This window comes from Enterococcus sp. DIV2402, assembly GCF_017426705.2.
In the GTDB taxonomy this organism is placed as follows: domain Bacteria; phylum Bacillota; class Bacilli; order Lactobacillales; family Enterococcaceae; genus Enterococcus_F; species Enterococcus_F lowellii.
The window spans coordinates 2,475,174-2,532,844 of the sequence record NZ_CP147251.1 but is presented as its reverse complement, the minus strand read 5'-3'; the positions used below and the strand labels follow the sequence as shown (position 1 = coordinate 2,532,844).

58 protein-coding genes, 1 pseudogene, 1 CRISPR repeat array and 1 other annotated feature (2 of these 61 cut by a window edge) are annotated in these 57,671 nt (G+C 34.8%); of the genes and pseudogenes, 52 read left to right on the top strand and 7 right to left on the bottom strand.

The features are described 5' to 3' along the window. The 16 genes from DOK78_RS12295 to DOK78_RS12220 all read left to right on the top strand — a co-directional run. On the top strand, positions 1-847 hold the 3' portion of the coding sequence (locus DOK78_RS12295) for a RecQ family ATP-dependent DNA helicase (protein WP_207940074.1). 548 nt of this gene lie to the left of the window's left edge; only the last 847 of its 1,395 coding nucleotides appear in the window; the start codon falls outside the window, past its left edge; the stop codon is at positions 845-847. Positions 848-922: 75 nt separating this feature from the next. Continuing rightward, the gene (locus DOK78_RS12290) at positions 923-1,624 is read left to right on the top strand and encodes an SAG1386/EF1546 family surface-associated protein (protein ID WP_207940075.1); all 702 of its coding nucleotides are present in this window, start codon (positions 923-925) and stop codon (positions 1,622-1,624) included. A gap of 77 nt (positions 1,625-1,701) precedes the next feature. Next, a complete protein-coding gene (cmk, locus tag DOK78_RS12285; RefSeq protein ID WP_207940076.1) occupies positions 1,702-2,373 on the top strand; it encodes a (d)CMP kinase in 672 nt (223 codons plus the stop codon). Further along, positions 2,373-2,768 (top strand): DUF4430 domain-containing protein, encoded by a 396-nt coding sequence (locus DOK78_RS12280; RefSeq protein WP_207940077.1) that lies wholly within the window; start codon positions 2,373-2,375, stop codon positions 2,766-2,768. The genes cmk and DOK78_RS12280 overlap by 1 nt, the downstream gene beginning before the upstream one ends. A 229-nt stretch (positions 2,769-2,997) precedes the next feature. Beyond that, positions 2,998-4,209, top strand: a complete 1,212-nt coding sequence (gene rpsA / locus DOK78_RS12275; protein ID WP_207940078.1) for a 30S ribosomal protein S1 — start codon at positions 2,998-3,000, stop codon at positions 4,207-4,209. A 224-nt stretch (positions 4,210-4,433) separates the two neighbouring features. Then, on the top strand, positions 4,434-5,744 hold the full coding sequence (gene der, locus DOK78_RS12270; RefSeq protein WP_207940079.1) for a ribosome biogenesis GTPase Der: 1,311 nt from the start codon (positions 4,434-4,436) through the stop codon (positions 5,742-5,744). A gap of 228 nt (positions 5,745-5,972) precedes the next feature. Then, positions 5,973-6,248 (top strand): HU family DNA-binding protein, encoded by a 276-nt coding sequence (locus DOK78_RS12265; protein ID WP_016175478.1) that lies wholly within the window; start codon positions 5,973-5,975, stop codon positions 6,246-6,248. 302 nt (positions 6,249-6,550) lie between these two features. Beyond that, entirely contained in the window at positions 6,551-7,243 is a 693-nt protein-coding gene (locus tag DOK78_RS12260; protein ID WP_207940080.1) for a DUF2971 domain-containing protein, read from the top strand. A 138-nt stretch (positions 7,244-7,381) separates the two neighbouring features. Then, positions 7,382-9,844, top strand: coding sequence for a CRISPR-associated helicase Cas3' (cas3, locus tag DOK78_RS12255; protein ID WP_207940081.1), 2,463 nt, complete (start codon positions 7,382-7,384; stop codon positions 9,842-9,844). Between the two features lie 26 nt (positions 9,845-9,870). Then, positions 9,871-10,593: a type I-C CRISPR-associated protein Cas5c gene (gene cas5c / locus DOK78_RS12250; protein ID WP_207940082.1), complete on the top strand. Its 723-nt coding sequence runs from the start codon at positions 9,871-9,873 to the stop codon at positions 10,591-10,593. A gap of 5 nt (positions 10,594-10,598) precedes the next feature. Then, a complete protein-coding gene (cas8c, locus tag DOK78_RS12245) occupies positions 10,599-12,491 on the top strand; it encodes a type I-C CRISPR-associated protein Cas8c/Csd1 (protein WP_207940083.1) in 1,893 nt (630 codons plus the stop codon). Beyond that, positions 12,478-13,329 carry a type I-C CRISPR-associated protein Cas7/Csd2 gene (gene cas7c / locus DOK78_RS12240; RefSeq protein ID WP_207940084.1) on the top strand — a complete coding sequence of 284 codons (852 nt, stop codon included), beginning with the start codon at positions 12,478-12,480 and terminating at the stop codon, positions 13,327-13,329. The genes cas8c and cas7c overlap by 14 nt, the downstream gene beginning before the upstream one ends. Before the next feature lie 2 nt (positions 13,330-13,331). Then, a complete protein-coding gene (cas4, locus tag DOK78_RS12235; protein WP_207940085.1) occupies positions 13,332-13,988 on the top strand; it encodes a CRISPR-associated protein Cas4 in 657 nt (218 codons plus the stop codon). Next, positions 13,985-15,016 carry a type I-C CRISPR-associated endonuclease Cas1c gene (cas1c, locus tag DOK78_RS12230; RefSeq protein ID WP_207940086.1) on the top strand — a complete coding sequence of 344 codons (1,032 nt, stop codon included), beginning with the start codon at positions 13,985-13,987 and terminating at the stop codon, positions 15,014-15,016. Before cas4 ends, cas1c begins: the two co-directional genes overlap by 4 nt. A 10-nt stretch (positions 15,017-15,026) precedes the next feature. Then, positions 15,027-15,317: a CRISPR-associated endonuclease Cas2 gene (gene cas2, locus DOK78_RS12225; protein WP_207940087.1), complete on the top strand. Its 291-nt coding sequence runs from the start codon at positions 15,027-15,029 to the stop codon at positions 15,315-15,317. A 177-nt stretch (positions 15,318-15,494) separates the two neighbouring features. Next, a CRISPR array of direct repeats spans positions 15,495-17,123; the repeat unit is 32 nt; unit sequence GTTGCAGTCTTCATGACTGCATGGATTGAAAT. Between the two features lie 154 nt (positions 17,124-17,277). Continuing rightward, positions 17,278-18,312, top strand: a complete 1,035-nt coding sequence (locus DOK78_RS12220) for a S66 family peptidase (RefSeq protein ID WP_207940088.1) — start codon at positions 17,278-17,280, stop codon at positions 18,310-18,312. 35 nt (positions 18,313-18,347) lie between these two features. Here the strand turns inward: DOK78_RS12220 and DOK78_RS12215 are convergent, their stop codons facing one another. Further along, the gene (locus DOK78_RS12215) at positions 18,348-19,241 is read right to left on the bottom strand and encodes a YitT family protein (RefSeq protein WP_207940089.1); all 894 of its coding nucleotides are present in this window, start codon (positions 19,239-19,241) and stop codon (positions 18,348-18,350) included. 131 nt (positions 19,242-19,372) lie between these two features. On the opposite strand from DOK78_RS12215, the gene DOK78_RS12210 reads away from it, so the two are divergent. The 6 genes from DOK78_RS12210 to DOK78_RS12185 all read left to right on the top strand — a co-directional run bounded on the left by DOK78_RS12210 (position 19,373) and on the right by DOK78_RS12185 (position 23,213). Next, a complete protein-coding gene (locus tag DOK78_RS12210) occupies positions 19,373-19,726 on the top strand; it encodes a MazG nucleotide pyrophosphohydrolase domain-containing protein (RefSeq protein ID WP_207940090.1) in 354 nt (117 codons plus the stop codon). Positions 19,727-19,735: 9 nt separating this feature from the next. After that, a complete protein-coding gene (locus DOK78_RS12205; RefSeq protein WP_207940091.1) occupies positions 19,736-20,953 on the top strand; it encodes a CCA tRNA nucleotidyltransferase in 1,218 nt (405 codons plus the stop codon). A 122-nt stretch (positions 20,954-21,075) separates the two neighbouring features. Continuing rightward, positions 21,076-21,531, top strand: a complete 456-nt coding sequence (locus tag DOK78_RS12200) for a hypothetical protein (protein ID WP_207940092.1) — start codon at positions 21,076-21,078, stop codon at positions 21,529-21,531. A gap of 64 nt (positions 21,532-21,595) precedes the next feature. Further along, positions 21,596-22,360, top strand: coding sequence for a DNA/RNA non-specific endonuclease (locus tag DOK78_RS12195; protein ID WP_207940093.1), 765 nt, complete (start codon positions 21,596-21,598; stop codon positions 22,358-22,360). A 308-nt stretch (positions 22,361-22,668) separates the two neighbouring features. After that, complete coding sequence (locus tag DOK78_RS12190; RefSeq protein WP_243430401.1) at positions 22,669-22,890, top strand: hypothetical protein; 222 nt, start codon at positions 22,669-22,671, stop codon at positions 22,888-22,890. A gap of 98 nt (positions 22,891-22,988) precedes the next feature. Further along, positions 22,989-23,213 carry a hypothetical protein gene (locus DOK78_RS12185; RefSeq protein ID WP_207940094.1) on the top strand — a complete coding sequence of 75 codons (225 nt, stop codon included), beginning with the start codon at positions 22,989-22,991 and terminating at the stop codon, positions 23,211-23,213. A gap of 189 nt (positions 23,214-23,402) precedes the next feature. On the opposite strand, the gene rpmG is transcribed toward DOK78_RS12185, so the two are convergent. Further along, the gene (gene rpmG, locus DOK78_RS12180; RefSeq protein WP_002356321.1) at positions 23,403-23,552 is read right to left on the bottom strand and encodes a 50S ribosomal protein L33; all 150 of its coding nucleotides are present in this window, start codon (positions 23,550-23,552) and stop codon (positions 23,403-23,405) included. 230 nt (positions 23,553-23,782) lie between these two features. Between rpmG and DOK78_RS12175 the strand changes: the two genes are divergently transcribed. The 5 genes from DOK78_RS12175 (at position 23,783) to DOK78_RS12155 (ending at position 26,635) form a co-directional block, all read left to right on the top strand. Beyond that, positions 23,783-24,346: a 5-formyltetrahydrofolate cyclo-ligase gene (locus tag DOK78_RS12175; protein WP_207940095.1), complete on the top strand. Its 564-nt coding sequence runs from the start codon at positions 23,783-23,785 to the stop codon at positions 24,344-24,346. 120 nt (positions 24,347-24,466) lie between these two features. After that, a complete protein-coding gene (locus DOK78_RS12170) occupies positions 24,467-25,027 on the top strand; it encodes a rhomboid family intramembrane serine protease (protein ID WP_339076234.1) in 561 nt (186 codons plus the stop codon). Between the two features lie 18 nt (positions 25,028-25,045). Continuing rightward, a complete protein-coding gene (locus tag DOK78_RS12165) occupies positions 25,046-25,252 on the top strand; it encodes a YqgQ family protein (RefSeq protein ID WP_207940097.1) in 207 nt (68 codons plus the stop codon). Between the two features lies 1 nt (position 25,253). After that, a complete protein-coding gene (locus tag DOK78_RS12160) occupies positions 25,254-26,222 on the top strand; it encodes an ROK family glucokinase (protein ID WP_207940098.1) in 969 nt (322 codons plus the stop codon). Between the two features lie 17 nt (positions 26,223-26,239). After that, positions 26,240-26,635: a rhodanese-like domain-containing protein gene (locus tag DOK78_RS12155; RefSeq protein ID WP_207940099.1), complete on the top strand. Its 396-nt coding sequence runs from the start codon at positions 26,240-26,242 to the stop codon at positions 26,633-26,635. Between the two features lie 91 nt (positions 26,636-26,726). Here DOK78_RS12155 and DOK78_RS12150 read toward each other — a convergent pair whose 3' ends face one another. Next, positions 26,727-26,894: a DUF3042 family protein gene (locus DOK78_RS12150; RefSeq protein ID WP_207940100.1), complete on the bottom strand. Its 168-nt coding sequence runs from the start codon at positions 26,892-26,894 to the stop codon at positions 26,727-26,729. Between the two features lie 161 nt (positions 26,895-27,055). On the opposite strand from DOK78_RS12150, the gene DOK78_RS12145 reads away from it, so the two are divergent. From DOK78_RS12145 to tsaD, 8 genes are all read left to right on the top strand, one after another. Next, positions 27,056-28,213, top strand: coding sequence for a galactokinase (locus DOK78_RS12145; RefSeq protein WP_207940101.1), 1,158 nt, complete (start codon positions 27,056-27,058; stop codon positions 28,211-28,213). Positions 28,214-28,255: 42 nt separating this feature from the next. Further along, positions 28,256-29,245, top strand: coding sequence for a UDP-glucose 4-epimerase GalE (gene galE, locus DOK78_RS12140; protein ID WP_207940102.1), 990 nt, complete (start codon positions 28,256-28,258; stop codon positions 29,243-29,245). Positions 29,246-29,256: 11 nt separating this feature from the next. Beyond that, complete coding sequence (gene galT, locus DOK78_RS12135; protein WP_207940103.1) at positions 29,257-30,735, top strand: UDP-glucose--hexose-1-phosphate uridylyltransferase; 1,479 nt, start codon at positions 29,257-29,259, stop codon at positions 30,733-30,735. A gap of 17 nt (positions 30,736-30,752) precedes the next feature. Next, positions 30,753-31,754 carry a substrate-binding domain-containing protein gene (locus tag DOK78_RS12130; RefSeq protein WP_207940104.1) on the top strand — a complete coding sequence of 334 codons (1,002 nt, stop codon included), beginning with the start codon at positions 30,753-30,755 and terminating at the stop codon, positions 31,752-31,754. Positions 31,755-31,842: 88 nt separating this feature from the next. Further along, a complete protein-coding gene (tsaB, locus tag DOK78_RS12125) occupies positions 31,843-32,556 on the top strand; it encodes a tRNA (adenosine(37)-N6)-threonylcarbamoyltransferase complex dimerization subunit type 1 TsaB (RefSeq protein ID WP_207940105.1) in 714 nt (237 codons plus the stop codon). Next, positions 32,540-33,073 carry a ribosomal protein S18-alanine N-acetyltransferase gene (gene rimI, locus DOK78_RS12120; RefSeq protein WP_207940106.1) on the top strand — a complete coding sequence of 178 codons (534 nt, stop codon included), beginning with the start codon at positions 32,540-32,542 and terminating at the stop codon, positions 33,071-33,073. Before tsaB ends, rimI (DOK78_RS12120) begins: the two co-directional genes overlap by 17 nt. Further along, positions 33,070-33,537, top strand: a complete 468-nt coding sequence (gene rimI, locus DOK78_RS12115; RefSeq protein ID WP_207940107.1) for a ribosomal protein S18-alanine N-acetyltransferase — start codon at positions 33,070-33,072, stop codon at positions 33,535-33,537. The genes rimI (DOK78_RS12120) and rimI (DOK78_RS12115) overlap by 4 nt, the downstream gene beginning before the upstream one ends. Beyond that, entirely contained in the window at positions 33,534-34,550 is a 1,017-nt protein-coding gene (gene tsaD, locus DOK78_RS12110; protein ID WP_207940108.1) for a tRNA (adenosine(37)-N6)-threonylcarbamoyltransferase complex transferase subunit TsaD, read from the top strand. The genes rimI (DOK78_RS12115) and tsaD overlap by 4 nt, the downstream gene beginning before the upstream one ends. A gap of 48 nt (positions 34,551-34,598) precedes the next feature. Here the strand turns inward: tsaD and metF are convergent, their stop codons facing one another. Both metF and metE read right to left on the bottom strand, forming a co-directional pair. Beyond that, on the bottom strand, positions 34,599-35,465 hold the full coding sequence (metF, locus tag DOK78_RS12105) for a methylenetetrahydrofolate reductase [NAD(P)H] (protein ID WP_207940629.1): 867 nt from the start codon (positions 35,463-35,465) through the stop codon (positions 34,599-34,601). Between the two features lie 4 nt (positions 35,466-35,469). Further along, positions 35,470-37,716 (bottom strand): 5-methyltetrahydropteroyltriglutamate--homocysteine S-methyltransferase, encoded by a 2,247-nt coding sequence (gene metE / locus DOK78_RS12100; RefSeq protein WP_207940109.1) that lies wholly within the window; start codon positions 37,714-37,716, stop codon positions 35,470-35,472. Between the two features lie 130 nt (positions 37,717-37,846). Here metE and DOK78_RS12095 point away from each other — a divergent pair, with 130 nt between their 5' ends. The 8 genes and pseudogenes from DOK78_RS12095 to DOK78_RS12060 all read left to right on the top strand — a co-directional run bounded on the left by DOK78_RS12095 (position 37,847) and on the right by DOK78_RS12060 (position 48,024). Continuing rightward, positions 37,847-38,767: a LysR family transcriptional regulator gene (locus DOK78_RS12095; protein WP_207940110.1), complete on the top strand. Its 921-nt coding sequence runs from the start codon at positions 37,847-37,849 to the stop codon at positions 38,765-38,767. A gap of 174 nt (positions 38,768-38,941) precedes the next feature. After that, complete coding sequence (locus DOK78_RS12090; protein WP_243430467.1) at positions 38,942-40,030, top strand: acetylornithine transaminase; 1,089 nt, start codon at positions 38,942-38,944, stop codon at positions 40,028-40,030. A gap of 177 nt (positions 40,031-40,207) precedes the next feature. Then, on the top strand, positions 40,208-41,236 hold the full coding sequence (gene argC / locus DOK78_RS12085) for an N-acetyl-gamma-glutamyl-phosphate reductase (protein ID WP_207940112.1): 1,029 nt from the start codon (positions 40,208-40,210) through the stop codon (positions 41,234-41,236). Between the two features lie 16 nt (positions 41,237-41,252). Continuing rightward, positions 41,253-42,449, top strand: coding sequence for a bifunctional ornithine acetyltransferase/N-acetylglutamate synthase (gene argJ / locus DOK78_RS12080; protein ID WP_207940113.1), 1,197 nt, complete (start codon positions 41,253-41,255; stop codon positions 42,447-42,449). 12 nt (positions 42,450-42,461) lie between these two features. Then, positions 42,462-43,205 (top strand): acetylglutamate kinase, encoded by a 744-nt coding sequence (gene argB, locus DOK78_RS12075; protein WP_207940114.1) that lies wholly within the window; start codon positions 42,462-42,464, stop codon positions 43,203-43,205. Positions 43,206-43,223: 18 nt separating this feature from the next. Then, complete coding sequence (argF, locus tag DOK78_RS12070; protein ID WP_207940115.1) at positions 43,224-44,231, top strand: ornithine carbamoyltransferase; 1,008 nt, start codon at positions 43,224-43,226, stop codon at positions 44,229-44,231. 59 nt (positions 44,232-44,290) lie between these two features. After that, positions 44,291-44,484 (top strand) — a binding site (T-box leader). 73 nt (positions 44,485-44,557) lie between these two features. Next, complete coding sequence (gene argS / locus DOK78_RS12065; protein ID WP_207940116.1) at positions 44,558-46,249, top strand: arginine--tRNA ligase; 1,692 nt, start codon at positions 44,558-44,560, stop codon at positions 46,247-46,249. Positions 46,250-46,530: 281 nt separating this feature from the next. Next, a pseudogene (locus DOK78_RS12060) lies at positions 46,531-48,024 on the top strand (DUF2334 domain-containing protein). Between the two features lie 69 nt (positions 48,025-48,093). On the opposite strand, the gene DOK78_RS12055 reads toward DOK78_RS12060, so the two are convergent. After that, a complete protein-coding gene (locus tag DOK78_RS12055; protein ID WP_207940118.1) occupies positions 48,094-48,558 on the bottom strand; it encodes an ArgR family transcriptional regulator in 465 nt (154 codons plus the stop codon). A gap of 91 nt (positions 48,559-48,649) precedes the next feature. Next, positions 48,650-49,111 carry a GNAT family N-acetyltransferase gene (locus tag DOK78_RS12050; protein WP_207940119.1) on the bottom strand — a complete coding sequence of 154 codons (462 nt, stop codon included), beginning with the start codon at positions 49,109-49,111 and terminating at the stop codon, positions 48,650-48,652. A 415-nt stretch (positions 49,112-49,526) separates the two neighbouring features. On the opposite strand from DOK78_RS12050, the gene rpsB reads away from it, so the two are divergent. The 9 genes from rpsB to DOK78_RS12005 all read left to right on the top strand — a co-directional run. Continuing rightward, a complete protein-coding gene (rpsB, locus tag DOK78_RS12045) occupies positions 49,527-50,309 on the top strand; it encodes a 30S ribosomal protein S2 (RefSeq protein WP_207940120.1) in 783 nt (260 codons plus the stop codon). Between the two features lie 105 nt (positions 50,310-50,414). Next, the gene (gene tsf, locus DOK78_RS12040) at positions 50,415-51,296 is read left to right on the top strand and encodes a translation elongation factor Ts (RefSeq protein ID WP_207940121.1); all 882 of its coding nucleotides are present in this window, start codon (positions 50,415-50,417) and stop codon (positions 51,294-51,296) included. 134 nt (positions 51,297-51,430) lie between these two features. After that, positions 51,431-52,153, top strand: coding sequence for a UMP kinase (gene pyrH, locus DOK78_RS12035; RefSeq protein WP_207940122.1), 723 nt, complete (start codon positions 51,431-51,433; stop codon positions 52,151-52,153). 272 nt (positions 52,154-52,425) lie between these two features. Beyond that, positions 52,426-52,983: a ribosome recycling factor gene (gene frr, locus DOK78_RS12030; protein WP_207940123.1), complete on the top strand. Its 558-nt coding sequence runs from the start codon at positions 52,426-52,428 to the stop codon at positions 52,981-52,983. A 185-nt stretch (positions 52,984-53,168) separates the two neighbouring features. Continuing rightward, the gene (locus DOK78_RS12025) at positions 53,169-53,969 is read left to right on the top strand and encodes an isoprenyl transferase (RefSeq protein WP_207940124.1); all 801 of its coding nucleotides are present in this window, start codon (positions 53,169-53,171) and stop codon (positions 53,967-53,969) included. After that, a complete protein-coding gene (locus tag DOK78_RS12020) occupies positions 53,966-54,769 on the top strand; it encodes a phosphatidate cytidylyltransferase (RefSeq protein ID WP_207940125.1) in 804 nt (267 codons plus the stop codon). The genes DOK78_RS12025 and DOK78_RS12020 overlap by 4 nt, the downstream gene beginning before the upstream one ends. A 132-nt stretch (positions 54,770-54,901) precedes the next feature. Next, positions 54,902-55,447, top strand: a complete 546-nt coding sequence (locus DOK78_RS12015; protein ID WP_207940126.1) for an SRPBCC family protein — start codon at positions 54,902-54,904, stop codon at positions 55,445-55,447. Between the two features lie 327 nt (positions 55,448-55,774). Continuing rightward, a complete protein-coding gene (rseP, locus tag DOK78_RS12010) occupies positions 55,775-57,037 on the top strand; it encodes an RIP metalloprotease RseP (RefSeq protein WP_207940127.1) in 1,263 nt (420 codons plus the stop codon). Positions 57,038-57,070: 33 nt separating this feature from the next. Beyond that, positions 57,071-57,671, top strand: partial view of a proline--tRNA ligase gene (locus tag DOK78_RS12005; protein ID WP_207940128.1) — the 5' portion only. Its footprint extends 1,106 nt past the window's final position; the window shows 601 of its 1,707 coding nt (coding positions 1-601); it begins with the start codon at positions 57,071-57,073; its stop codon lies off the right edge, out of view.

Genomic DNA, 57,671 nt, shown 5'->3' with positions numbered 1-57,671 from the left:
AGTATTGCTGACAGCTACAGCAACAGAGTGGGTATATTCAATGGATCGTCCCAATATTGCTTTAATGGTAAGAGAACCAGAAGATAAGCTTAGTGAACTACGTCAAATACTTTCACAACAGTTTGGTCCAGGAATTATTTATTGTGCGACAAGAAGGCAAGTGGAGACATTATATGAAGAATTGCAAGCTGAATTTGCTGTAGGCTATTATCATGGTGGCTTGGAAAGCAATCAACGACGGATGTTGCAACAGCAGTTTTTAGATAATCAATTGCAATTTTTAATTGCCACAAATGCATTTGGAATGGGTATTAATAAGAGTGATATCCGTTTAGTAGTTCATTATGAATTACCAGATAGTTTAGAAAATTATATTCAAGAAATTGGTCGGGCAGGAAGAGATGGTATTCAAAGCTACGGAGTATTGTTGTATCAGACTGGTGATGAAAGAATTCATCATTTTTTACAACGAACAACCCAAGAAGCAAGAGAAACGTTTGAAGTCCGACTACAATATCAAGCCATGGCATCATTAAGTGAAATTCAAGAAAAATGGTTACAACAAACAAAGCGTGAAGGAACCGAACAGTTTTTAGCGCATTTAAAACGAAACGAAGAAGAAAAATGGTTGAAATTACAGCAAATGCTAGCGTATATTCATCACGATGGTTGTAGACGAGAATACTTATTGCAGTATTTTGAAGAATCACTAGCAGAAATTCCAGACGAATGTTGTGATTTTCATGGATGTCTTTTACCTGAAAAATCAGTAGAAGTCGAAAAAAAAGCAAAAGAAATGATAAATTGGCAAGATATTTTACTAAAAATGTTTAAAGAAAAAAAATGAAGATGTTTTTTTGAGACAGAGAGTATTTTTCTATGATATAATACAGCGGAAACCATAGCAGGAGGTAAGAAAAAATTGAGTAAAAAAAATAAGAAACAAAATGCACAAGAACCTTGGGAACAACCAATATATGAGGCTGAGTCAGAAGAACAAAATTCTCGTACCAATCAACATAATCAGAAAAAAGGAAATAGTGCCTTTTTAACTATTGTATTGATTTTATTGTTCCTTATTATTGCTGTTCCAACCGTTGCTGGATTTTTAGTTATGAACCGTAACAATGAACCAAAAACAGCTGCTACTGCAGAATCATCAAGTGTTGTAGAATCAACTGAATCTTCTACTAAAGAAACAAAAGAAGAGTCATCAACTAAAGAAGAATCATCAACAAAAGAATCGTCTACTGTTGAAAGTTCAGAATCAAGTTCTTCTACAGAGGAATCAAAAGCACCGGCTTCAAGCGAAACGGTTGCAGAACCAACACCTTCTTCTGAGGAAGTTGCTGTAGAACCTGAAGTTCAAATTGACGCAGATGATACTTACGTAGAAGAACAACCAGTTGAAACACCACAAACAGAACAACCTACACAAGAAGCTCAAACACAACAACCACAAGAGCAACAAGGTGCTGGACAATATAGTGAAGTGTTACCAGGTGAAGGCCCTCAACAAGTTGCTGCACGTAATGGAATTAGCTTGGATGAATTATTCCAATTAAATGGAATGGATCCAAACAACTTCTTGATTCACCCAGGAGATCAATTAAGAGTGAAATAAAAAAACCGCTCCGGCGGTTTTTTTTATGGAAATTATCAAAATTTTGAATACAATGTTTATGTATAGGGAGACGAAGTATGAAGAAAATCAATATTGCCATTGATGGTCCTGCATCATCAGGTAAGAGTACAGTAGCAAAAATTTTAGCGAAAGAGTATGGTTATATTTATACGGATACGGGTGCGATGTATCGTAGTGTGACGTATTTAGCAATTCAACATCAAGTCGATTTTGAAGATGAGCAACAATTAGTCGCATTAATTGAACGCTATCCAATTACATTTAAACAAACAGAAACGGGACAATTAATTTTCGTAGATGGTCAAGATGTTACAGAAGTAATTCGTCAACCGGAAGTGACCAACAATGTTTCGATTGTTTCAGCACATGAAAAAGTTCGTCATGAATTGGTTCGCCAACAACAAAAAATTGCAGAAGATGGCGGTGTCGTGATGGATGGTCGTGACATTGGTACGGTAGTATTACCGAACGCTGAAGTGAAAATTTTTCTTGTGGCAAGTGTTACAGAACGGGCTGAACGCCGTTTTAAAGAAAATCAATCAAAAGGAATTGATACTGATTTTGAGACCTTAAAACAAGAAATTGAGCAACGCGATTATTTAGATTCGCATCGTGAAGTATCTCCGCTAAAACAAGCTGAAGATGCTGTTCGGATTGATACGACTGGATTAAGTATTGAAGAAGTGGTTGTTGCCATTAAAGAAGTGATTGAACAAGGAGAGAAATAATGAAAAAAAGTTTAGTTATTGTTGCGGTATTTGTTAGTATGTTAGGTTTTGTAGGATGTACTTCTACACCAGAAACAAATGATACAACAACATCAACAAGTCAAAGTAAAGAAAATGAAATCAGCTTAACTATTTCATTGATTAAAGAAGACGAAGTGATTGATGAAAAAGAAATAACTGTCGCAGAAGGTAGCAATTTAATGGATGCAGTCAAAGAAAACTTCGAAATAAAAGAAGACAATGGGATGATTACATCTATTGAAGGAATTGAACAAGATACCAAAGAAAGCTATTTTTGGACGTACACGATTAATGATGAAATGATTATGACAGGTGCTAACGAAACTGAACTTCATGAAGGCGATAAAGTTGTCTTTACTTATAGTAAATTCTAGATTAAAAGCAAAACAAACATCCAGCAATGTTTGTTTTGCTTTTTTTGAGCGATAGTTTGTTCGTTTTTCACATAGTGTTTAGATAATTAAAGAAAAAGTAGCGAAAACCAATAAATTCAAGGCTTTTTTATAAAAAAAATAGAAATCGCTTTATTTTTTTTCGAGAATAGCATAAACTAGATAGTGTAGTGCAATTATAAAACAATTGTTGGTTAGGAGGACATATGTTATGACAGAATTAGAAAACAACCAAGTAGAAAATGCTAACGAAACAATGGAAGATGCTTTAAACAGCGTTCAAGAAGTAAAAGTTGGCGACATCGTTAAAGGTGAAGTATTGGTTATTGAAGATAAGCAAGCAGTCGTTGGTATCGAGGGCGCTGGCGTGGAAGGTGTCGTACCTGCGAAAGAACTATCAACATTACCTGTGGAAGATATCAATGATGTAATTAAAGTTGGGGACATCCTTGACTTAGTTGTAATTACTACGATTGGCAAAGATAAAGAAAATGGAAGCTATTTACTTTCTAAACGTCGCTTAGATGCGAAAAAAGTTTGGGAAGATATTGAAAAAGATTTCCAAGAAGGAAAAATTATCGAAGCACCAGTTACGAACGTTGTTAAAGGCGGTTTAGTAGTAGATGTTGGTGTACGAGGATTTGTACCAGCATCAATGGTAGAAGATCACTTTGTAGATGATTTTGAAAGCTATAAAGGTCAAACATTAACATTCAAAATTATTGAAATTGAACCTTCAGAAAACCGTTTAATTCTTTCACATAAAGCGGTTGTTGAAGCTGAAAAAACAGCGAAAAAAGCAGAATTACTTGAATCAATCAAAGAAGGCGATAAATTAGAAGGTACTGTTGCGCGTTTGACAGACTTTGGTGCATTTGTCGACTTAGGTGGTATTGATGGCTTAGTCCATGTATCAGAAATTTCACATGCACACGTTGCTAAACCAAGCGATGTTTTAAATGTAGGTGACAAAGTTGAGGTTGCAGTTTTATCTGTTGATCCAACAAAAGAACGCGTATCTTTATCTATTAAAGATACATTACCTGGACCTTGGGCAAATATTGAAGAAAAAGCTGCTAAAGATACTGTTTTAGACGGTACTGTAAAACGTCTAACAAGCTTTGGTGCATTCGTAGAAGTTTTCCCTGGTGTTGAAGGGTTAGTTCACATTTCTCAAATTTCACACAAACATATTGCTACACCTCATGAAGTATTAAGTGAAGGCGAGCAAGTACAAGTGAAAGTATTGGAAGTAAACCCAGAAGAACATCGTATTGCATTAAGTATTAAAGCATTAGAAGAAAAACCAGAAACTGAAGCAGTAGTTGAAGAAGAAGACAGCTATGAGTTGCCTGAAGAGTCAACTGGTTTCACAATGGGTGATCTTTTAGGCGATGCTTTGAAAGACCAAGAACAAGAATAAAAAACGAGGTTGCCTTGTGCAACCTTTTTTTTATTGCCGTTTTCATTAAGTATTTACTTTAAATCTTTTCACAATACTTGCAAGTTCTTATTTCATTGGTTAAACTAATAAGGTTAAAAGATGTCCGCATGACGAATAACAATGGATAAGAATCACTTAATATACAGAACTAGGTATTTTTGAAAAAACGAATTCGTTATGCGTTTTAAGATGGAGGTAAAAAAATGGCAAATCCAACGATAGCGATTGTAGGTCGTCCGAATGTCGGAAAATCTACAATTTTTAACCGTATTGCTGGTGAACGAATTTCGATTGTAGAAGATACTCCAGGAGTAACACGTGATCGTATTTATGCAACAGGGGAATGGTTAGGTAGAGAGTTTAGTATTATTGATACAGGTGGAATTGATTTGGGCGATGAACCATTTATGGATCAAATCAAACATCAAGCAGAAATTGCAATTGAAGAAGCAGATGTCATTATTTTTGTTTCAAGCGCAAAAGAAGGAATTACTGATGCCGATGAATTAGTTGCACGTATTCTGTATAAGAGCAATAAACCAGTAATTTTAGCAATTAACAAGGTAGATAATCCGGAAATGCGTTCTGAAATCTATGAATTTTATGGTTTGGGATTGGGTGAACCTTATCCAATTTCTGGAAGTCATGGTTTAGGAATTGGGGACGTATTAGATGAAGCAGTCAAACATTTTAGTACTGAACAAGAAGAGGAAGACGATTCTGTTATCAAATTTAGTTTAATTGGTCGTCCAAACGTTGGGAAATCGTCATTAATTAATGCAATTTTAGGTGAAGATCGTGTGATTGTTTCAGAGATTGAAGGAACAACTCGTGACGCAATTGATACACATTTTGTCAGCGATAGTGGACAAGAATTTACCATGATTGATACAGCAGGAATGCGTAAACGTGGAAAAGTGTATGAAAGTACAGAGAAGTATAGTGTGATGCGTGCGATGCGTGCCATCGAACGCTCAGATGTCGTCTTAATGGTCTTGAACGCAGAAGAAGGAATTCGTGAGCAAGACAAACGTATTGCTGGTTACGCGCATGAAGCAGGCCGTGGTATGCTAATTGTTGTTAATAAATGGGATCTAGTAGAAAAAGAAACAAACACAATGCGCGATTTTGAAGAAGAAATCCGTAAAGAATTCCAATATTTAGATTACGCACCAATTATTTTCGTTTCAGCAAAAACAAAACAACGTTTGAATAAGGTGCCAGACTTGATTGAAGAAGTAAGTATGAATCAAAACTTACGTATTCCATCTGCGTTGTTAAATGACGTAATTATGGATGCTGTCGCAATCAATCCAACACCAACTGATAAAGGGAAACGATTGAAAATCTTCTATGGTACCCAAGTTGCTGTTAAACCGCCAACATTTGTTATTTTTGTAAATGAAGAAGAATTGATGCACTTTTCATATGAACGTTTCTTGGAAAACCAAATTCGTAAGGCTTTCACATTTGAAGGTACCCCAATTCGAATTATTCCGCGAAGAAGAAAATAACAAATTTTACCATAGTTTGCGTTATTTGACAAAAATAGTTGTTTATTAGAGAAGAAAATTAAAAAAACGATTGGAAAACGTTAAATCCCTTGATATTATAAGGTTCTTATGATAACGTTATAGCAGAATATTGATGATGAAAATCAATATTTGTCGCAAGGCTTGGACCACTCAAGTTTTGTGATTGATGGAAAGCATCATAAAATTTTTCAGGAGGTGAAACCATCCATGGCAAACAAAGCAGAATTAATCGAAAAAGTTGCAGAAGCTACTGATTTAACTAAAAAAGACGCAACTGCGGCAGTTGACGCTGTATTTTCAACTATTCAAGAAGCTTTAGCTAACGGTGAAAAAGTTCAATTGATCGGTTTTGGTAACTTCGAAGTACGCTCTCGCGCAGAACGTAAAGGTCGTAACCCACAAACTGGTGAAGAAATCAAAATCCCTGCAAGCAAAGTACCTGCATTCAAACCAGGTAAAGCATTGAAAGACGCTGTTAAATAAGACAGCTTTTTAAGCCCTCGAGCAATCGGGGGTTTTTGTTTAAAATAACAGAGATGTTATGTCACGCTACGGTTGTAGTGTGCGGATTGAAAATATGTTAATTTTTTATTTTTTAAAAAAGGCACTTCTTTCTTTTATGTTAAAGTGCCCTTACATAGAATATTGGTAATAAAAAGTCATTTATCAGAAGTGAAATTTTCTGATAAATGATTTTTTTGTTTGTTTATGAAATAAAAAATTGACAAAAAGTTGCTATTTTTTTATATAACAAATTAACATAGAATATAAAGGAGAGGATGACAATGTCTGAAAAAATCTATCACTATTGTAGCATTGAAAACCTTGAACAAATTTTGAAGACTAAATCACTTCGTTTTACAGAGTTAAATTTTCTAGAAGATAGAAATGAAACTTCTTTAATTAACGGGAAAGATACATATGGAAAATGTTTCGTATCATGTTGGACGAATTCAGCTAAAGAACAGTTAGGAATGTGGGAGCATTATACAGGAAATAAACCTGGAGTAAGAATTGGAATTTCAAAATATTTATTCAATAAAATACCTCAAAATAAGTGTACACTTGATTATCTCAAAAAATTATCTTTCGAAAATAAATGGGAATGGGAGCCTACGATACCAGAGTTTTTTTGTATTACATATACGCAGGATAGTTTTTTTCTTAAAGAAAGAATAGAGGGAAATCTAGAAATTTCTAGAATAGAGCAATGGGGACGCATTAAGAGTGCTGCTTGGGAGGAACAATCCGAATGTAGATTTAAGTTAACTATATTATCAAATTATTTCCAGATTAAAAATTTTAATAAAAGATTTTTAGATATTCCATTCGATGCTTCTCAGTTAGAAAATATGGAAATCACTTTAAGTCCTCTCAATAAACCAAAAGATAATGACCAAGTATATAAAATTTTAACTAAATATGTTGAGAATATATCATTAAGGAAATCTGTTTTGAATATTCGAAATATTGAGTAAATATTTCGAATATAACTCATATAATATATGTTATACTTGAGGATATAATTTGTTAAACGGAATTGCACAATATAAAATGCTTAGTTATTAAAAAGATTAAATAATGTATTGATTAACCATAGGAAAGAAGGTTGCTAAATGTATGCACATTATGAACAAGAATCAAAAAAATCCCAATTGCTAGAAGAGCATCTTTTTAATGTAGCAAAAGATGCATCTTCAATGGCAGCTGAAATTGAACAAAAAAATGTCTTGTTTTTAATAGGATTATACCATGATCTAGGTAAAGCGGATGCTCTTTTTCAAGAGAAAATTTTGCGAAAACCAACTATGAAAGTGAATCATACTTCAGCTGGTGCACTTTATTTATATTTAAATATAGGTAATTTACTTAAAAAACAGATTAAAATTGACGATAGAAAATATTGTAGTGCTTTTTGTGAAACGATTGCATATGTAATTTCTGCCCACCATGGAGTATATGATATACCACTGTCTGAAAAAATAGATGATGATGAATTCGATCCTAAAAAATTTGGGTACAGCAAATTATATGAAAGACTAGCTTATAATTCAGATGGAAAATATAAATACGAAAAAGATATTATAAATTTTGCCAAAAATTTAGAAGAAAAGATGAAAGAACTATGTGAGATTTCTTTTGAACAATTGATTTTGAAAGCGTTTTATGAATATGTTGAGTTATGGAAAAAATTAGCTTATAAAGATAATTCTGAAAGAGCATATTATCAAACATTAATTATGCGACTATATTTATCATTATTAAAAAATGCTGACATTTTAGATACTATTAATGCATATGAGAAAATTGTTACTCCTTTTTCTTCGCAAAAATGTGAAGAATTAGCTGATGGCTATTTAGCTAGTATTGAGAAACGCTATGCGGGATTTATTAATCCCACGAAACCGATGAATGTTGTTCGTACTAAAATAGCGGAAATTGCTAAAGAACGTGGAATAAATGATTCACCAGGGATTTATCGTTTAGATTTGCCGACTGGTGCAGGAAAAACAAATTTAAGTATGCGTTATGGTTTTCATCAAATGGTACATCAAAAAAAGAAACGTTTTATTTACATTACGGCATATTTATCAGTATTAGAACAGAATGCTTCTACGATTAAATATACTGTGGGGCATGAAGTCGAAGGAGAAATAAATGCAGAAGGTGTTTTAGAGCATCATTCAAATATTGTTGAATCTGATGATGAAAATGAGATACACGACGAAAGAGATCAAGCTCTGAAAGAATATTTAGTCGATACATGGGATAGCCCAGTTATATTGAGCACAATGGTTCAAATATTTCAAACATTTTTCAAAACAAAATCAAGTAACATTCGACGGTTTACAAATTTGATTAACAGTACAATCATACTGGATGAAGTGCAAGCTTTACCTATAGAAGTGACAACTCTATTCAATTTAACGCTCGATTTTTTAAGTAAAGTGATGAAAGTCAATGTTGTTTTGTGTACTGCGACACAACCTGTCTATAATTCAGATAATCTTCCTCATAAAATTCAATATGGAGGCATGAATAATGAAGATGCCGATATTGTTCAGCTGAACGAAGAAGAACGTGAAATTTTTAAGCGTACTAAAGTTTATAAATTCAACGAAGAGAATTCAACAAATTCACTTGAAGATATTGCAGAAGCAATTTCTCAATATGAAAAAGAGTCAATTTTAATTATTTTAAATACAAAAGCCTCGGTTAAACAATTATATACGTTGATAAAAGAGACTGACTCACGACAATGTTACCATCTATCTACGAATATGTGTGCCCAACATCGGTTAGATATTATTGAGACTATCAGAAGGAAACTTCCTCATGAACCTGTGATATGTGTGAGTACCCAATTGATTGAAGCAGGAGTGGATTTAGACTTTAATCGTGTTATTCGTTCTTATGCAGGGATTGACTCGATTGTACAAGCTAGTGGACGTTGTAATCGTGAAGGAAATCTTGACACAGGTATTGTACAACTAGTAAATGTTCATCCACAACAAGAAAATTTAACAAAATTAAAACCAATAAAAAAGAAAAAGCAAATTACAGAACAAATTGTTCAACATTTAGATTCACCAATAGATATTATGGTATTAAATGATGAATTTTTCGAACGATACTTTACCAATAGTAAGACTTCTGAATTTGATTACCCTACTAAAAAAGATGAACCTACAGTTTATGAATTATTATCTTTAAATAGAGAGCAAGCGGTTGATCCTCGATTCTATCTAAGACAATCATTTAAAACTGCTGGGATAAAAATGGACTTAATTCAAAGCAATACAAATGGTGTAATTGTTTATTATGGTGGCAATCGTGAAAAAATTGAAGAATTAATCACTACAGTTGAAAGATTTGAATGTAATTATCAAATAGATGATTTCCAAAAAATTCAAAAAATTTCGAAAGAGCTCCAACCCTATACAATTAATATGCAAAAACATGATGAACTTAATAAGAGTGTAGATAAAAGGCTGGATGGTCGTATCCAAATATTGCAAGAATCTTTATATAGTTCAGATATGGGAGCAAATGAATCTGTAGAAGGTTTCATATTTTAAAATAAAAAATAGAAAGGAAGAGAAAATTGACGAAACAAAGAGAATTTTTTGTTAAGGTGAAAGGTGACTACGGGTTAATCAGTAATCCAGCGTCTAAAGGTGGCGGAGAGAAATATTCTTATTCAACGCCAACTAGACAATGTTTAACAGGAATTATCGATGCCATATACTTTAAGCCGACTTTCAAAAATGTTGTAAAAGAAGTGAAAGTCATGAATCAGATACAAACAGAAGTTATCGGTACAAGAGCTTTGCTAGGGAGCATGAAAGCAGATTTGAATTATGTATCTTATCTGATCAATGTAGAGTACCTTATTTGTTTTCATATGGAGTGGAATGAAAATCGACCTGATTTGATTTATGACCGAAATGCTAAAAAACATGAAGCGATTATGGAAAAATCAATCAAACGAGGTGGGCGTAGAGATATATTCATCGGTACTAGAGAATGTGTAGCTACTGCTGAATATATTACTAAAGAAGAGTATGTACAAGCGAAGAGTGATTATGAAGGACAAGTACTGTCTTTAGGTATTATGTTTCAAGAATTTGAATATCCGACCAAGCCTAATGAACCATTGAAAAGTTACTTTAAAGAAACGTTTATGAAAGATGGAATTATCAAATTTGACTCTCGTGAAAAATGCGAGATTGTAAATGAGCTCTCAAATTACAAGTTCAAACTATCCGAAAAATTAAAGTCTGTAGATGATGAATTCAACGAATACAAGCAAATGGAAAAGAGGTGAGACTCATGGATTTTTTAACTGCATTGTATAATGCCTATGATAATAGTATAGCCAATGGTTTAGTAGATAATCACAACGACGATAATACAATTCTTTTACCGTTGTATCATACAAGTATGAAATCCAGAGGAAATGATATTATCCAAGTAACTTTAACAAAAGACGGACAATTACTACGTTCGGAGTATCTTTCAGAAGATGAAATAATTATTTTTCCGGTGACAAATGATTCAGTTGCGCGATCAGGAAAATATCCTCCTAGTCATCCTTTAGTTGATAAAATAAGTTATATGTTATATGAAAATAAGGAAATGAACGAATTATATAGGAATGAATTTAGTAAATGGTATAGCTCAATAGAGAATAAAGAAATTAAAGACTATCTAAAAATAATAAAAAACTTTACTAACAAAGAGAATTTCATAGATGACGTTTTAAATACTATCGATGGAGTTAATAAACACACAAGAAAAGGTCTTGAAGTGCAATACACTGAGAAAGATAATGATAAAAATAAAAAAATTGATTTGTCTAAAATTTTTCTTACTTTTGCAGTAGCAGATTTCATTGGCTATAAGACTGTAAGTGTTACAGAGTATGTTGCATTGCATAACGATTATATTCAGTATGTTGAATCACAAGATATACAACAAGGGATGTGTAATATTAGTAAAGAAGTACAGCAAATGACTTCTAAGCATCGAGGTTTGATGGGGAATGCAAAACTCATATCTGTAAGTAATAATATTGAGACTTATAAAGGTAGATTTCAACATGGTTCAGATATTATTCAAATTGGCTACAGGACATCAGAAAAAATCCATTTGATGTTGAAATATTTATTAGAAAATAAAAATAGTCGACGATGGTTAGGTGGACAACAATATCTGATTAACTGGTTTAGTGATGATATAGCTAATGAGAGCCAAATTGATATTACATTGCCTATGTATATAGATTTTGGAGATGAGGTAGAAGAATTTAATACTCCACTTGTTTCTAAAACCAATAAAAAAGTGGGAGATTCATTTATAAAAGGCAAACAATTGTTTCGTGATGATTCTAGTTATTATGTAGCAATTATTGACAAGGCGAGTAATGGAAGAATATCTTTAAAATATTTTCGTGAATTAGAAGTATCACAATTAAAAAATAATTTAGATAAATGGCAAAAAAATTATTCTTGGGAACAATATCATAAAGATAAACAAGAAATGAAGTTAACAACACCTTCATTATTTCAAATGTTATTAACGGCATATGGAATAGAGCGAAATGGGAAATTAGAATTGGATAATGATAACTTTAAAAAAGATCAATTCCAAAATCTAGTTATTCGTTTATTAGATGGACAATCTGTTCCTGCTAATATTTTAACGGCGCTTAACATGAATATTCGCAAAAGACTAAATTATTCTATGACTTGGAATCAAATTCAATTTACAACATTAGCACTTTTTAGTCAATATAGAGGGGAGATATCATACATGTTAGACAGAGAAAACAAAAATCGTTCATATTTATTTGGGCGCTTATTAGCGATATTAGATCAGATAGAGGCAATGACATATAACACTGATGAAAATAAACGTGTAACAAATGCGCAAAAATTTTGGACATCCTATACAAATCATCCTGCAACAACAATGAAGACATTAATTGATAAGACAAAAAACTATGAAAAAACGTTATTAAATTCTAAACCAGGACTTTTAGTAAAATTAAATAAAGAGAAGACAGAAATCATTAATTTGTTGTCGGTTTATCTAGCTGATCAAAATGAAGTTAATAAGCCCTTGGATTATCAATTTATTTTTGGATATTATGCAGAAATGCAATTTATTTTTACAAAAAAAGAAAATAGTGAAAGCGAGGAAGTAAAAAATGATAACGAATAAAGTAGATTTTATTGCAACAATTGAAGTGAGAAATGCAAATCCTAATGGTGATCCATTAGCAGGAAATATGCCCAGAACTGATTCAAATGGATTTGGATTGATTAGTGATGTAGCTATTAAACGAAAAATTCGTAATCGTATGCAAGATCAAGGTTATGAGATTTTTGTGAAATCACGTGACCGTAGTGATGACAAATTTACTTCTTTACAGAAAAGATTTGAAGATGTATTTACATCTAAAGATTCTGACGAAAAAATTGAAAAAGAAGCAAATGAAAAATGGCTAGATGTTCGAACATTTGGCCAAGTAATCACATATTACAAGAAATCAATTGGTATTCGTGGCCCAGTTTCCATTAGCATGGCAAAATCATTGGCTCCAATTGAAACCACAACGCTGCAAATTACACGTAGTTCAAATAGCATGGAAGCAACAGGAAAATCTGGACGTTCATCAGATACTATGGGAAGTAAACACTTTGTCGAATATGGTGTATATGTTGTGTATGGTTCTGCAAATGCTTATTTTTCAGAAAAGACAGGATTTGATGAAAAAGATTTGGAAGTTGTTAAAGAATCTTTAGTGACATTATTCGAAAACGACGCATCATCTGCTCGTCCAGAAGGATCAATGGCAGTAAAAGAGGTCTTTTGGTTTACACATTCAAATAAATTAGGAAATGTATCTAGTGCAAAAATTCATGATTTATTACAATGGAAAGAACCTGATGCTTTTCACGGAGTTCAATATTCAGATTATCAAGTTACTCTAAATCAAGATAAACTGGATGAATATAAAGAAAAAGGGTTACATGTTGAAATTCTAGAAGGTCTATAATTATGGACTATAAAACAGATGAATATCTAATGCTTTCGGGGATCCAGCATTATGAATTTTGCCCACGTCAATGGGCATTGATTCATATTGAACAGCAATGGGAAGAAAATCTACGGACGGTACAAGGACAACATCTTCATCGAAATGCAGATCAACCTTTTATGAAAGAAAAACGTGGCAATAAAATTGTTTCACGATCAATGCATGTTCAATCCCATGAATTGGCAATCACAGGTATTTGTGATGTAGTAGAGTTCATAAAAGATAAAGATGGAGTAGAAATTCCGAAATTAGGCGGTAAATATAAGATTTATCCTGTCGAGTACAAGCGTGGAAAACCGAAAATGAATCATTCAGATATATTACAATTAGTTGCACAATCGATGTGTTTAGAAGAAATGCTTGTTTGTACGATTGATAAAGGATATTTGTTTTATAATGAAGTAAAACATCGAGAAACAGTTTTGATTACAGATGAGTTGAAAAATGAAGTTAGAACAGCATTGATAAAAATGCAAGATTTGTATCGAAAAAAACATACGCCACGAGTGAAAACAGGGAAATGGTGCAAAAGTTGTTCTTTACAGAATATTTGTTTACCACGGTTAATGACGAAAGAATCGGTGGATCGATACATTGAAAAGAGGTTAAGCGAATGAGAAGGCTTTTAAACACTTTATTTGTAACACAACCCGATCATTATTTGTCGCTGGACGGGGACAATATTGTATTGAAAAATGATGGTTCAATTGTGGGAAGAGTTCCTTCCCACAATGTTGAGTCTGTAGTAACTTTTGGCTATACAGGAGCAAGTCCAGCCTTGATGGGATATTGTGCGGAACGTAACATTTCGATTGTTTTTTTAGATAGAAATGGTCGTTTTAGAGCAAGAGTTATCGGAAGTAGTCAAGGAAACGTTATTCTACGTAAAGAGCAGTATCGAGTTTCTGATGATGAAAATCGTTCTGCACAAATTGCTCGAAATTTTATTTTAGGAAAAGTTTACAATCAACGATGGATTCTAGAAAGAATGACTAGAGATCATGCGTTAAGAATTGACACGGAACGCTTTAAAATAGTCACTCAAAGCTTAGCAGATACGTTGTCTGGTATCCGTCTATGTGAAGATTTAGACGAATTAAGAGGTTTGGAAGGGCAAGCTGCATTGATGTACAATAGTGTATTCAATGAGCTTATTCTACAACAAAAAGAGGATTTTTATTTTTATGGACGTACTCGCAGACCTCCGACAGACAATGTAAATGCAATGCTATCTTTTACGTATACTCTTTTGGCGAATGATGTTGCAGCAGCGTTGGAAACAGTTGGTTTAGACGCATATGTAGGTTTCTTACATCGGGATCGACCAGGACGAGTTTCCCTAGCGCTTGATGTAATGGAAGATTTACGTGGCGTTTATGCGGATCGCTTTGTTTTGTCACTGATTAATAAAAAGGTAATGACCAAAGACGATTTTTTTGAGAAAGAGAATCAAGCTATAACTATGACTGATGATGGAAAAAAGAAATTTTTACAAGCTTGGCAACAGAAAAAGCAAGAAAAAATTACTCATCCATACCTTGGAGAAAAAATAAGTTGGGGCTTAGTACCATTTTCTCAAGCATTATTACTAGCCAGGTATTTACGCGGGGATATAAATGGTTACCCCCCATTCTTTTGGAAGTAGGTGAAAAGTCTTGCTTGTATTAGTAACGTATGATGTAAGTACCTCCAGTACTGGTGGTCAAAAACGTTTAAGAAAAGTATCTAAAGTATGCCAAAACTACGGTCAGCGTGTGCAAAATTCAGTATTCGAGTGCGTAGTTGATGCTGCACAATTTGAAATGATGAAAAACGAATTGAAAAAGTTAATTGACGAAAGTAATGATAGTTTGAGGTTTTATCGACTTGGAAATAATTATAAAACAAAGGTTGAACACATCGGTGCAAAAGAATCGTTAGATATTGAAGCACCATTGATTTTTTAGTGCGAATCGCATGCTCCCATAAATTCTCTAGAGTATTCGCACCTAAAAAAAACACCAAAATGAGAAAACGATGAGAAAATAAATGCGATTGTATTAAATTTTACAAGAAAATACATATAATCGGGCGATTTTCATCGAAAACAAGTCGATTTTGGCTTGTTTTTTCTCTTAATCGCCGTTGCAGTCTTCATGACTGCATGGATTGAAATAAAGATAGTAACGTCTACTTGAGAGACGCAGGTAGTTGCAGTCTTCATGACTGCATGGATTGAAATATTTGTAATCGGTGAAATATCCTCTTCATTACTACGTTGCAGTCTTCATGACTGCATGGATTGAAATTAAATGTATGCCCATGTTATCTTGTGTTGCTCCAGTTGCAGTCTTCATGACTGCATGGATTGAAATTTTTTTAGCAGTAAGCATCAGGCTTAGATAAACTGTTGCAGTCTTCATGACTGCATGGATTGAAATTGACACCCGTTTATTGACACGTTGACCAATGTAATGTTGCAGTCTTCATGACTGCATGGATTGAAATATTCATAGTTTTACCGCGTTGTCAAGGGGTCATCGCGGTTGCAGTCTTCATGACTGCATGGATTGAAATCGCCCACTGTGGCAAAGGGCTTACCATTAGCTTGTGTTGCAGTCTTCATGACTGCATGGATTGAAATTAATTCCATTACATACAGATTCCTGTATCTTTTCGTTGCAGTCTTCATGACTGCATGGATTGAAATACCTCTTACTAGCCGAGCAAACCATCGACACCGAGTTGCAGTCTTCATGACTGCATGGATTGAAATTATGCTATTTACTCTGGGTTTAAAATTACTTAAAGTTGCAGTCTTCATGACTGCATGGATTGAAATTTTAGTCATTTCCAACAGATTTTTTCGCAATGAGTTGCAGTCTTCATGACTGCATGGATTGAAATAGGTCTGCGGTACATAGCCAACCACCCATAATTACGTTGCAGTCTTCATGACTGCATGGATTGAAATCTATTTAGTAGTTTTGAACGAAACATGAAATCGAGTTGCAGTCTTCATGACTGCATGGATTGAAATTAAATGAGCAACACAAATAACCACACAGACTGTGGTTGCAGTCTTCATGACTGCATGGATTGAAATCTTGATTTGTAAAATCATAATTTGCAGTCAAAGGAGTTGCAGTCTTCATGACTGCATGGATTGAAATGATGAAATCTTGTAACTCCTCGATAAGGTCGTCTGCGTTGCAGTCTTCATGACTGCATGGATTGAAATTGGCTCCATAGCGTACGGACATTTAATAGCGTACGTTGCAGTCTTCATGACTGCATGGATTGAAATATTCCAATAGGTAAACGCGCTAGGGTGAAATGATGTTGCAGTCTTCATGACTGCATGGATTGAAATCCCCTCAATCATGAGGGGAACCTATTCGCCATAGGGTGGTTGCAGTCTTCATGACTGCATGGATTGAAATCTCCGGCATTTTATAGCATACGATTTTGTCATTTGTTGCAGTCTTCATGACTGCATGGATTGAAATTACATTGTTGATACATCACTATATTGGCTTGTTGTTGCAGTCTTCATGACTGCATGGATTGAAATGCTGATACGATTTTGAATAACGAAGTGCTGCTTGGTTGCAGTCTTCATGACTGCATGGATTGAAATTTACATCAAAAAAGGTTAGTCGAGAATTTTTAGGTTGCAGTCTTCATGACTGCATGGATTGAAATGGCAAGGAAGGCTTTGTTGTGTTGTGCGGTTAGTGTGTTGCAGTCTTCATAACTGCATGGATTGAAAGAAAAGAAGTCAAAATATATGAAGTTAGGAGTAATTTGCATTTTTTCTGACTACATAAACTAAAATAACAAAGAATAAAAAGATGCTTTATACTATTATAAAATAAAGAATCAGTATTAAATATTCTTAAACAATAACAATTAAGAGGTGAGACAATGATTAAACCAAAACCATTATCTAAGGGTGATACTATTGCTTTTATCACACTTTCTTCAGGAATGGCAGGAGAAGAAATATTTCAGTATCGCTGGGAAATTGCGAAAAAACGGCTAGAAGCATTAGGGTATCGAGTTGTATTAACACCTAATGCGATACAAAGTAGTGAGTATATTCATCAACATCCTGAAAAGAGAGCACAAGATTTGATGGATGCTTTACAAAATCCAGAAATTGATGCCATTATCTGTATGATTGGTGGATCAGATACTATTCGACTCTTGCCTTATATTGATTTTGAGATTATAGCAAATTATCCCAAACTGTTTGTCGGTTATTCAGATACTACCATTAATCATTTTATGTTTTATCATGCGAATGTTGCATCGATTTATGGACCAACTGCTCTGGTTGAATTTGCTGAAAATAAAAATATACATGAGTATACCCTTACTCATTTTTTAGAATTAGTAGCAGGAGAGAAGTCATCTATTCCATTAATCGCCAGCCCGCAATGGACAAGTGAATTTTTGGATTGGACAAATCCTAAAAATGCTGAAATTCGGCGCACTATGCAAAAAGAGCAATATTTTCATGAATTTTTGCAAGGTGAAGGAGTAGTACATGGGAAACTATTAGGAGGATGTTTGGAAACATTTCCGATGATGATAGGAACTAAAATTTGGCCACGATTAGAAGAATGGAAAGGAAAAGTTCTTTTTATCGAAACCTCGGAGCTAAGTCTTTCTCCCAGTCTTTTTGCTATTATTCTAAGGGGGTTAGCTGCGCAAGGAATTTTTCATCAAATTGCCGGTATTCTTATGGGAAAACCAGTGAATGAACAATTTTATGAAGAGTATAAATCAAGCTTAATTCAAATTATTTCTGAAGAATGTCGCTTAGAAGAATTACCAATTGTCTATAATTTAAACTTTGGGCACACTGCACCAATCATGAGCTTGCCTATTGGTTGTACAATCGAAATTGATTGTATGAAAAAATCTTTAATTCTTCTTGAATCTCCAGTAAAATAACCAGTCCATTTAATTCTAAGTGGGCTGGTTAAATTTTAGGCTTTTTTATTTGCCGAAAATATTTTGTTTTTAGGCTTCAAATAACTAAATCCTTCGCCTTCTACTTCATGGACATTGATAACTGAAACAAAGGCTTTTTCATCTGTTTCGTGGACAATCCGTTTTACTTCAGAAATTTCACGTGGACTGACAACGATATAAATGATATTTTTTGTTTGGTTTGAATAACCACCTTCACCATTGAAATAAGTTAAACCGCGTTCGAGTTGCTGCATTAATAAAGGCGCAATCTCTGGATTTTTGTCAGACATGATTAAAATACCTTTAGCTGAGTAACCGCCATCCAAAATGGAATCAATGATTTTAGTAAAGACATAAGCGAAAATTAAGGTGTACATCATACGATTTAAATTGATATAAGATAATGAAAGAATCAAAACAATTACGTCAAAAATTAGTAATGACTTTCCAACAGAAATTCCAAAATTTTTCTCTACAATACGTGCGATAACATCACTACCACCTGTTGTTCCCCCAACTTTATAAATCATGCCACTACCAATTCCTGTAATAACACCAGCTAGTAAAGCTACAATGAGCAAGTCGTGTTGTAAATCGATGACTAATGGGATTTTTTGCCAAAAGCTTAACCAAAAAGATAATCCCACAGTTCCCAAAATTGTGTAATACAAAGCACGTTTACCTAAAATTCGTCCACCAATAATTATTAAAGGGATATTTAAAACTAATGTGCTAATTGCAGGATCAATTGAAAATAAGGCGCGCAAGATTAATGTAATTCCGGTGATGCCACCTTCTGCTAAATCGTTAGGGATATTGAAAAAAACAATACCAAATCCATAAATAGCTGTGCCTAGAAGAATAACTAAAATATCTCGAATAGTTCGAAATGAAAAAATTGTTTGCATACTGTTCCTCCTTATAAAAGAATCGTTCTTAATGTAGCATGTAAATATTCAATAGACAATAGTTCTTTTCTATGAATTCTTTTCTCAATTTGTTAAGATAGAAAAGGAGAAATTTAGAGGAGTGGATGAATGTGGATAAGCAACGTTCTTTAGTATCAATGCAAGAGGAAGTTGATGCGTATATTCAACAATTTAAATCAGGTTATTTTAGCCCGTTAGCACAAATGGCGCGTTTAACAGAAGAAGTTGGGGAATTAGCTCGAGAAGTTAATCATCATTATGGTGAGAAATCTAAAAAAACAACAGAAGCTGCCAAAACAGTCGCAGAAGAGCTAGGTGATGTTTTATTTGTGACAATGATTATGGCGAATTCTTTAGACATTGATTTGACAGAAGTTTTTGAAGAAAATATGGAAAAATTTAATCGCAGAGATAGCTACCGTTTTGAACGAAAAGATGGGAAACAAACTGCGGAAGATAAATGAGGTGATCTGATGAAATTAGAAGTAATTCCTCAAGAATATCAAACAGCATTACCTATTTTGAAGAAAATTGAAGATGCAGGATTTGAAGCTTACTTTGTAGGGGGGAGTGTGCGTGATGTCTTATTAGGCCACGCCATTCATGATGTTGATATTGCGACAAGTGCTTTCCCAGCTGAAATTAAAGAGATATTTCCTCGGACCATTGATGTAGGAATTGAACATGGAACGGTTTTGGTTTTAGATGAGGAAGAACAATATGAAATTACGACGTTTCGTACAGAATCTACCTATCAAGATTTCCGCCGTCCCGATCATGTTGAATTCGTTCGGTCTTTGGAAGAAGATTTGAAACGGAGAGATTTTACGATCAATGCGTTTGCTTTAAAAGAAGATGGTGAAATTATTGATTTATTTGATGGCTTAGCTGATCTTGAAAATAAAGTGTTGCGTGCGGTTGGAAATCCTCATGAACGTTTTCATGAAGATGCTTTGCGAATGATGCGTGGTTTGCGATTTGTTAGTCAGTTAGGGTTTCAATTAGAGCAAGAAACGTTTGCATCGATTTATGATAACCATGCGTTATTAGAAAAAATTTCAGTTGAACGTATCAATATTGAATTTATCAAATTATTGCTTGGGAAATATCGCAGACAAGGCTTGCAGATGTTTGTTGAAACAGAATGTTATAGTTATTGCCCTAAACTGCGGGCGTATGGTGAATCCTTATTACGTTTTGCGGAATTAACCGATCAGCAAATTAACAAAGAAGTTCATGCGTGGGTGTTGTTAATTGACCAACTAGGCTTATCAAATAAAGAAATTCGACCGTTTATGAAAGCATGGAAGTGTTCGAATGATAGTATTCGTACGACACAAGCCGTATTTATGGGCTTGCAATTTAGAAAAACACAAGCTTTTACGAAACCATTACTTTATGTATTAGGTGAAGAACAAGCTATTTTAACAGAAGAATTACTGCCGTATTTTGGTTTAGAAAATGATATAACTGCTGTAAAAGAAGCGTATCGGCAATTAGTTATTCACTCTCTGCAAGATTTAGCAATTAGTGGGCATGATTTATTGGCTTATTTTGATAAAAAACCTGGAAAATGGATGAAAGAAATCTTGACGCTTTGTGAGCAAGCTGTGGTAGAACAAGTAATTCCTAATGAGAAAAAAGAGTTGCTTAACTATGCAGCAGCTGCAATTGAAAAAAACGAATGTTAAGAATTTGATGCACAATGAGAAAAACTAGTTCTTCTCATTGTGTATTATATTTACTAGAGACAATTGTTATGCTACACTAAGTATGTGGAATTTATTAACCAATAAGGTAAGGAGAGTTCAATATGGCTAGACAAATGAAAGCGTTAAAATTACTTTTCCGAAATGGAGAAACTTGGACAATCGATCGTCGTTACATTGGTGATTTATGGATCAAGCAAGTTTCAACAAGCTTTGGTCGTATTAAAGGCAGTGACTTTGTAGAAATTCACCCATGTGAAGCATTTAAAATTGAAATCTTCCAAGAAGGCGACCATGTATCAACACACGATATCAACTTAGGTGGTTTGGAATCAGGAATGTTTGCACGTGCCTTAAAATATGAAGATATCGAACGTATGGAATTATTATACGAAACAGGTCATCCTGATGTTATTTATTTCCCATACAAAGATAAATCAACTGATGGATTGGATAATGCATACCAATCAACAAAAATCAGTGAAAAAACTAAAAATCTTTACATTGTTATCGATCCAGAAAATACTGTAGATGATATCTACGGCAAACACTTCGAATAAACAACAGGCGAGAATTCTTTTTAGAATTCTCGTTTCTTTCTGAAAAAATATAAGGTGGAATGATATGGCAAAGAAAAAAAACAATACACCGACAAATACTGTTAAAGGGGTATTGTATTCACTTGTTGCGTTGCTTGTTTTCACGGCGACAGCTGGACAAATTGACTTGTCAAAAGTGGATTGGTCCGATCCAACAACTATTTTGGATGCGTTTGATGATACACCAGAACAGTTAGCAAATTATCCGCAGCTTGATGCGTTACCAGAGTATGATGGTACAAATATTGTGGTGACACTAAATGACAATCATACGACGTTTACCGAACAAGAATTATCACTTGCCAATGGACCCTGGCAAACTTTTTCTCCGCTTGATTCTCTCAACCGTGTTGGTTCGGCAAATGCGTTATTACATAAAAGCATGATGCCAAAAGAAGAGCGAGGAGATATTTCGAGGGTCTATCCATCAGGTTGGAAACAAAAGAAACTAGATGATGGAAAATGGTTATACAATCGCTCGCATTTGATTGCTTTTCGTTTTACTGGAGAAAATGATAATTGGCAAAACTTATTTACTGGTACGCAACAAATGAATCAAAAACCCATGAAAGAATATGAAGATAAAGTAGCTAATTATTTGAAAGAGACCGGTAATCATGTACGTTATCGGGTAACACCGTACTTCAAAGGCGAAGAACTTGTTCCGCGAGGGATTCAAATTGAAGCGCATAGTGTGGAGGATCAAGAATTATGCTTTAATATTTTTATCTATAATATACAAGATGGTTATAGCATTGATTATGCTACAGGTAATTCTAGAAAAATTTAAAAAAGTCACGATTACTATGAGTAGTCGTGGCTTTTTTTAGTGAATACACAGTCAAAAGGAATGATAATGGTTTATAAAGAAATTATAGGATATCTAAGATGAGTATCGGTTTACTCTTTTTGACTTCAGGATGTGCATTAAACTTCTTATGTAAGGCATATATCTACCATGGACGCATGGGAAAATAGGAGAGATTTATGAGTAGTGAACATGTCAATGTTATTAGGAATTTTTTACGTTAGAAAAACTATAGCGAAGAAGCTATTGCTGGAATTTTAGGAAATATTCAAGGGAAAGTTGGAATAAGTATGGATCCGGATATCTATGAGATGCATGGACCTACTTATGGAATCGTTCAACGGGATGGTTCAGCATATCCTCTAGTGGGAACTCCTATAACTAATGGTAGTGAATATGTGAGAAGAATGATTACACAAGCGAGAATTGTGAAAGACTATCTACAAGTAAAATTACTAGATTGGTTGATGTATAAAGGGCAATTAAAGATATTTAGTTTTCTTTTTTATTGATATTAGATTCTTTCATAAATAATTTTATAGTGACTACAATTCCAAATGAATATGCGTAGCTTTTATATACCAAAAAACAATTGCATAAAAGAAGGAGCATGGCTAAAAAAGCAATTATTATATCAAAATCACTAATTAATAGATTTAATAGTCCAAATGTCAAAAAAATTAAAAATAAAGTAAAAGATAAAAATATAAGAAAAGAAAAAAGGGAGAGAAGAACAGCGATTCGTTTCTTTTTTTTGCTTTCTAAATCAGGTGAAATAAGCTCATCAGTAAAAATTACAAAGTTACTTAAAAATTCTAATAAAAGTTCCATATAAATCCCTTCTTTAACATAATACAATGTAATCATTACTTCTTATTTTATCAGCTAATGAAACCAAATAAAGACTTGGATCAGATAAATTAGAAAAATAAGAAAGTATATATTCTAAAGACTTTTGAAAAGCCTGAAAAATAAAAGCGTCGAACACTTGTTTATCAAGAATTCGACGCTTATTTTCAAACTATTATTTAGTTTCACGGTGTAAAGTAACTTTTCTTTCACGTGGGCAATATTTTTGTTTTTCCAAACGATCTGGATTGTTACGTTTGTTTTTGTTTGTTAGGTAGTTACGTTCTTTACAAGAAGTACATTCTAAAGTAATGTTTACGCGCATTTGTTTTCCCTCCCATATATCTAGAATATTCCAAGATCTCTCTCTCAGACCAAACTATAATATCACGTTTGTTCAGAGAAATCTAGCCTTTTTAGCAAATTTTGTTAAGTAATTTTACTTGACGATTCTTCCGCGTTTAATTGAAGGTTAGTTATAGGCGGAAGAGGGGTTCCATGTTAAAATAAAGGATGTGTGTAAGGCTTTGATTATAGTTAAAGGAGTGTGAATTTATGGAAAAAGCGGAACTACGTCAGTCAGGAATAGTTGTATTAAAAAAGCTGGCGGAACATCCTAAAAAGAAATTAAAAAAAGAAGAAACGATTTTAGCTCTCTTTTTTGCTTCACGAATTTGGAAAGAAGCCAAAGTTATTGGGATGATTCGTTCAACATCATTTGAATTTAATACTGAATCAATCATGAAGCGTGCATGGGCAGAAAATAAAGTTGTCGTTATTCCTAAATCATTACCAAAACGGCAATTAGCTTTTTATGAAGTAGATGAAAGAACCGCTTATCGGACGACGAAGTTTGGTGTTGATGAACCAGTCAGTGCTTTACATGTTTCTAAAGAAGAAATTGATGTCTTGCTTGTTCCAGGCATTGTTTTCTCCAAAGAAGGGTATCGTATCGGTTTTGGTGGTGGTTTTTATGACCGATACTTAGCAGAATATCAAGGACAAACGTGTAGCTTGGTTTTTTCGGAACAATTAAATAATCAATGGCAACCGGATTCCTTTGACCTTCCAGTAGCGCGGATTTTTACAGATAGCTATAAAGGAGTGACGTATGAATAATTTATCGTTTAATCGTTTAAAACGAACACCTTTTTGACGTATACTTTTTTAACTATCCAGGTGGTCGTTTATCTATTAGCTTTTCTGTTTCCAAGTCTATATATCGAGTTTAGAGGAGCAATGTTTGGACCGTTAGTGGTACATGGACATGAGTATTGGCGTTTTATTACGCCCATTTTTATTCATTATGGATTGATGCACTTTGCAGTCAATTCCGTGGTTCTATATTTTATGGGACAACAAATTGAAGCTATCTATGGGCATGTGCGCTTTTTAATTATTTATTTAATCAGTGGTTTTGCAGGAAATGCTTTGAGTTTTGCTTTTAATCAAGCAGGTGTGCAGTCAGCAGGTTCGAGTACTTCGTTATTTGGTTTATTCGGTGCATTTGTTATTTTAGGTGTTCATTTTAAAGGACATCCAGCAATTCAAGGGATGGTTCGACAATTTACTTTGTTTATTGGAATGAGTTTACTGTTTGGCGTTTTTGACCGTTCAATAGATATGTGGGGACACATAGGCGGCTTACTTGGTGGTTTGTTATTGGGCAATGTTTTGAGCGTGCCAAACAACTCAAAAAGCTATTCGATTCATCTTCGAATTATTTCAGGTATGATTTTAGTATTTTTGCTTATTTTTTGTATCGTGTACGGTTTCAAAAAATACGAAATACTTGTATAATGTTTAGGAAGTGTCTTTATGGAAACTTTATATGATGTCCAACAGTTATTTAAACAATTCGGTTTGTATATTTATGTCGGCAAACGTATTTATGATATTGAACTGATGGCAATTGAATTAAAAAAGCTATTCGAAGCGCGTGTGATTGACCGAGAAACATATTTAAAAGCACGTGGTATCTTAAATCGAGAACATCGCATCGAAGAAAGCAGGAAGGGTTTTTAGGATGGAAGAAAAGAAAATCATTGGAATTGACTTAGGAGGTACCACAGTCAAATTTGCGATTGTGACACTTGAAGGAGAAATCCAACAAAAATGGAGTATTGAAACAAATATTTTGGATGAAGGTTCACACATTGTTCCAGAAATTATTGAATCAATTAATCATCGTTTAGATTTGTATGATTTGAAAGCTGAAAACTTTGTTGGGATTGGTATGGGAACTCCAGGAAGTGTTGATCGTGAAAAAGGAACAGTTATTGGTGCTTATAACTTAAACTGGAAAACGTTACAATCCGTTCGTGAACAAATTGAATCAGGTACAGGAATTCAATTTACATTAGATAATGATGCGAATGTGGCTGCTTTAGGTGAACGTTGGAAAGGTGCGGGTGAAAATAACCCAGACGTTATCTTCATGACATTAGGAACCGGTGTTGGTGGCGGTATTATTGCAGAAGGAAACTTATTACATGGTGTCGCAGGCTGTGCGGGAGAAATTGGTCATGTGACAGTCGATCCTTATGGTTTTGAATGTACGTGTGGCAAAGTAGGCTGTTTAGAAACAGTTGCAAGTGCGACGGGAGTTGTACGTGTTGCTCGTCAATTGTCAGAAGAATACGCAGGTGACTCTGAATTGAAACGCCGTTTAGATGATGGTCAAGATATCTCAAGCAAAGATGTGTTTGTTTTAGCTGAACAAAATGATCCATTTGCCTTAATGGTTGTTGACAAAGTTTGTTTCTATCTAGGTCTAGCTTGTGGAAACTTAGGGAACACGTTAAATCCATCAAGTATTGTTTTAGGTGGTGGTGTATCGGCTGCAGGGGAATTCTTACGAAGCCGTGTTGAAAAATATTTCAATGAATACACATTCCCACAAGTAAGAGAAAGTACACAAATCAAATTAGCACAACTAGGAAATGATGCCGGTGTAATTGGTGCGGCTTCATTGGCTTTGCAATTTATAAAATAGAAAGGTAGAAACAAAACATGAATTTTTTTAATACGTTAACACTAGTTTTACTTTTAGTTCTAGTTTTCATGGGATTAAATTGGTTATATTACTATATCTTAGGAAAACGTTCGGCTACAATTATTGAAGAAGAAGAATTTCGCGAAGGTATGCGTAAAGCGCAAGTGATTGATGTTCGTGAGAAAGCTGAATTTGATGCGGGACATATTTTAGGTGCCCGTAACATTCCTTATACCGTGTTGGATACTTCGATTTCAGCAATTCGTAAAGATCAACCAGTTTATCTTTATGATCGTTCAAAAGCATTAAGTGTTCGTGCGGCGAATAAATTACGTAAAAAAGGATATAAAAATATTTATATCTTAAAAGATGGCTATGATAGCTGGACGGGTAAGACTAAGCAGAAAAATTAAAATAAAAAAACGAGAGATGTTTGTTGTGAGACTCAAAAGTTAGATCAAAAATCTAACTTTGGGGTTAAACACAGACATCTCTCGTTTTTAATTATCTTGCGAAGCTTTTACGATTTGCTTTGCGGCGTTTTTCATCATTGACTGCTTCTTTTTCTTCAATTGGATCAATGACTTGTTTTTTTATTGTGGCAATCAAGCCGATTGTTGCTGCAGTTGTAGCAAGAGAACCTACGACAAATCCTGTAACAAATTTTTTCATTGTTCCTTCACCTCACTTCATTTATCTTACTTACATTATGAATGAATATGGGAATTTTGCAAAGTAATATACCATGTTAAATTTATTTTAATAAAAAATTTGAAAATATTTACTAAATATTATACAATGTATTTACTAATAAAAAAGGAGCCGGTAATAAGATGGAAAAATTAGAAAAGGTTTTCAATGATATTTTTGAAACAAATGCCACGGGCAACTACTTTGCTCCCGGACGTATCAATTTAATCGGTGAACATACAGATTATAATGGCGGTCATGTATTTCCCGCATCAATCACCTTAGGAACATATGGTTTAGCAAGCAAGCGAGAGGATCAGCTTGTGTGCTTGTATTCTGAAAATTTTCCAGAGAAAGGCGTGATTACTTTTTCAATCGATGAACTGAATTATGAAAAGGCGCATGATTGGGCGAACTATCCGAAAGGGATGATCCGCTTTTTAAAAGAAGCAGGACATTTGATTGATTCGGGAGTAAATATCGTTTTCTATGGCAATATTCCAAACGGTGCGGGTCTTTCATCTTCTGCTTCGATTGAACTTTTGACAGGAGTTATCTTAGAAGATTTGTTTGCTTTAAGTATCGAACGTTTAGATTTAGTTAAAATCGGCAAACAAGTGGAGAATGAATTCATTGGTGTTAATTCAGGAATTATGGATCAATTTGCTATTGGAATGGGCAAAAAAGACCATGCATTATTGTTAGATACAACTACCCTAAAGTATGAAGTCGTTCCAGCAATTTTTGGTGAATATGTGGTGGCTATTATGAATACGAATAAAAGACGAGAACTTGCTGATTCCAAATATAATGAACGCCGTGGAGAATGCGAAGAAGCGTTACGCCGATTACAAACACAGTTAGCTATTCAAACATTAGGTGAGCTTGATGAAGTAACATTTTTGGCAAATACTGAACTAATTGGCGATGAGACATTAATCAAACGTGCAAAACATGCTGTAACAGAAAACCAGCGAACGTTAAAAGCCCGTCAAGCATTACAAAAAGATGATCTAGTGACTTTTGGAGAATTATTAAACGCTTCGCATGCATCATTGAAAGAAGCGTATCAAGTGACCGGAATGGAATTAGATACCTTGGTTACAGCGGCTCAAAAGCATCCGAGTGTATTGGGGGCACGAATGACCGGTGCTGGCTTTGGTGGATGTGCGATTGCTTTAGTCAAACAAACCGATTGGCAAGATTTTGTAGAAACTGTTTCTAACGAATATTTAGACAAAATTGGTTATGCGACCGATATTTATCAAGCAAGCATTGATGATGGTGCAAGAAAGTTATAAGATAAGACAAGAGTATTTAAAAAACGAAAGCGAGGACAACAAATGTCTATTTTAGTATTAGGTGGAGCTGGTTATATCGGCTCGCACGCTGTGAATCAATTAATTCAACGTGGTGAAGATGTTGTAGTGATTGACAATTTATTGACTGGGCACCGTGCGGCTGTGCATCAAGACGCACGCTTTTATGAAGGGGATGTTCGTGACAAAGCATTTGTAGCAGAAGTTTTTGAAAAGGAAACGATTGATGGTGTCATTCATTTTGCAGCAAGTTCGTTAGTTGGAGAATCCGTTGAAAAACCATTAAAATACTTCAATAATAATGTCTATGGCATGCAAATTTTGTTAGAAGTGATGCAAGAACATGAGGTGAAACACATTGTCTTTTCTTCAACAGCCGCTACGTATGGCGAACCAGAAGTATCACCGATTTCAGAAACGACCCCAACGAATCCGAAAAATCCATATGGTGAAAGTAAGTTGATGATGGAAAAAATGATGAACTGGTGTGACAACGCATATGGTATGAAGTTTGTAGCTTTACGTTATTTCAATGTTGCTGGGGCAAAAGCAGATGCTTCGATTGGTGAGGATCATACACCCGAAACGCATTTAGTTCCAATTATTTTACAAGTGGCATTAGGGCAACGCAAAGCATTATCTATTTTTGGGGACGACTACAATACACCAGATGGCACGTGTATTCGTGATTATGTCCACGTAGAAGATTTAATTGCGGCACATTTATTAGCCTTAGATTATTTAAAAGCTGGGAATGAAAGCAATGTCTTTAATTTAGGTAGCAACAATGGTTACTCTGTAAAAGAAATGTTAGAAGCCGCTCGAGAAGTCACGCAAAAAGAAATCCCAGCAATCATCGCCCCACGTCGTGCAGGCGATCCAAGCACATTGGTCGCTTCAAGTGATAAAGCAAAAGACGTATTGGGTTGGGAACCACAGTATACAGATGTGAAGAAAATTATTGAAACTGCTTGGAATTGGCATGTGAGTCATCCAAATGGGTATGAAGAGTAGGAGTTGAGGGGATGTTAAGTCAGACAATTGCTGATTTTGCCACGCTTGCGATTGCAGCAGGTGGTTGGATGGAAATGGATCGGTTATATTTGCATAATCGTATTTTAGGAATGATTGGTGAAAATCAGTTGGAAGAATTTGAGGTGCGTCCTGTGACACGTCCATCAACTGAATTGTTAGATGAATTAATAAAAACTGCACAAGCAAATCAAGTGATTGATACTACGTTATCGGCTATTGAAATTTTAGAAGGAGAGTTGATGGATTTCCTAACGCCACCGCCTTCTGTGGTCAATGCTTTTTTTGCTCAGCATTATGCTAAAAAGCCTAAAGAAGCAACCGATTACTTTTTTGAGCTATGTAAAAATAATGATTACATCAAAACACGTGCCATTGCGAAGAATATTTATTTTCCTGTGCAAACATCTTATGGTGAATTAGAAATCACTATTAACTTATCCAAACCTGAAAAAGATCCAAAACAAATTGCGGCAGAACGTACTGCTACGACGAGTCATTATCCGAAATGCATGCTTTGTATGGAAAACGAAGGCTATCAAGGTCGCGTGAATTATCCAGCACGAACCAATCATCGGATAATTAGAATGAATCTAGCTGGTGAATCGTGGGGCTTTCAATATTCACCATATGCCTATTATAATGAACATTGTATTATCTTATCAGAAGAACATCGTCCAATGGAAATTAGCTCCCAAACTTTTGAACGTTTGTTACAGATTGTCGAAGTCTTACCACATTATTTCGCAGGTTCAAATGCTGATTTGCCAATTGTCGGTGGGTCAATTTTATCTCATGACCACTATCAAGGCGGTAACCATACGTTTGCGATGGCCGAGGCGCCAATTGAACATTTATTTGCCTTAAAAGATTTTCCAACGATTGTTGCTGGAACAGTTCAATGGCCAATGTCAGTTATTCGGTTACAAGCAACAGATAAAGAGCAATTGATTGCTGCTGCGTCACATGTGTTAGCCAATTGGCGTACCTATTCTGTACCAGAATTAGACATTGTGGCATTTTCTGAAGATGGAACATTGCATCATACCATTACACCAATTGCTCGTAAAAAAGGTGAATTCTTTGAGTTGGATTTAGTTTTACGTGATAATAATGTATCAGAAGAATACCCAGATGGAATCTTTCACCCTCACCAAGATGTTCACCATATTAAAAAAGAAAATATTGGTTTAATTGAAGTGATGGGACTAGCCATTTTACCACCTCGTCTGGAAAAAGAGCTGCAAGAAGTAGAAAAATTCTTATTAAATCAAGAAAATCATTTAGCAGAAAGTCACCGTATCTGGGCAGAACGAATGAAAGTAAGCTATACAATTTCTGAAGAAAATGTTCGGGCTATAATGGAAAAAGAAATTGGCCAGATATTTATACGCGTGTTAGAAGATGCCGGTGTTTTTAAACGAGACGAACAAGGGCAACAAGCTTTTATAGCCTTTACCCAAACACTTTAATAAAAGGAGGAGAGATCGTGGCAACCATTAAAGATATTGCAGATAAAGCAGGGGTTTCTCCTGCTACGGTCTCACGTGTCCTCAATTACGACCCAGATTTGTCTGTTGGACAAGAGACGAAGCAAAAGATTTTTGAAGTAGCTGAATCATTGAATTATACCAAACATAAGAAAAAACGGCGTGAACAGTTTGTGATTCGTTTGGTTCAATGGTATGACACAGCGGAAGAACTGGAAGATTTATATTATTTATCGATTCGTTTAGGGATTGAGAAAAAAGCAGAAGAGTTAAATATTCAGTTGCTAAAAGAATCGCTTGATCAATTGTCGGAAACGACTACTGCGGGAACGATTGCATTAGGGAAATTTGATCCTAAACAGATTCGTTTGTTAGAGGAATTAGAAGGAACCTTATTATTTGTGGACACAAACGATACCATTCATGGGCATGATTCCATTGTGGTTGATTTTACTCAAAGCATCGAACAAGTGCTGGATCATTTTATTCAAGAAAAGCACGAAAAAATTGGGATTCTATCAGGAATCGAATATACCAAACGCAGTAATTATGAAATTAATGATCCGCGTTTCAGTGCTTTTAAGGAGCGTTTGACTCAATTAAAATTGTATCAAGAAAACTATCATCTACAAGGAGCTTTTACGGTAGAGGGTGGGTATCAAGCGATGCAAGAATTTTTGAAACAAGAAAAGGAGTATCCAACCGCTTTATTTGCTTCAAGTGATGCGTTGGCGATTGGTGCAATGCGTGCCATTCAGGAGCACGGTCTGAAAGTGCCAGAGGATATTTCTGTCATTGGATTTAACGATGTCAGTGTAGCAAAATACGTTAGTCCAGCATTATCAACTGTTCGTGTCTATACAGAATGGATGGGAGAACTGGCAGTCTTAACCTTGATTGATTTGATTAAAGAGCAACCACCTGTTTCAAAGCGAAGTGTCTTAGCGACCGAATTGATCTTACGCCAATCAACATTAAAAACGCAAAAGAGTCTGTTATAGACTCTTTTTATTTTGAATAGAAACTTTGGTCTCAATTCTAACTTTTGTGGTAGAATATGAGAGAACTTGAATAAGGTAGGGAATAAACATGAAGATACTTGCAATAGATACATCTAATCAAACCATGGCAGTCGCTGTTACCGATGACAATCGTCTGTTGGGACAATTGCAAACAACTGTCAATAAAAATCATAGTAAAACGTTGATGCCTGCTATTGAGACATTGATGAAAGAACTTGAATTAACGCCCCAAGAGCTTGATCGCATTGTTGTGGCACAAGGTCCTGGTTCGTATACAGGCTTACGCATTGGTGTGACAACCGCCAAAACATTGGCAAATACGTTAAAAACTGAATTAGTCGGTATTTCTAGCCTAAAAACAATTGCGGGCAACTGTTATGGACGAAAAGAATGGATTGTTCCTCTTTTTGACGCTCGTCGTCAAAATGTTTATGCAGGAGCCTATCAATGGCAGAATGGACAATTAGTGAACGTTTTGGCAGATCAGCACATTGCGTTAGCTACATTATTGGCTCAATTAGAAGGACAGGAAGTCTATTTTGTAGGAGAGGATGTTCAAAAATTTCAAGAAATCATTACAGAGACATTACCCAATGCCATTTGTAATTCGATTATTTCCTGGAATTACCCAAGTGGCGTTACACTGTCTGAGCTTGGTAAACAAGCACCTACTGTAGCAAGCCATCCTTTCTTGCCAAACTACTTAAAACGTGTGGAAGCAGAAGAAAAATGGTTGGAAACCCACGAAATTGGAGAAGAAAGTTATGTTGAAAAGATTTAAGACTTTTCTTTCTTTTTTACGTGAACAAAGTGGCTATCAAGAAAAAACAATTACCATTGATGCAAGTGTTTATCAAATTCGTGAGGTTTTTCCAAAAGATATTAGGGCATTGATGCGTGTCCAACAGTTGGTATATAAAGACTATCAACCGTGGCATCGAGGCGCTTTTTTGTCCGAATTGTATTCGGTGCATAGTCATCGTTATTTATGTATCGTTAGCAATAACCAAATTATTGGATTTATTGGTATCCGTGTGGTTGCAACAGATGCACATATTACGAATATTGCCGTGATTCCTGATTATCAAAATCAAGGTTTGGGTAATTATTTATTGATGGAAGCGGAAAAGTTTGCTAATCAGTATGCGTGTCAAACAATGTCGTTAGAAGTGCGTATCAGCAATGTAGATGCCCAACGACTATATACAAAATTAGGATATACAACACGTCAAGTTTTGACGGAATATTATAGTGAAGGCAAGGAAGATGCCTTAGATATGGTGAAAGAATTAAAATGAAGATAACAAGTAAACATTTTTTCGAAACAACAACATTAGCGTCTGAATTACATCAATTAGCAGAAACAAGTTATACGCATGGTTCACCATGGACGATGGCGCAATTTATAGAAGATATCCATAATGAGCAAAGTGACTATCTGATTTTAGAAAAAGGGTATATTGCTGGTTTTTTAGGCTATCATCAATTTTTAGATGAGATGGAGATTTTTAATTTAGTTGTGCATACACAAGAGAAAAAACAAGGATACGGTGCGGCGTTATTAAAAGAGTTATTCCGAGTGGCGAATGAAGAGCAAATTGCTCAGATTTTATTAGAAGTCCGAGTTTCTAATTTTTCAGCTCAAAATTTATATCTGAGTCATGGGTTTGAGATTATTGCTCGAAGAAAAAATTATTACCAAGCACCTACAGAAGATGCATTGATTATGATAAAGAAAGTGAGGCCAACGTTGGTCAAATGAGAGAATTGATTTTAGCAATTGAAAGCAGTTGTGATGAAACAAGCGTGGCAGTCATTGAAAATGGTGCTAAAATTTTAAGTAACATTGTTGCATCACAAATTAAAAGTCATCAACGTTTTGGCGGTGTTGTTCCTGAAGTGGCTAGCCGTCATCATGTTGAACAAATTACGTTATGTATTGAAGAAGCACTAGCTGAGGCGGAAATTTCAATTGAAGAATTATCTGCTGTGGCTGTGACACAAGGTCCAGGCTTAGTGGGATCATTATTAATTGGAATAGCAGCAGCAAAAGCCTTTGCTTGGGCGCATCAATTACCATTGATTCCAGTCAATCATATGGCCGGGCATATTTATGCAGCACGTTTTGTTCAACCATTAGAATTTCCATTAATGGCGTTATTAGTTAGTGGTGGACATACGGAATTAGTGTTGATGGAAGAAGACGGGTCTTATGAAATTGTTGGAGAAACACGCGATGATGCCGCAGGAGAAGCATATGATAAAGTGGGGCGTGTTTTAGGTTTACCCTATCCAAGTGGGAAAGAGATAGATCGTTTAGCTCATATTGGAAAAGATACCTATCATTTTCCACGAGCTATGATTCATGAGGATAATTTTGATTTTAGCTTTAGCGGTTTGAAGAGTGCCTTTATTAATTTAGTGCATAATGCTGAGCAACGTGGTGAAGCATTATCGACAGAGGACCTAGCGGCTAGTTTTCAAGCAAGTGTCATTGATGTACTTGTTCATAAAACCATACATGCGTGCCAGCAATATCCAGTCAAACAGTTAATTGTTGCTGGGGGAGTAGCAGCTAATCAGGGATTAAGACAAGCGTTAGAAGAAGCTGTTAAACAATTACCAGATGTTACGTTAGTAGTCCCACCGCTACGTTTGTGTGGTGACAATGCTGCGATGATTGGCGCAGCTGCGCATGTTGAACTAGCGAAAGGCAACTTTGCGAAGATGTCCTTAAATGCTGTTCCAAGTTTAGCATTTCCTGTAAAAAAATAGAATCAGATAAAAAGAACAAGTCTAGTTGATTAGGCTTGTTCTTTTTATCTAAACAACAATTACTTCTTCCTTAAATAGCGTTTTGGTCGCACGATAAATATTGAGTGCTGTTTGAGATTGATTCATTGTATACAAATGAATCCCAGCTGTATCTTGTGTAACTAAATCGACAATTTGATCAATAGCATAAGCTAACCCTGCCGCTCGCAATGATTCTGGATCGTGTTCATATTTTTCCAAAATAGCAATAAATTTACGTGGTAGCGCAGTTTTAGTTGTTTTTATTAATCGTAGCGCTTGGTTACGGTTAACAATGGGCATAATCCCTGCATAAATGGGGACATCAATACCTACAATGTCGCAGTTTTCACGAAAGCGGTAAAAAGTATCATTATCAAAAAATAATTGTGTGATTAAATCATCACAGCCGCTATCTACTTTTTTCTTTAAATTTTGTAAATCTTCTACGCGATTTTTAGCTTCAGGATGAACTTCAGGATGACATGCACCACTAATTTGGAAAGTGGGTTCTTCTTCTTTAATAAAATGAATTAAATCGCTTGCATGTTTGAAATCTTCCAAAGGTGGTTTATCTGCATAAATATCACCACGTAAGGCTAAAATTCGATTCGTGTTAGAGCGTTTTAAAATATTAATTGCTTCCCGAATATCTTCTTTTGAGGAATAAGCTGCTGTTAAATGAGCGATACTTGGCACATTCAAGTTTTTTTGAATGTAACCTGCTAATTTCAACGTAGTCGTTTTTAAATCAGCATTTTTATTACTACAAGTCACACTGATGAAATGCGGACCTAAGTCCTGCAATTCATCTAGTGTGTCTAAAAGTAGCTCGTTTGACGACTTGGTGTTTGGTGGAAAAATTTCAAAAGAAAGGGAAGGACGTTGTCTCTCCACATTATCAGTCATTCACAAGCTCCTCTCGTACTTCTTTGGCAGCTAATACTAAGTTTTCTAAACTAGCATAGGTTTCTTTTTCACCACGTGTTTTCAATCCACAGTCAGGATTTACCCAAACTTTATTTGTTGGGATTTTCTCTAAAATTTTACCAATAGTTTGTTTAATTTCTTCGATTGATGGAATACGCGGTGAATGAATATCATAAACACCAGGTCCAACTTGTGTTTGGAAATTATTACGATTTAAGGCATCTAATAAGGCTAAGTTTGAACGAGAAGCCTCAAAACTAATAACATCAGCGTCCATATCATCAATCGCTTTAATGATATCTTCAAACTCGCTATAACACATATGTGTATGAATTTGTGTTTCTGGTTGCACTTTGCTGTGAACTAAACGGAATGCTGGAATAGCCCAGTCTAAATATTCGCTGTACCAGTCTGTTTGACGTAAAGGCAATTTCTCACGTAAGGCAGCTTCATCAATTTGGATGATGCGGATGCCATTTGCTTCTAAATCTAAAACTTCTTCTTGGATGGCAAGAGCTAATTGATAGGTACTTTCTTTAATAGAAATATCTTCACGTGTGAACGACCAGTTTAAAATCGTTACAGGACCAGTAAGCATTCCTTTAACAATTTGATCCGTTTTACTTTGTGCGTATTTAGACCATTGCACGGTAATTGCTTTTGAACGAGCAATATCGCCCCAAATGATTGGTGGTTTTACACCACGAGTTCCATAAGATTGTACCCAACCATTTTTAGAGAAAAGATACCCATCTAACGCTTCACCAAAGAATTCAACCATATCATTACGTTCAAATTCTCCATGAACTAAAACATCTAAGCCAACTTTTTCTTGGAAAGTAATACAGTCATCGATTTTCTTCGCAATAAAGGCATCGTATTCTTCTTGATTGATTTCACCACGTTTAAATTTCCCACGCGTAATTTTAACTTCTTTTGTTTGTGGGAAGGAACCAATGGTTGTTGTTGGTAATGTTGGCAATTGTAATAAATCAGTTTGTAAAGCTTCACGTTCTGCAAATGCAGGTAAACGAACGAAATCAGCGTCTGTTAGTTGCGTAATTTTTTCTTGTAAGGCCTTATTAGCAGTAATTCGTTCCTGTTTGAAAATACGATTATTTTTCTCGATTGCTGCTTGATCGGTTTTGTCTAAAGCCACTAATTCTGCTAATTTTTCTTTCGCAAAAGCAAAATATTGCTTGATTTCGTCTGAGAAAACTTCATTTTCAACAGAATATGGAACATGTAACAAAGAACATGACGTTGTTAAGACTACATTTTTTGGTAATTTAGCTAATAAATCAAAGGTACTTGTATAGTTGTTCGTCCAGATATTTTTACCATTTACCACACCAGCGAATAATATTTTATCTTCTGGGAAAGGTGTTTTCGTGATTAGGTTTAGTGTTTCTTTGCCTTCAACAAAATCTAAACCAACGCCATCAAAGTCTAAAGCAATGACCTCTTCATAAATATCACGAATATCACCAAAGTAAGTTTGTAATAAGACGTTTAATCCTTGTTTATTTGCTAGTAATGTTTGATAAAACTCTTTAAAACGAGCAATATCATCAGCTGTTAAATCTAAAACTAAACCAGGTTCGTCAATTTGAATCCATTCTGCTCCAGCTTCAGCTAATTTTGAAAATACTTCTTGATAAGCTGCTAATAAATTTGCCGAAAAATCTGCACTTGTTGTGCCATCGTGGTATTGACCTAATTGCAATAACGTAAATGGTCCTAAGATTACTGGACGAGTAATAATTCCTAATTCTTTTGCTTCGATAAATTCATCGACAATTTTAGTTGTATTTAATTGAATTTTGGTTGTTTTTTCAAATTGAGGCACTAAATAATGATAATTTGTGTTGAACCATTTTTTCATTGGCAAGGCATGAACATCACCTTTATCTCCTTGATAACCACGGGCTAAGGCAAAATATTCTTCTAGCTCATCAAAATCTAAGTCTTTCACTTTTTTAGGGATGATATTAAATAAAACCGATGTATCTAATGTATTATCATAGAAAGAAAAATCATTGCTTGGAATTTGATCGATGCCAGCTTCTTTGATAACATTCCAATGCTTCTTGCGTAAATCTTTCGCAAAAGCTTTTAAATCTTCTGCGGAAATTTCATTTCTAAAATATTTTTCTGTTTCAAATTTTAATTCTCTAAATTCGCCTAAACGAGGAAATCCGATAATTGTTGTTGTCATTAACCAACACTCCTTTTTTTGTGTTGAAGATAATGTATCATGAAAGAAAAAGATTGGATAAGTGAAGATTTCTATGGTAGGTTATAAATAAAATCTATAACATATAGGGTTTATATAAGGAGGAGTAATGATGAGGATACAACAATTAGAATATTTAGAAAAAATTGTCGCGTTGGGTTCAATGAATGAAGCGGCTAAAGCCTTGTATATGACACAACCAAGCTTGTCTAGCGCGATTAAAGAATTAGAAAATGAAATGAATATTCAAATTTTAGTTAGAAGTAAGACGGGTGTCCGTTTGACAGAAGAAGGACGTGAGTTTATGTCCTATGCACAACAGATTATGGATCAAGTTCAATTATTAGAAGAAAAATATAAAGATACACGTCCTCGTAAGCAAACTTTTTCAGTTTCAGCACAACATTATGCTTTTGTTGTCCATGCCTTTGTTGAATTAATTAATAGTTTAAATGTAAAAGAATATCAGTTTAAGTTGCGAGAAACAGAGACAGAAAATATTTTAGAAGATTTAAGCCGTTTTAAAAGCGAATTAGGTATTTTATATTTAAATTCGTTTAATGAAAAAGTCATGATGAAGCTATTTAAAGAACGGGAATTGATTTTTCAGCCACTTTTTCATGCGAAACCACATGTTTTTGTAAGTAATACTTCACCTCTAGGACAAAAAGATTTAGTAGAATTATCGGATTTAGAAGATTATCCTTATTTATCTTATGAGCAAGGCGAACGTAATTCATTTTATTTTGCTGAAGAAATTTTAAGTACCTTAGAGCATCGAAAAGATATTAAAGTGAGTGATCGGGCAACTATTTTTAATTTAATGGTGGGAGTGAATGGTTATACAATTAGTTCAGGAGTTTTAAGCAAAAAATTAAATGATGACAAGATTATTGCTGTCCCTTTAAATATCAAAGATGAAATGACGATTGGCTATTTAAAGCATAAACAAAAGGAATTATCGCCAATCGCTCAACAATATCTACAAATGTTAGAAGACCATATTCAGGGATATGGCTTTGAAATTTTATAAAGAGGAGTTGCTTAATTTGGATAATAAGTGTATATTTATTCAAAAGATGCCGTCTAATTAATAAAATATGCGTTTCTTAAGAAGAGCTAGAGGCGATACTTTAATACAAATTAGGAGTGATGGATAGTGGGTAATTATTTATTTTCAAATTATGCAAGAAAACCTTTTGAGATTATGGAAGGCAATGGTTGTTACGTTACCGATAATCATGGAAAAAAATATTTAGATTTTACCAGTGGAATTGGAGTTATGAATTTAGGTTATAATCGAGCTCACTTAAATCAAGTTTTAGCAGAGCAAGCGCAAAAGATTTGGCATACGCCTAATCTTTATGAAAATCATTTACAAGAAGTTGTTGCAGAAAAATTGATTCAAGAAAAAGATTATTTAGCATTCTTTTGTAATTCGGGGGCAGAAGCAAACGAAGCAGCGATTAAATTAGCTCGTAAAGCAACAGGTAAATCTCAGATTATTACGTTTACCAATTCGTTCCATGGACGAACATATGGTGCTATGTCAGCGACTGGACAGTCAGCCATTCATACTGGATTTGAACCATTAGTTCCTGGTTTTATATATGTTCCTTATAATGATTTTTCAGCATTACAAGAGCAAATTTCAGATCAGACAGCAGCGATTATGCTTGAACTCATTCAAGGCGAAGGTGGCGTAACGGTTGCTAACCAAGAATGGATTCAGCAGATTGTTACACTGTGTCAAGAGAAAAAGATTCTATTGATTGTTGATGAAGTCCAAACTGGAATTGGCCGGACGGGTAGTTTATTTGCTTTTGAACAATTTGGCATTGAGCCAGATATTTTTACGTTAGCAAAAGGATTAGGCAATGGTTTTCCAATCGGAGCAATGCTAGGAAAAACGGCTTTAGGTGAAGCTTTTGGCCCAGGTAGTCACGGTACAACCTTTGGCGGAAATAAATTAGGAATGGTCGTAGCAAGTGAAATCCTAGATAGTTTGTCTTCGGAGATTTTGGTTGCTAGTCAACAAAGAAGTCAGCAATTATTTGCTGGTTTAAATAAAATTAAGTCAGACAAAATTAGTGAAATTCGTGGGAAAGGATTAATGATTGGTATTGAACTTCAACCGGATATTTCTGTTGCTGAAATAGTAGAAGATTTAGAAGCAGAAGGATTGTTAGCTCTACGGGCAGGTGCTAATACCTTACGTTTATTACCACCATTAATTATTTCTGAAGAAGAGGTTACTTTAGGACTTGAAAAATTAACTAAGGTTTTAGAAAAATAAGAAAAAGAGTTGTTTTGTATATATACGCAAAATAACTCTTTTTTGTATAAAAATGTAGTCAATATTCGTCTTTTTACATATATTTACAAAAAAATACATATTTTTTTATAAAAAACCATTGACCTTTAACGAATAACTCTCTATAATTCTAATTACTTTATAGAAGGAGTGAAGAGGATGAAAGCAGCAATCGTTGGTGTGACAGGATATACAGGGATAGAATTGGTGCGTTTGATTCATCAACACCCCTCATTGACATTGGGGACCTTACATAGTCACTCGATGCATAAAAACTCAATTTCAGAGTTATATCCACATCTACAACAGCTTTGTGAGCAAGAAGTTGAAGCATACGATGCAGAAAAAATCATGAAAAATAATGATATTGTCTTTTTTGCTACTCCTTCAGGAATTAGTAAAGACTTAGTCCATGAATTTGTAGCACAAGATTTTCCAGTTATTGATTTATCTGGCGATCTTCGTTTAAAAGATTTAGAGAGTTATCAAAAGTGGTATAAAAAAGACCCCACTACTCAAGATATCGTAGATAAAGCAATCTATGCTTTACCAGAATTTTCAGCAATCAAAGGAAATTTATTATCGAACCCAGGCTGTTATGCTACGGCAGCGATTCTTTCTTTGGTGCCAGTACTTAAAGAACAACTTATTGATTTAGATACCATTATTTTGGATGGGAAATCGGGTTTATCTGGTGCAGGTAAACAATTATCAGATAGTAGTCATTACGTGACAGTTGACGAAAATATGACAATGTATAAATTAAACCAACATCAACATATTCCAGAAATTATTCAATTTTTACAAACATTTGATTCAAGTTTATCAACGATTCAATTTACAACGAGTTTGATTCCAATTAAGCGTGGTATTTTTATGACTCTTTATGCCAAAATCAAACCAAACGTAACAAGTGAACAAATCCAACAAGCATTTGATAAACATTATCAATCCAAACCGTTTGTCCGAGTACAACCAACTGGCTGTTTACCAGAACTACGCCAAGTAACAGGAACAAACTTTTGTGATATCGGTTTTGGTGTAAACGAAGAAAATCAAACATTAACTGTAGTGGCAGTCATCGATAATTTGATGAAAGGTGCTGCTGGTCAGGCAATTCAGAATTTTAACTTATGGGCGGGACTTGAAGAGACTTGCGGTTTAACGCAAGTCCCATTGTTCCCGTAAGGAGCGAGTGAACTAAATGGAAAAAATTAAAGGTACAATTGCTAGTCCAATTGGTTTTTATGCGGATGGCATTCATTGTGGATTAAAAAGAAAAAAATTAGATCTAGGTTGGATCTATTCAGAAGTACCAGCGAGTGTTGCTGGGGTTTTTACAACGAATCAAGTACAGGCAGCTCCTATTAAATTAAGTAAAGCAGTTATACAAGGTGGTAAAATTCAAGGAATTATTGTTAATTCAGGAAATGCCAATGCTTGTACGGGTGAAGAAGGTTTTGCGAATGCGCAACAAATGCAACAGTTAGCCAGCGAAAAATTGGGGATTGATGCTTCATTAGTGGCTGTTGCTTCCACGGGTGTGATTGGACATCAATTACCCATGGAAAGAATTGTAGCAGGCATTGAATTGTTAGATCAATCGACAGAACAACAACCAGAAAATTTTCAAAAAGCCATTTTAACGACAGATACGACTGAAAAAGCTATCACTATTACAGCAGTCATTGATGGTAAGCAAGTAACAATCTCTGGTTGTAGTAAAGGTTCAGGGATGATTCATCCCAATATGGCAACTATGTTAGGCTTTATTACTACAGATGTGGCGATTTCATCTACGTTGTTGCAAGACTTATTAAAAGAATTAACAGAAGTAACGTTTAATCAAATTACAGTGGATGGTGACACTTCGACAAACGATATGGTCGTTGTGATGGCAAATGGATTAGCTAAAAATCAAGAAATCACTGAAAAAAATACCGATTATCAACAATTTAAAGAAATGCTAACAATCGTTTTGACAGAATTAGCCAAATTAATTGCGAAAGATGGCGAAGGGGCAACTAAATTAATTGAAGTAGATGCAACTGGAGCAAAAACAGCTAGCGATGCTCGAATGATTGCAAAAGCAATTGTTGGTTCAATGTTAGTAAAATCAGCTATTTTTGGAAAAGACCCAAACTGGGGACGTATTTTATGTGCGATTGGTTATAGTGGCGTTGAATTTGACCCAACAAACGTAACGATTGAGCTTGCAGGGATTCCAGTATTTAAAGCGGGTGAACCACTTGGATTTGATGTAGAACAAATGGAAGATAATTTAAGTGAAGAAGAGATTAAAATCGCTGTTTATCTAAATGAAGGCGATGCATTTGGACAAGCATGGGGCTGTGATTTGACGTATGACTACGTTAAAATCAATGCACTTTATCACACATAGGAGGAAATGAATATGAAAACAATCGTAGTAAAAATGGGCGGCGTTGCTTCAGATAACTTAAATGATGCTTTTTTTCAAAAAATTTCTTCTTGGCAAAACCAAGGTTATCGTGTGATTATTGTTCATGGAGGGGGACACTATATCTCTAAAATGATGGATATTTTAGGAATTAAAGTAGAAGTGAAGCAAGGACTACGTGTTACTTCTGAAAAAACATTAGAAATTACGCGAATGGTTTTATTAGGACAAGTACAGCCGATGATTACCACTCATTTTCAACAAGCAGGTTTTCCTACACTAGGTATGAATGCTGGTTGTGATCAATTGATTCAAGGAAAAATTATTGATGAAGAAAAATTAGGTTTTGTTGGTGAAGTGACGGCAGTGAACAGCGAGCTTTTAAATACCTTAATTGAAAAACATCACATTCCCATCATTGCGCCATTAGGGATTACTGAATCAGGACAATGGTTAAATATCAATGCTGATGAAGTAGCTTGTAAAGTTGCGGCAAGTATTAAAGCAGAAAAGTTATATCTATTAACAGATGTTCCAGGAATAAAAAAAGAATCTGAATGGCTAAAAGAAATTTCTGTAGCAGAAATCTCTCAATTAAAAACAGAAAAAGTAGTTACAGGTGGCATGTTACCAAAATTAGACAGTGCACATAAAGCGCTGTTAGCAGGCGTGAAATCAGTCTTTATCAGTAATACGATTGATTCATTTGGAACAGAAATAAAAGTAGCTGTAGGTTGAACTGAACGGAGGAAAACGATGGAATTTCAAGGGAAAAGTTTTTTAGCAGAAAAAGATTTTACACAACAAGAATTACAGTATTTAATTGATTTATCCCAGCATTTGAAAAAACTAAAAAAACAAGGGATTACACATCGTTATTTAGAAGGGAAAAATATTGCCTTATTGTTTGAAAAAACATCAACGCGAACACGGGCAGCTTTTACAGTGGCTTCGGTCGATTTAGGCGCTCATCCAGAATTTTTAGGCGCAAATGATATTCAATTGGGTAAAAAAGAATCCGTGGAAGATACGGCAAAAGTGTTGGGTAGTATGTTTGATGGGATTGAATTTCGTGGATCCAGTCAAGCAGTAGTTGAAGCATTGGCTGAACATTCGGGTGTCCCTGTATGGAATGGTCTCACTGATGAATGGCATCCAACACAAATGATTGCTGACTATCTAACGATTCAAGAAAGCTTTGGAAAAGTCAAAGGCATTAATCTCGTTTATTGTGGCGATGGTCGTAACAATGTGGCACGTTCATTGTTAGTCACTGGGGCTATTTTAGGGACAAATGTGCGAATTGTTGCACCAAAAGAATTGCATCCTGACGAACAATTAATTGCTTTGGCAAAAGAGTATGCGCAACAATCAGGTGCTGAAATTTTGGTGACAGACAATGTAGATGAAGGCGTTTTAGGCGCTGATGTCTTATATACCGATGTCTGGGTATCAATGGGTGAAGAAGATAAATTTGCTGAGCGAATTGAATTATTACTTCCTTATCAAGTGAATCAAATGATGATTGAGAAAACCAAAAACGAGCAAGTCATTTTCTTGCATTGTTTACCTGCTTTTCATGATGCAGAAACAGATTACGGTCAAGATATTCAAGAAAAATTCAATCTAAGTGAAATGGAAGTAACCGATGAAGTCTTCCGTAGTAAACATGCCAAACAATTTGAACAAGCTGAAAATCGCATGCATTCAATTAAAGCGGTTATGGCAGCAACTTTAGGACATTTATTTATTCCGAATAGTTAAAATTAAACACAAGACTAGCGCAATAAAAAAGATTTGCTATAATCAGTGTACATTTCATACATGATTTAGTGATCAAGAGAGTAACTTTTCATTTTTTACTAGCGAATTCGGGAAGGTGGAAGCCGAAATAAAGAAGAGAAGTGAAGCGCACTTGTGAAAATTTGTTAAGCAAACGGCATCTACCGTTATCAGATAAAGTGGGTTCGATTTGTCGAACAATCAGAGTGGTACCGCGGGAATTCTCGTCTCTAGTGTTTTTTACACTAGAGACTTTTTGTTTGCTGTCGCATAAAAATCAATGAGACTACTTTAGGAGGAAATAATTTATGAATAACAAAGATATCGTATCAAAAGCAATTTTTGATGTGGTCAAAGAAGATTTGTCATTAGAACAAGTTCAACAGCTATTAGAAAACCCAAAATCAGCCGATCATGGAGACGTGGCTTTTCCGGCATTTGCCTTGGCAAAAGTTTACCGTAAAGCACCACAACAAATTGCTGCCGATTTAGCTGAAAAAATTGATGGTTCATCATTTGAAAAAATTGAGGTAGTTGGACCGTATTTAAACTTCTTTATGAATAAAGCGGTAATTAGTCAAAACGTTTTAGCAACCGTTGTAAAAGAAAAAAATCATTTTGGTGATAGTAGCGAAGGAAACAACGCTAGTGTCCCAATTGATATGTCTTCTCCTAATATTGCTAAACCAATTTCAATGGGACATTTACGTTCAACTGTCATTGGGAATTCAATTGGCTTTATTTTAGAAAAAGTAGGCTACCAACCAATTCGTATTAACCACTTAGGAGATTGGGGAACACAATTTGGGAAATTAATTGTAGCTTATAAAAAATGGGGTTCAGAAGAAGCTGTTCGTAATGAACCCATCACTGAATTATTGCGTTTATATGTAGAATTCCATGAAAAAGCTGAAGAAGATAAAGCGTTAGAAGATGAAGCACGTGCATGGTTTAAAAAATTAGAAGATGGCGATGAAGAAGCTATTTCATTATGGCAATGGTTCCGCGATGAATCAATGAAAGAATTTAACAAAATTTATGACATGTTAGAAGTATCTTTTGATTCATTAAATGGCGAAGCTTTCTACAACGACAAGATGGATGAAGTTGTTGAAATGTTAGAAGAAAAACATTTATTAAAAGAAGACCAAGGTGCAGAGATTGTTGATTTAACGAATTACGACTTGAATCCTGCATTAATTCGTAAATCAGATGGTGCAACATTGTATATTACACGTGATATGGCCGCTGCGTTATATCGTAAACGTACGTATAATTTTGGCAAATCATTATACGTTGTTGGGAATGAACAAAGTTATCATTTCAAACAATTAAAAGCTGTATTAAAAGAAATGGGCTTTGATTGGGCTGATGATATGTATCATATTCCATTTGGCTTAATTACCAAAGATGGTAAAAAATTATCCACACGTAAAGGGAAAATTGTCTTATTAGAAGAAGTATTGAATGAAGCAATTGATTCAGCCAAAGAACAAATTAGTGAAAAAAATCCAACTTTAGAAAATAAAGAAGAAGTAGCTAAACAAGTAGGGGTAGGCGCAGTTGTTTTCCATGATTTGAAAAATGATCGTCTAAACAATTTTGACTTCACTTTAGAGGAAGTTGTTCGTTTTGAAGGTGAAACAGGACCGTATGTTCAATATGCACATGCGCGTGCGATGAGTATCTTAGCAAAAGCTGCATTTACACCAGACGAAACCAAAACGTATGCTTTAAATGATGAAGAAAGCTGGGAAGTGATTAAATTAATTCAACGTTACCCAGAAACAATCCAACAAGCAGCAGATAAGTACGAGCCATCTGTTATTGCGAAACATTCAATTAAATTGGCACAAGCATTTAACAAATATTATGCCAATACGAAAATCTTAGCAGAAGACGAGCAAAAAGAAGCGCGTTTAGCGTTAGTTTATGCTGTTACTGTTTTGTTAAAAGAAGATTTACGTCTCTTAGGTTTACATGCACCAGAAAAAATGTAAGTAAAAATAGTCTATGCCATAAGTTTGTTTTTAAACAAATTTATGGCATAATTTTTTTGTATGGACAATTATTTAAAATCATGCAAAACTTAATTTGGATGTATTATAGATTTAGTCAATACTATTGTCGAGGGAGAAACGGATGCGTAAAATAATATTATTTTTTTTTAATACCAATCTGCTTTTTTTATTCTAAAGAAATTTTTGCTCAAGAGAATGTAAAACAAGACGTTTTAGTCATTTATTCAACAAAAGGCGAGCAAAAGCTAAATGAATTACGCATGTTAGATACTATTTTAGGTCGATTTAATATAAACTATCAATTTATTAATGAATCAGACATCCAAAGTGATGCAATTCAAAATAGTTCACATATTATTTATTTTGGATTAGACAAAACGACTTTTTCTTCAGAAACAAAAAAAGCATTAGACACATTTGAGGGAAAGCTTTATGTGATAGGACATAATGCAGAGCAATTGGCTAAAATGAACGTATTTCAAATAGAAGGCGAGCTATTGGTTGATCAGATTATTTTAGCCGATTTCATTCAAAGGTTACCTGAACAAAGGATTATTTATCATGTGCAAGCATCAAAAGATGGGGTTGAGCAAAAAGCGTTGGCTACCTTAGAAAAAGAACAGCAAGTACCTTTAATCGTTCAAAATGATGGGAATTATTTTTTTGCTGCAGAAACAATGTTTGCGCCATTTGGTCCATTAGTAGCAGACTCTCTATATGATTTTTTAGGTGAAAGTCAACAAGGATTTGTTCGTTATTTACGTTTGGAAGATGTTCATCCCAAAGTAGATGCCCAGCAATTACGCGAGCAAGCAGAATATTTAAAGGACAAAAATATTCCTTACATGGTGGCGGTTATTCCTATATATACGAATAAAGATGGTGAGACGATTCATTTTTCTGATTCACCCCAATTATTAAATACGCTCAAATACATGCAAGAAAACGGAGCAAGCATTATCTTACACGGTTACAAACATCAATATCGCAGTTCGGAAACAGGTGAAGGCTTTGAATTTTGGGATGTCGAAAATGACCGACCTATTTATCAAGAGGATGAAGTACCTGCAAAAAAACAAAGTGATTTTTCAACGGAACAAGAATACCAAGAATTTATAAAATCTGGAGAAGAATTTGAAAGAGGCTATATAGAAGAATCTATCACTAAAGGTGTATCTTAACTAGTTGAGCAAGGTTTATATCCGCTAGGGTTTGAAGCGCCACATTATGCTATTTCTCAACAAGGATATGAAGTTGTTGCAAAACACTTTAGTTCATATATTGGACGTCTTCAATTAACGGATCAAACCTATCAAAGCGAATATCAGCCGACATATGTCTCACAACCATCCTTTTTACACGGTATGACTGTTTATCCAGAGACACTTGGTTTTATTGAAGAAGGGGATAAACAAGCATTTTCTGCTATGGAAGAACGGGTACACGTGCTTTCCAATTATCGTCAAGCTTATATTTCAGCGTTTTATCATCCTTATTTAGGATTGAATGGGTTAAAAAAAGTAGTAAGCATATTAGAATCGGCAGAACAAGCCACATGGTTAGATTTGAAAGAAGAAAACAATCAAGTTCAAATAGAGGACTATTTAATTACTTCGCAAAAAGGTCAAGTTCGTGTTAATCACACAGATGTTTCACAATTAAACACACACAAGAAACAGTTCATGTATTATGGTATCGCAGGTATTGTGGTATTTGTGGGGATTCTGGTCTTATTTTTTAAGAAAAGAAATTAAAAGGTGATATCTAGCGGTTAAAAAAAATACCCGGTGATAGAAAGCGTATTCTATCGTCGGGTATTTTTTTTAGACAGCATGTGTTTTGAAATAATTTTCGATAACTTGTGCATCTTCTTCGGTACGCGAGATAACAACCACAACGTCAAAACCAGCTAATGTACAGATTTTTTCCTTCATTGAAACTTCATCAATGGCTGCAGATAAGATAGGGGCATTATCAGGAATTGTATTAATTAATGTTAAAAATTGTACACGGTCAACTTTAGTTACCACATCCTGAATGATATGAGTTAAGCGTTGATTTTCGGTTTCTTCTTTTTGACCTTGACTTTCTTGAAACAACTCAAATTTTGCTTGTCCAGTTCCATCTGGTGATTTCACAATTTGCAAATCACGAATATCACGTGAAATGGTTGCTTGAGTTGCAGTTACTCCTTCTTTTTCTAAAAGATGTAACAACTCTTCTTGTGTACGAATGGTATTGTTATTCACAAGTTGTTTAATTAATACATGGCGATCCGCTTTACGCACATGATTCAGCTCCTTTTTGCATATAAATTCATTTCTTATCATAGCAAAAGATACTTAAAATAGATAGCTTTAAGGTGTGTAAAATTGAGAATTAAATAGATAATTCCATCATGAGATCAGAATCTATATATTTGTTATTAATCATAGGAATTTCTTGGAAACCAAATTTTTGATAAAGCACAAGTGCCGTAGCTAATTTTTGGTCTGTATACAAAATAATTTTTGTTGCATATTGTTCTTTGGCTTGTTGGATGGCTGTTTCCATTAGTAAGTTTCCTAGTTTGAGCCCTTTGTATTTTTCTGTTACTGCTAATTTTGCTAACTCGTAAGTTGTTTCATCTACTTTAATCAAAGAAACAGTGCCGACTATTTCATTTTGATATTTTGCAAAAAAGATACAGCCGCCTGTATCTAAAATAATCTCTTTAGGAGAATTTAAAATTTTAATATCTTCTGGTTCAACGGTGACATATTTTTCCAGCCACTCGTATCCTAACCGTTTAAAATCATCATGATATTTTTCTTCGTACGTAACAATTTCAATTTGTTTCATGCAATCACCTTCCATTTTCAACTAATAAAAATTATAACATATCAGCAGTCTTTTAATCTTAATATAAACAAATAATGAGATACAAGCGAACTAAGAAAACATATTTTATAAAAAAGAAAAATTCGCATCTGATGAAAAATAGTAGCAAAAAGATAATATATGCTAGTAATCTAAAAGCTTTTAGTTGAAAAGCGTTGTCCAATCCTATATAATTACAGATGGCTCAAAAAGATTTGTAAATAGATTGCAATTATTTTTGTGTCGTATTATAATAGTTGAGGCACTTTAATAAAATATTGCTGTGTCAACAATCCACATCTTACTTTATCTGCGGAGCGGTGCTGAAAATCAGTTCTCCAAAGAGCTATGAAGTAGGAGAGGGAAAAAATAAAAACCAAATTGGAGGAAACACAAAATGGCAGTAATTTCTATGAAACAATTACTAGAAGCCGGCGTACACTTTGGTCACCAAACACGTCGCTGGAACCCAAAAATGAAGAAATATATCTTCACAGAAAGAAACGGAATCTACATCATTGACTTACAAAAAACAGTTAAATTAGTAGATGCTGCTTACGATTACATGAAAGAAGTCGCTGAAGATGGCGGAATCGCATTGTTCGTAGGAACTAAAAAACAAGCTCAAGAAGCTATCAAAGAAGAAGCTATCCGCGCTGGTCAATACTATGTAAACCACCGTTGGTTAGGTGGAACTTTAACTAACTGGGAAACAATCCAAAAACGTATTGCTCGTTTGAAACAAATCAATGCAATGGAACAAGATGGAACATTTGATGTTTTACCTAAAAAAGAAGTTGCTGGTTTGAACAAAGAACGTGAACGTTTAGAAAAATTCTTAGGTGGTATCGCTGATATGCCAAGAATTCCAGACGTAATGTACGTGGTTGACCCTCGTAAAGAACGTATTGCAATTCAAGAAGCACACAAATTAAATATCCCAATCGTTGCTATGGTTGATACAAACTGTGATCCAGACGAAATCGACGTAGTAATTCCTTCAAATGACGATGCTATCCGCGCCGTTAAATTGATTACTTCTAAAATGGCAGATGCTTTCATCGAAGGCAACCAAGGTGAAGATCAAGTAGTTGAAGAAGATTTCGTAGCTGAAGAAGCTGCAACTTCAATTGAAGAAATTGTTGATGTAGTAGAAGGCGACAACGCATCAGCTGAATAATTTTTAAACGACGGAGCTGTTTCAAAGGCTAGGCGAAAAGCCGTACTCTCCTTTGAAACAGCTTTTTTTAAAAAACTAACATATATTTCAGGAGGAAATTCAAAAATGGCTCAAATCTCAGCTAAATTAGTAAAAGAATTACGCGACATGACTGGCGTAGGTATGATGGATGCTAAAAAAGCATTAGTAGAAGTAGAAGGCGACATCGATAAAGCAGTTGACTTTTTACGTGAAAAAGGTATGGCAAAAGCTGCTAAGAAAAATGACCGTATCGCTGCTGAAGGTTTAGCTGCAGTTGCAGTTAATGGAAACACTGCTGCAATCGTAGAAGTAAACTCTGAAACAGACTTCGTTTCTAAAAACGAAAAATTCCAAACTTTAGTAAAAGAAATCGCTGAAGCTGTAGCTGTAAACAAACCAGCTGACATGGACGCTGCAATGGAATTAGAAATTTCTACTGGCGTGATCAAAAATGCATTGATTGAAGCTACTCAAGTAATTGGTGAAAAAATCAGCTTCCGTCGTTTTGACGTTGTTGAAAAAGAAGATAACGCAGCATTCGGTGGATACTTACACATGGGTGGACGTATCGCTGTATTAACTGTTGTAGAAGGAACAACTGATGAAGAAGTTGCTAAAGACGTAGCTATGCACGTTGCAGCAATCAACCCTCGTTATGTTGACGAATCTCAAATTCCTCAAGAAGAATTAGATCATGAAAAATCAGTATTAACTGAACAAGCATTAAATGAAGGCAAACCAGCAAATATCGTTGAAAAAATGGTAGTTGGACGCTTAAATAAATTTAAAGCTGAAATCTCATTAGTAGACCAACCATTCGTTAAAGATCCAGATATGACAGTAGCTAAATATGTAGCTTCAAAAGGCGCTACTGTGAAATCATTCACTCGTTTTGAAGTGGGCGAAGGTATCGAAAAACGTGAAGATAACTTTGTAGAAGAAGTTATGAGCCAAGTAAATAAATAAATCTGTTCCTAGAGCAGATGGGAACGCATGGAAATGCGCTCCCTTTTTTTAAGCAAAATTAGATTAATCAATAAGACGCTCATAGCTGAGCAGATTGCTACTATTAGGAATAGAGAATTTACGGAGGAATCATCATGGTAAAACCAAAATATCAACGTGTTGTTTTAAAATTAAGTGGGGAAGCTTTAGCAGGAGATGAAGGGTTTGGTATTAAACCACCAACTATTCAAGAAATCGTTAAAGAGTTGAAACAAGTTCATGATTTAGGCGTAGAATTAGCTATCGTTGTTGGTGGTGGAAATATTTGGCGTGGACAAATTGGCGCACAAATGGGCATGGAACGTGCGCAAGCAGATTATATGGGGATGCTTGCTACAGTAATGAATGCATTAGCGTTACAAGATACATTAGAAAATGCTGGTGTGCCAACTCGTGTGCAAACATCCATTGATATGCGCCAAATTGCAGAGCCATATATTCGTCGTCGTGCCGAACGTCACTTAGAAAAAGGACGCGTAGTTATTTTTGCTGGAGGAACAGGAAATCCTTATTTCTCAACAGATACAACTGCAGCATTAAGAGCAGCTGAAATTAATGCTGATGTTATTTTAATGGCAAAAAATAATGTTGATGGTGTCTACTCTGCCGATCCTAAATTAGATACAAATGCGGTTAAGTTTGAAGAATTAACACATTTGGATGTGATTGCTAAAGGATTGCAAGTAATGGATTCTACTGCAAGTTCTTTAAGTATGGATAACGATATTCCATTAGTTGTATTTAACTTAAACGAAGCTGGCAATATTCAACGTGCTATTTTAGGCGAAAATATTGGTACAACTGTGCGTGGAAAATAATACGAAAAATCGTTAATTACTCACAAGGTAGTTAACGATTTTTTTAAAATTAAAAAATAGAAGAATTGAGTTTTTAATGGTTTAAGGTTGTATATTCGACCGATAATCACGTATAATAAAGATATTGGCAAAGCTTGAGTATTTCATTAATAAACGATATTTTACGCAAAATGAGGGCATTATTTATCAAGTTTTGTGCAAAGAAATTATTCTAAAATAAAATTTAGGGTTTCCATGCAAACGTTTGGAAATTATTAGTGAGGGGAAATAAAATGGCAGATCAAATTTTAACAGAAGCAAAAGAAAAGATGCAAAAAGCAGCAGATAGCTTACAACGTGATTTAGGACAAATTCGTGCAGGTCGTGCGAATGCTAGCCTTTTAGACCGCGTATCAGTCGTTTATTATGGTGTACCAACGCCATTAAATCAAATGGCTTCAATTACAATCCCAGAAGCGCGTGTATTAATGGTTACACCATTTGATAAAACAATATTACAAGAAGTTGAAAAAGCAATTATGGCATCTGATTTAGGAATTACACCAACAAATGACGGAAATGTGATTCGTTTAGTGCTTCCTCAATTAACAGAAGAACGTCGTAAAGAATTAGCAAAAGACGTTAAAAAAGCAGCTGAAAATGCAAAAGTTGCTGTTCGTAATGCTCGTCGTGATGCAATCGATGCATACAAAAAACAACAAAAAGCAAGCGAAATTACAGAAGATGATTTGAAAGATTCAGAAAAAGAAGTTCAAGCAGCAACAGACGAAAGCATCAAAAACTTAGATGCAATCGCAGCAGAAAAAGAAAAAGAACTATTAGAAGTTTAATTTTTTTGGTGAGACTATGTAAAAAATAGTTTCACCTTTTTTATTATTCCATTAAAAAACAGCTGAAATTATTCGTTTTCTATTAATAAATGAACGGAACTTCTTTTTTTGATAGGCAATATTTCTTATTATTGCTATAATGTAAAGGATGAATTTTTTAAATTGGGATGATAGGAGAGAACAAGATGCTACGTTTTTTTCCACAAAAGAGCAAATACATCCAGGAAGAAGGGGAGTTTGAGTTTCAAAAAGAATTACCGATCCCCAAGCATATAGCAATTATTATGGATGGAAATGGACGATGGGCCCAAAACCGTCGTTTGCCTCGAGTAGCGGGGCATAAGGAAGGAATGGAAACAGTCAAAAAAATTACCAAACATGCCTCTCATCTAGGTGTAAAAGTACTAACTCTTTATGCGTTTTCGACAGAGAATTGGAAACGTCCGACAGAAGAAGTAGACTTTTTGATGCAGCTGCCGGTGGATTTTTTTGATGCTTTTGTACCTGAATTAATTAAAGAGAATGTTCGTGTCAATGTGATGGGCTACAAAGAATTTTTACCTACCCATACGCAAGATGCTGTAGCACGAGCCATTGAACAAACCAAAAACAATACAGGTATGATTTTGAATTTTGCATTAAATTATGGTAGTCGAGCTGAAATTGTCTCCGCTGTGAAAGACGTTTATCAGGAAGTTGCTGATAACTCAGGCGATGTTGAGCTGATTGATGAAGAGATGATTGCTAAACATTTAATGACGGGTTTTCTACCAGTTGAATTGCGTGATCCAGAACTGTTAATTCGAACAAGTGGTGAGGAGCGTATTAGTAATTTTCTTCTTTGGCAAATTGCTTACAGTGAATTATTTTTCACTGACGCTTTATGGCCAGATTTTAACGAGTTATTATTGGAAACTTCAATTGCTAGTTTTCAAAATAGAGATCGCCGTTTTGGCGGGTTGAAACATAAGGAGGAGAAAAAATGAGACAACGTGTGATTACAGCTGTTGTTGCGCTAGCACTATTTTTACCAATCATTTATTTTGATTTTGGCGGTATTTCAGTTGCTTTATTAGGCGCAGCGTTAGCCGTTGTAGGTGTGTATGAGCTATTCCGCATGAAAGGACTAGCGATGTTAAGCTTTGAAGGTGTACTTTCAGGACTGGGGGCAGTCATTTTAGTTTTACCTAGAGAATGGTTTGTTTTTTTACCAGAAAAAACCGATAAATTTATGTTGTTTTATTTGATTGTGATGTTATTATTGGGAATTTCAGTAATTTCAAAAAATACGTATACAATTGATGAAGCAGCGTTTCCAGTCATTGTTAGTTTGTATACTGGTGTAGGTTTTGAAAGTTTTGTTAATGCACGTATAGAAAATTTAATTGTTCTATGTTTTGGATTGTTTATTGTTTGGGCAACCGATATTGGCGCATATATGGTCGGAAGACAGTACGGTAAAAATAAACTGTGGCCAGAAATTTCGCCTAATAAAACAGTAGAAGGTGCTCTCGGTGGCATTTTAAGTGCCGTGGTTGTTGCAGCAGTGTATCTAGCAATTTTTCATGGAAGCGACTATTTTGGCTATAATTCATTTGTTATGATTTTACTAACCATTATTTTTTCTATTGTCGGTCAATTTGGTGATTTAGTAGAATCTGCTATTAAGCGTCATTATAAAGTTAAAGATTCAGGAACGATTTTACCTGGACACGGTGGTATTTTAGATCGTTTTGATAGTTTGTTATTTGTATTTCCAATTATGAGTCTTTTAGGCGTATTTTAATCAAAGAAACGAAGTAACCATTTTGGCTACTTCGTTTTTTTGCATTCAAGCGGTACAGCATGGACCTTAACCATCTGTATTCATTTCTAGATTTATGATAAAGTGGAAGTAGCTAATGACTAGAGAAAAGTTTTGACCAAGCTTGAAGATAATTTAATGAGAGACATGCGATTTAAAAAAATTAAGGAAGGTGATACGATGAATGAATTGGGAACACTACATGAATTGAATGGGCGCTATGTTATACGTTTTGAACATTTTTTTTCTGATAAACCGGAAGCTATTTTCCAATTTGTTACAAATTCTAATTATTTTTCACAGTGGTATCCTTTTGCAACAGGAGAAATGGATTTAAGAATTGGTGGGAAAATTTCCTTCGATGATGGTGAAGGTTCACAATATACAGCAACTATCACAGCATTAGAAGAGTCATATTTATTGGCTTTCAGTGAAATGGATGATTTGATACGCATAGAATTGCTAGAAGAAGATAAAGGATGTCGAATGGTTTTTACCCATACATTTGATGATGTTGCATGGACAGTGCAAACTGCGATAGGATGGCATAATTGTTTAGAGGTATTTGTTCAGCTTGTTCATGGGCAGCCAATTACATGGCCTGATGACTCAAGCAAACTTCGTAAGATTTATAGCGAAGCATTTAATAGAGAAAAGTAAGGACTCTTTTGATTTACAAATTGGCAAATTGAAATGAAATATTGCCATAAATAAGAGCAGATAACCTTGTCTGCTCTTATTTCAATTTAGTAGTGCAGATGTTTTGTATAAAAAATAACACGATTGATTTGCTAACTTTATTTTAAAAATGTTAATTTATCAAGCTTAATTATACTTATAGTGGGTTATTTAAGAAAGCTAAAGTTAAATTCTTGTTACAAAGTGGGGGAACAATTGTGAATTGATGAAGATATGATAAAATAGTGGAGTGTTTAAACAATTCCCATTTACTATTAGTAGACGGAAAACAAAGAGAGGAGCAAACAGATGAAGACTGTTTTAGTATTTTTAATTGTCTTCTCGGTCGTGGTAGTTATTCATGAGTTTGGTCATTTTTATTTTGCAAAGCGAGCAGGGATTTTAGTTCGAGAATTTGCGATTGGAATGGGACCAAAGTTATTCAGTCATCAAGGAAAAGACGGTACGACATATACAATTCGTGCTTTGCCAATGGGCGGTTACGTCCGCATGGCTGGTTACGAAGATGAAGAGGAAATCAAGGCAGGAATGCTGGTTGGTTTAGTGCTTGATGAAAATGATACGGTTATTAAAATTAATACCAGTCATAAAGTACAACTGACAAATGGCATTCCTTTAGAGGTCGCCAACCAAGATTTAGTTGATGCATTAACGATTACAGGTTTTGTAAACGGTGATGAGCGTCAAACTGTGACGTATGCTGTTGCTCATGATGCGATTCTTATTGAAGAAGATGGAACAGAAGTGCGTATTGCACCACGAGATGTCCAATTTCAATCTGCTAAATTATGGCAACGAATGCTAACTAATTTTGCCGGACCAATGAACAATTTCTTATTGACGATTGCTATTTTTATTTTAATCGCGTTCTTAAACGGAGGTGTTGTCGATAGAAATTCAACAACTATTAATGTGATTGAAAATGATGTTGCAGCAACTGCTGGTTTAAAAGATGGTGATGAAATTGTTGCGATTAACCAGGAGTCTGTAGACAATTGGGCACAAATCAGTCAAATTGTTCAACAGAATCCTGACAAAGAATTACAAATTGAAATTAAACGTGACAATCAAACACAAACAATCACAGCTATACCCAAAACAGTGGAAGCTGGTGAACAAAAAGTGGGACAATTGGGCATTCAAGCCCCAATGAAAACGGGCTTTTTCGATAAAATTATTGGTGGTTTCCAAGATAGTATCGCATCATTTTTCCAAATTATCGATGCCTTACGTTCATTACTAACCAATTTTAGTATTGATCAGTTGGGCGGACCGGTTGCAATTTTCCAACTATCATCAGAAGCTGCTAAACAAGGGCCGATGACTGTGCTAATGATGACAGCCATGATTTCAATCAACTTAGGTATTTTTAATTTATTGCCAATTCCAGGTTTGGATGGCGGTAAACTATTATTAAATATCATTGAAGGTGTTCGGGGGAAACCTTTGAGTCAAGAAAAAGAAGGAATCATCACATTAGTTGGTTTTGGTTTATTGATGTTATTGATGGTTCTTGTTACTTGGAATGATATTCAGCGCTTTTTCTTTTAATGAAAACAGTTGAAGTTAGTAAAGGAGATAAAAATGAAACAGTCGAAACTTTTGATTCCAACATTACGAGAAACGCCTTCAGAAGCAGACATAAGAAGTCATCAGCTTTTAGTCCGTGCGGGATTTATTCGTCAAGTTTCTAGTGGAGTCTACATGTATCTACCCTTAGCTCATCGAGTAATCGAAAAAATCAAGAAAATCATTCATGAAGAATTTGCAAAAATTAATGCAGTCGAAATGACTATGCCGATCCTTCTTCCAAAAGAGTTATGGGAAGAATCTGGTCGGTATGCTTCATATGGCGAAGCATTGTATCGTTTGGAAGATCGAAATCAACGTGAATACATTTTAAGTCCAACTCATGAGGAAATTTTCACCGAATTAATTGGGAATGAGATTTTTTCATACAAAGATTTACCACTGAATCTTTATCAAATTCAAAATAAATATCGTGATGAAATTCGTCCACGTTTTGGTTTATTGCGTAGCCGTGAATTTCTAATGTGTGATGGGTATTCGTTTCACTCTTCTGAAGAGAGCCTAGAAATACAGTATCGTCAATATGAACAGGCGTATCGTGAAATATTTACACGTTGTGAGATTGTCTTCAAAAGTGTTTTGGGAGACAGTGGTG

Bases quoted from the DNA above. Each gene is read 5' to 3' on its own strand.
- cmk (WP_207940076.1), top strand. From the start codon at position 1,702: ATGAAGAAAATCAATATTGCCATTGATGGTCCTGCATCATCAGGTAAG.
- DOK78_RS12280 (WP_207940077.1), top strand. From the start codon at position 2,373: ATGAAAAAAAGTTTAGTTATTGTTGCGGTATTTGTTAGTATGTTAGGT.
- rpsA (WP_207940078.1), top strand. From the start codon at position 2,998: ATGACAGAATTAGAAAACAACCAAGTAGAAAATGCTAACGAAACAATG.
- der (WP_207940079.1), top strand. From the start codon at position 4,434: ATGGCAAATCCAACGATAGCGATTGTAGGTCGTCCGAATGTCGGAAAA.
- DOK78_RS12265 (WP_016175478.1), top strand. From the start codon at position 5,973: ATGGCAAACAAAGCAGAATTAATCGAAAAAGTTGCAGAAGCTACTGAT.
- DOK78_RS12260 (WP_207940080.1), top strand. From the start codon at position 6,551: ATGTCTGAAAAAATCTATCACTATTGTAGCATTGAAAACCTTGAACAA.
- cas3 (WP_207940081.1), top strand. From the start codon at position 7,382: ATGTATGCACATTATGAACAAGAATCAAAAAAATCCCAATTGCTAGAA.
- cas8c (WP_207940083.1), top strand. From the start codon at position 10,599: ATGGATTTTTTAACTGCATTGTATAATGCCTATGATAATAGTATAGCC.
- cas7c (WP_207940084.1), top strand. From the start codon at position 12,478: ATGATAACGAATAAAGTAGATTTTATTGCAACAATTGAAGTGAGAAAT.
- cas4 (WP_207940085.1), top strand. From the start codon at position 13,332: ATGGACTATAAAACAGATGAATATCTAATGCTTTCGGGGATCCAGCAT.
- cas1c (WP_207940086.1), top strand. From the start codon at position 13,985: ATGAGAAGGCTTTTAAACACTTTATTTGTAACACAACCCGATCATTAT.
- DOK78_RS12220 (WP_207940088.1), top strand. From the start codon at position 17,278: ATGATTAAACCAAAACCATTATCTAAGGGTGATACTATTGCTTTTATC.
- DOK78_RS12215 (WP_207940089.1), bottom strand. From the start codon at position 19,241: ATGCAAACAATTTTTTCATTTCGAACTATTCGAGATATTTTAGTTATT.
- DOK78_RS12205 (WP_207940091.1), top strand. From the start codon at position 19,736: ATGAAATTAGAAGTAATTCCTCAAGAATATCAAACAGCATTACCTATT.
- DOK78_RS12200 (WP_207940092.1), top strand. From the start codon at position 21,076: ATGGCTAGACAAATGAAAGCGTTAAAATTACTTTTCCGAAATGGAGAA.
- DOK78_RS12195 (WP_207940093.1), top strand. From the start codon at position 21,596: ATGGCAAAGAAAAAAAACAATACACCGACAAATACTGTTAAAGGGGTA.
- DOK78_RS12190 (WP_243430401.1), top strand. From the start codon at position 22,669: ATGGATCCGGATATCTATGAGATGCATGGACCTACTTATGGAATCGTT.
- DOK78_RS12185 (WP_207940094.1), top strand. From the start codon at position 22,989: ATGGCTAAAAAAGCAATTATTATATCAAAATCACTAATTAATAGATTT.
- rpmG (WP_002356321.1), bottom strand. From the start codon at position 23,552: ATGCGCGTAAACATTACTTTAGAATGTACTTCTTGTAAAGAACGTAAC.
- DOK78_RS12175 (WP_207940095.1), top strand. From the start codon at position 23,783: ATGGAAAAAGCGGAACTACGTCAGTCAGGAATAGTTGTATTAAAAAAG.
- DOK78_RS12170 (WP_339076234.1), top strand. From the start codon at position 24,467: ATGTTTGGACCGTTAGTGGTACATGGACATGAGTATTGGCGTTTTATT.
- DOK78_RS12165 (WP_207940097.1), top strand. From the start codon at position 25,046: ATGGAAACTTTATATGATGTCCAACAGTTATTTAAACAATTCGGTTTG.
- DOK78_RS12160 (WP_207940098.1), top strand. From the start codon at position 25,254: ATGGAAGAAAAGAAAATCATTGGAATTGACTTAGGAGGTACCACAGTC.
- DOK78_RS12155 (WP_207940099.1), top strand. From the start codon at position 26,240: ATGAATTTTTTTAATACGTTAACACTAGTTTTACTTTTAGTTCTAGTT.
- DOK78_RS12150 (WP_207940100.1), bottom strand. From the start codon at position 26,894: ATGAAAAAATTTGTTACAGGATTTGTCGTAGGTTCTCTTGCTACAACT.
- DOK78_RS12145 (WP_207940101.1), top strand. From the start codon at position 27,056: ATGGAAAAATTAGAAAAGGTTTTCAATGATATTTTTGAAACAAATGCC.
- galE (WP_207940102.1), top strand. From the start codon at position 28,256: ATGTCTATTTTAGTATTAGGTGGAGCTGGTTATATCGGCTCGCACGCT.
- galT (WP_207940103.1), top strand. From the start codon at position 29,257: ATGTTAAGTCAGACAATTGCTGATTTTGCCACGCTTGCGATTGCAGCA.
- tsaB (WP_207940105.1), top strand. From the start codon at position 31,843: ATGAAGATACTTGCAATAGATACATCTAATCAAACCATGGCAGTCGCT.
- rimI (WP_207940106.1), top strand. From the start codon at position 32,540: ATGTTGAAAAGATTTAAGACTTTTCTTTCTTTTTTACGTGAACAAAGT.
- rimI (WP_207940107.1), top strand. From the start codon at position 33,070: ATGAAGATAACAAGTAAACATTTTTTCGAAACAACAACATTAGCGTCT.
- tsaD (WP_207940108.1), top strand. From the start codon at position 33,534: ATGAGAGAATTGATTTTAGCAATTGAAAGCAGTTGTGATGAAACAAGC.
- metE (WP_207940109.1), bottom strand. From the start codon at position 37,716: ATGACAACAACAATTATCGGATTTCCTCGTTTAGGCGAATTTAGAGAA.
- DOK78_RS12095 (WP_207940110.1), top strand. From the start codon at position 37,847: ATGAGGATACAACAATTAGAATATTTAGAAAAAATTGTCGCGTTGGGT.
- DOK78_RS12090 (WP_243430467.1), top strand. From the start codon at position 38,942: ATGGAAGGCAATGGTTGTTACGTTACCGATAATCATGGAAAAAAATAT.
- argC (WP_207940112.1), top strand. From the start codon at position 40,208: ATGAAAGCAGCAATCGTTGGTGTGACAGGATATACAGGGATAGAATTG.
- argJ (WP_207940113.1), top strand. From the start codon at position 41,253: ATGGAAAAAATTAAAGGTACAATTGCTAGTCCAATTGGTTTTTATGCG.
- argB (WP_207940114.1), top strand. From the start codon at position 42,462: ATGAAAACAATCGTAGTAAAAATGGGCGGCGTTGCTTCAGATAACTTA.
- argF (WP_207940115.1), top strand. From the start codon at position 43,224: ATGGAATTTCAAGGGAAAAGTTTTTTAGCAGAAAAAGATTTTACACAA.
- argS (WP_207940116.1), top strand. From the start codon at position 44,558: ATGAATAACAAAGATATCGTATCAAAAGCAATTTTTGATGTGGTCAAA.
- DOK78_RS12050 (WP_207940119.1), bottom strand. From the start codon at position 49,111: ATGAAACAAATTGAAATTGTTACGTACGAAGAAAAATATCATGATGAT.
- rpsB (WP_207940120.1), top strand. From the start codon at position 49,527: ATGGCAGTAATTTCTATGAAACAATTACTAGAAGCCGGCGTACACTTT.
- tsf (WP_207940121.1), top strand. From the start codon at position 50,415: ATGGCTCAAATCTCAGCTAAATTAGTAAAAGAATTACGCGACATGACT.
- pyrH (WP_207940122.1), top strand. From the start codon at position 51,431: ATGGTAAAACCAAAATATCAACGTGTTGTTTTAAAATTAAGTGGGGAA.
- frr (WP_207940123.1), top strand. From the start codon at position 52,426: ATGGCAGATCAAATTTTAACAGAAGCAAAAGAAAAGATGCAAAAAGCA.
- DOK78_RS12025 (WP_207940124.1), top strand. From the start codon at position 53,169: ATGCTACGTTTTTTTCCACAAAAGAGCAAATACATCCAGGAAGAAGGG.
- DOK78_RS12020 (WP_207940125.1), top strand. From the start codon at position 53,966: ATGAGACAACGTGTGATTACAGCTGTTGTTGCGCTAGCACTATTTTTA.
- rseP (WP_207940127.1), top strand. From the start codon at position 55,775: ATGAAGACTGTTTTAGTATTTTTAATTGTCTTCTCGGTCGTGGTAGTT.